The 57,671-nt window shown below is 40.3% G+C and carries 58 protein-coding genes, 4 tRNA genes and 6 pseudogenes (2 of these 68 only partly in view); 38 read left to right on the top strand and 30 right to left on the bottom strand.

The features are described from left to right. Positions 1-780, top strand: partial view of a CmlA/FloR family chloramphenicol efflux MFS transporter gene (cml, locus tag BDE27_RS08835; RefSeq protein ID WP_099131277.1) — the 3' portion only. Its footprint begins 435 nt before the window's first position; 780 of the gene's 1,215 nt are visible here — the last part of the coding sequence; its start codon lies beyond the left edge, outside the window; its stop codon occupies positions 778-780. 185 nt (positions 781-965) lie between these two features. Here cml and nqrE read toward each other — a convergent pair whose 3' ends face one another. After that, positions 966-1,565 carry an NADH:ubiquinone reductase (Na(+)-transporting) subunit E gene (gene nqrE / locus BDE27_RS08830; protein WP_099131276.1) on the bottom strand — a complete coding sequence of 200 codons (600 nt, stop codon included), beginning with the start codon at positions 1,563-1,565 and terminating at the stop codon, positions 966-968. A 91-nt stretch (positions 1,566-1,656) separates the two neighbouring features. Here nqrE and BDE27_RS08825 point away from each other — a divergent pair, with 91 nt between their 5' ends. Next, positions 1,657-1,875, top strand: a complete 219-nt coding sequence (locus BDE27_RS08825; RefSeq protein WP_074019599.1) for a hypothetical protein — start codon at positions 1,657-1,659, stop codon at positions 1,873-1,875. A gap of 225 nt (positions 1,876-2,100) precedes the next feature. Here BDE27_RS08825 and BDE27_RS08820 read toward each other — a convergent pair whose 3' ends face one another. Continuing rightward, entirely contained in the window at positions 2,101-2,814 is a 714-nt protein-coding gene (locus BDE27_RS08820; protein ID WP_099131275.1) for a LexA family protein, read from the bottom strand. Positions 2,815-2,911: 97 nt separating this feature from the next. On the opposite strand from BDE27_RS08820, the gene BDE27_RS08815 reads away from it, so the two are divergent. The 8 genes from BDE27_RS08815 to lldD all read left to right on the top strand — a co-directional run bounded on the left by BDE27_RS08815 (position 2,912) and on the right by lldD (position 9,124). Continuing rightward, entirely contained in the window at positions 2,912-3,109 is a 198-nt protein-coding gene (locus tag BDE27_RS08815; protein WP_047771141.1) for a Cro/CI family transcriptional regulator, read from the top strand. 110 nt (positions 3,110-3,219) lie between these two features. Continuing rightward, positions 3,220-3,672, top strand: coding sequence for a DUF2335 domain-containing protein (locus BDE27_RS08810; protein WP_099131467.1), 453 nt, complete (start codon positions 3,220-3,222; stop codon positions 3,670-3,672). After that, positions 3,662-4,183 (top strand): NADAR domain-containing protein, encoded by a 522-nt coding sequence (locus BDE27_RS08805; RefSeq protein WP_099131274.1) that lies wholly within the window; start codon positions 3,662-3,664, stop codon positions 4,181-4,183. The genes BDE27_RS08810 and BDE27_RS08805 overlap by 11 nt, the downstream gene beginning before the upstream one ends. A gap of 318 nt (positions 4,184-4,501) precedes the next feature. Further along, the gene (locus BDE27_RS08800) at positions 4,502-5,257 is read left to right on the top strand and encodes a thioesterase II family protein (protein WP_099131273.1); all 756 of its coding nucleotides are present in this window, start codon (positions 4,502-4,504) and stop codon (positions 5,255-5,257) included. A 93-nt stretch (positions 5,258-5,350) separates the two neighbouring features. Beyond that, a complete protein-coding gene (locus BDE27_RS08795; protein WP_099131272.1) occupies positions 5,351-6,178 on the top strand; it encodes an alpha/beta fold hydrolase in 828 nt (275 codons plus the stop codon). A gap of 117 nt (positions 6,179-6,295) precedes the next feature. Further along, positions 6,296-6,898 carry an RBBP9/YdeN family alpha/beta hydrolase gene (locus BDE27_RS08790; RefSeq protein ID WP_244208736.1) on the top strand — a complete coding sequence of 201 codons (603 nt, stop codon included), beginning with the start codon at positions 6,296-6,298 and terminating at the stop codon, positions 6,896-6,898. Positions 6,899-7,133: 235 nt separating this feature from the next. Then, a complete protein-coding gene (locus BDE27_RS08785; protein ID WP_099131271.1) occupies positions 7,134-7,904 on the top strand; it encodes a polysaccharide lyase in 771 nt (256 codons plus the stop codon). A 77-nt stretch (positions 7,905-7,981) separates the two neighbouring features. Continuing rightward, positions 7,982-9,124 carry an FMN-dependent L-lactate dehydrogenase LldD gene (lldD, locus tag BDE27_RS08780; protein WP_099131270.1) on the top strand — a complete coding sequence of 381 codons (1,143 nt, stop codon included), beginning with the start codon at positions 7,982-7,984 and terminating at the stop codon, positions 9,122-9,124. 144 nt (positions 9,125-9,268) lie between these two features. Here lldD and BDE27_RS08775 read toward each other — a convergent pair whose 3' ends face one another. Further along, entirely contained in the window at positions 9,269-10,057 is a 789-nt protein-coding gene (locus BDE27_RS08775; RefSeq protein WP_099131269.1) for a PhzF family phenazine biosynthesis protein, read from the bottom strand. A gap of 173 nt (positions 10,058-10,230) precedes the next feature. Here BDE27_RS08775 and BDE27_RS08770 point away from each other — a divergent pair, with 173 nt between their 5' ends. From BDE27_RS08770 to BDE27_RS08760, 3 genes are all read left to right on the top strand, one after another. After that, positions 10,231-10,623: a hypothetical protein gene (locus BDE27_RS08770; protein ID WP_099131268.1), complete on the top strand. Its 393-nt coding sequence runs from the start codon at positions 10,231-10,233 to the stop codon at positions 10,621-10,623. Positions 10,624-10,655: 32 nt separating this feature from the next. Further along, positions 10,656-10,991, top strand: a complete 336-nt coding sequence (locus tag BDE27_RS08765; protein ID WP_244208735.1) for a hypothetical protein — start codon at positions 10,656-10,658, stop codon at positions 10,989-10,991. A 183-nt stretch (positions 10,992-11,174) separates the two neighbouring features. After that, the gene (locus tag BDE27_RS08760; RefSeq protein ID WP_099131267.1) at positions 11,175-11,636 is read left to right on the top strand and encodes a hypothetical protein; all 462 of its coding nucleotides are present in this window, start codon (positions 11,175-11,177) and stop codon (positions 11,634-11,636) included. A 178-nt stretch (positions 11,637-11,814) separates the two neighbouring features. On the opposite strand, the gene BDE27_RS08755 is transcribed toward BDE27_RS08760, so the two are convergent. The 3 genes from BDE27_RS08755 to BDE27_RS08745 all read right to left on the bottom strand — a co-directional run bounded on the left by BDE27_RS08755 (position 11,815) and on the right by BDE27_RS08745 (position 13,819). Continuing rightward, entirely contained in the window at positions 11,815-12,441 is a 627-nt protein-coding gene (locus tag BDE27_RS08755) for a LysE family translocator (protein ID WP_167450567.1), read from the bottom strand. Between the two features lie 102 nt (positions 12,442-12,543). Beyond that, positions 12,544-13,479 (bottom strand): LysR family transcriptional regulator, encoded by a 936-nt coding sequence (locus BDE27_RS08750; protein ID WP_187652068.1) that lies wholly within the window; start codon positions 13,477-13,479, stop codon positions 12,544-12,546. 139 nt (positions 13,480-13,618) lie between these two features. Then, positions 13,619-13,819: a hypothetical protein gene (locus tag BDE27_RS08745; protein ID WP_370588251.1), complete on the bottom strand. Its 201-nt coding sequence runs from the start codon at positions 13,817-13,819 to the stop codon at positions 13,619-13,621. On the opposite strand from BDE27_RS08745, the pseudogene BDE27_RS08740 reads away from it, so the two are divergent. Continuing rightward, positions 13,809-14,141: pseudogene (locus tag BDE27_RS08740) on the top strand (transposase); the annotation flags it as partial. The gene BDE27_RS08745 and the pseudogene BDE27_RS08740 overlap by 11 nt on opposite strands. Positions 14,142-14,153: 12 nt before the next feature. On the opposite strand, the pseudogene BDE27_RS08735 reads toward BDE27_RS08740, so the two are convergent. The 6 genes and pseudogenes from BDE27_RS08735 to BDE27_RS08710 all read right to left on the bottom strand — a co-directional run. After that, positions 14,154-14,513, bottom strand: a pseudogene (locus BDE27_RS08735) (POT-type proton-dependent oligopeptide transporter); the annotation flags it as partial. A gap of 65 nt (positions 14,514-14,578) precedes the next feature. Further along, positions 14,579-15,520, bottom strand: a complete 942-nt coding sequence (locus BDE27_RS08730) for a Kdo(2)-lipid IV(A) acyltransferase (protein WP_099131262.1) — start codon at positions 15,518-15,520, stop codon at positions 14,579-14,581. Between the two features lie 168 nt (positions 15,521-15,688). Further along, positions 15,689-15,826 (bottom strand): hypothetical protein, encoded by a 138-nt coding sequence (locus tag BDE27_RS19420; protein ID WP_167450565.1) that lies wholly within the window; start codon positions 15,824-15,826, stop codon positions 15,689-15,691. Positions 15,827-16,027: 201 nt separating this feature from the next. Then, positions 16,028-16,372, bottom strand: a pseudogene (locus BDE27_RS08725) (hypothetical protein); the annotation flags it as partial. A 573-nt stretch (positions 16,373-16,945) separates the two neighbouring features. Continuing rightward, positions 16,946-17,296, bottom strand: a complete 351-nt coding sequence (locus tag BDE27_RS08715; RefSeq protein WP_099131259.1) for a hypothetical protein — start codon at positions 17,294-17,296, stop codon at positions 16,946-16,948. A gap of 417 nt (positions 17,297-17,713) precedes the next feature. Further along, positions 17,714-18,340: pseudogene (locus BDE27_RS08710) on the bottom strand (phage portal protein); the annotation flags it as partial. A 464-nt stretch (positions 18,341-18,804) separates the two neighbouring features. Here BDE27_RS08710 and trhO point away from each other — a divergent pair. Then, on the top strand, positions 18,805-19,863 hold the full coding sequence (trhO, locus tag BDE27_RS08705; RefSeq protein WP_099131258.1) for an oxygen-dependent tRNA uridine(34) hydroxylase TrhO: 1,059 nt from the start codon (positions 18,805-18,807) through the stop codon (positions 19,861-19,863). A gap of 127 nt (positions 19,864-19,990) precedes the next feature. On the opposite strand, the gene BDE27_RS08700 is transcribed toward trhO, so the two are convergent. The 4 genes from BDE27_RS08700 to BDE27_RS08685 form a co-directional block, all read right to left on the bottom strand. Then, positions 19,991-20,584 carry a response regulator transcription factor gene (locus BDE27_RS08700; protein WP_099131257.1) on the bottom strand — a complete coding sequence of 198 codons (594 nt, stop codon included), beginning with the start codon at positions 20,582-20,584 and terminating at the stop codon, positions 19,991-19,993. Positions 20,585-20,797: 213 nt separating this feature from the next. Then, positions 20,798-21,052: a biofilm formation regulator BssS gene (gene bssS / locus BDE27_RS08695; RefSeq protein WP_099131256.1), complete on the bottom strand. Its 255-nt coding sequence runs from the start codon at positions 21,050-21,052 to the stop codon at positions 20,798-20,800. Between the two features lie 238 nt (positions 21,053-21,290). Further along, positions 21,291-22,343 (bottom strand): dihydroorotase, encoded by a 1,053-nt coding sequence (gene pyrC, locus BDE27_RS08690; protein WP_099131255.1) that lies wholly within the window; start codon positions 22,341-22,343, stop codon positions 21,291-21,293. A 229-nt stretch (positions 22,344-22,572) separates the two neighbouring features. After that, positions 22,573-22,648: transfer RNA gene (locus BDE27_RS08685), tRNA-Asn, on the bottom strand. A gap of 180 nt (positions 22,649-22,828) precedes the next feature. Between BDE27_RS08685 and BDE27_RS08680 the strand changes: the two genes are divergently transcribed. Then, positions 22,829-23,188 (top strand): hypothetical protein, encoded by a 360-nt coding sequence (locus tag BDE27_RS08680; RefSeq protein WP_244208734.1) that lies wholly within the window; start codon positions 22,829-22,831, stop codon positions 23,186-23,188. A gap of 258 nt (positions 23,189-23,446) precedes the next feature. Here the strand turns inward: BDE27_RS08680 and BDE27_RS08675 are convergent. The 5 genes from BDE27_RS08675 to BDE27_RS08655 all read right to left on the bottom strand — a co-directional run bounded on the left by BDE27_RS08675 (position 23,447) and on the right by BDE27_RS08655 (position 25,063). Then, positions 23,447-23,522 (bottom strand) — tRNA-Asn (locus BDE27_RS08675). Beyond that, complete coding sequence (locus BDE27_RS08670; RefSeq protein WP_099131254.1) at positions 23,513-23,824, bottom strand: hypothetical protein; 312 nt, start codon at positions 23,822-23,824, stop codon at positions 23,513-23,515. The genes BDE27_RS08675 and BDE27_RS08670 overlap by 10 nt, the downstream gene beginning before the upstream one ends. Further along, positions 23,792-23,867, bottom strand: a tRNA-Asn gene (locus tag BDE27_RS08665). Before BDE27_RS08665 ends, BDE27_RS08670 begins: the two co-directional genes overlap by 33 nt. 470 nt (positions 23,868-24,337) lie before the next feature. Continuing rightward, positions 24,338-24,413, bottom strand: a tRNA-Asn gene (locus BDE27_RS08660). Between the two features lie 140 nt (positions 24,414-24,553). After that, a complete protein-coding gene (locus BDE27_RS08655) occupies positions 24,554-25,063 on the bottom strand; it encodes a YlaC family protein (protein ID WP_099131253.1) in 510 nt (169 codons plus the stop codon). 507 nt (positions 25,064-25,570) lie between these two features. Here BDE27_RS08655 and cspE point away from each other — a divergent pair. The 17 genes and pseudogenes from cspE (at position 25,571) to BDE27_RS08570 (ending at position 43,921) form a co-directional block, all read left to right on the top strand. Beyond that, entirely contained in the window at positions 25,571-25,783 is a 213-nt protein-coding gene (cspE, locus tag BDE27_RS08650; protein WP_047766586.1) for a transcription antiterminator/RNA stability regulator CspE, read from the top strand. 801 nt (positions 25,784-26,584) lie between these two features. Then, entirely contained in the window at positions 26,585-27,283 is a 699-nt protein-coding gene (locus BDE27_RS08645; protein ID WP_244208733.1) for an MgtC family protein, read from the top strand. A 106-nt stretch (positions 27,284-27,389) separates the two neighbouring features. Then, positions 27,390-29,201: pseudogene (gene mgtA, locus BDE27_RS08640) on the top strand (magnesium-translocating P-type ATPase); the annotation flags it as partial. 1,560 nt (positions 29,202-30,761) lie between these two features. After that, complete coding sequence (flhD, locus tag BDE27_RS08635; RefSeq protein ID WP_074019618.1) at positions 30,762-31,112, top strand: flagellar transcriptional regulator FlhD; 351 nt, start codon at positions 30,762-30,764, stop codon at positions 31,110-31,112. A gap of 2 nt (positions 31,113-31,114) precedes the next feature. Beyond that, positions 31,115-31,696, top strand: coding sequence for a flagellar transcriptional regulator FlhC (flhC, locus tag BDE27_RS08630; protein ID WP_099131251.1), 582 nt, complete (start codon positions 31,115-31,117; stop codon positions 31,694-31,696). A gap of 134 nt (positions 31,697-31,830) precedes the next feature. After that, complete coding sequence (gene motA, locus BDE27_RS08625) at positions 31,831-32,712, top strand: flagellar motor stator protein MotA (RefSeq protein WP_099131250.1); 882 nt, start codon at positions 31,831-31,833, stop codon at positions 32,710-32,712. A gap of 2 nt (positions 32,713-32,714) precedes the next feature. Continuing rightward, on the top strand, positions 32,715-33,728 hold the full coding sequence (gene motB / locus BDE27_RS08620) for a flagellar motor protein MotB (RefSeq protein WP_099131249.1): 1,014 nt from the start codon (positions 32,715-32,717) through the stop codon (positions 33,726-33,728). A gap of 6 nt (positions 33,729-33,734) precedes the next feature. Continuing rightward, entirely contained in the window at positions 33,735-35,972 is a 2,238-nt protein-coding gene (gene cheA / locus BDE27_RS08615) for a chemotaxis protein CheA (RefSeq protein WP_099131248.1), read from the top strand. 4 nt (positions 35,973-35,976) lie between these two features. Continuing rightward, positions 35,977-36,474 (top strand): chemotaxis protein CheW, encoded by a 498-nt coding sequence (gene cheW, locus BDE27_RS08610; protein ID WP_074019720.1) that lies wholly within the window; start codon positions 35,977-35,979, stop codon positions 36,472-36,474. A gap of 178 nt (positions 36,475-36,652) precedes the next feature. Next, entirely contained in the window at positions 36,653-38,356 is a 1,704-nt protein-coding gene (locus BDE27_RS08605; protein ID WP_099131247.1) for a methyl-accepting chemotaxis protein, read from the top strand. A 56-nt stretch (positions 38,357-38,412) separates the two neighbouring features. Next, on the top strand, positions 38,413-40,044 hold the full coding sequence (locus BDE27_RS08600; protein WP_099131246.1) for a methyl-accepting chemotaxis protein: 1,632 nt from the start codon (positions 38,413-38,415) through the stop codon (positions 40,042-40,044). 6 nt (positions 40,045-40,050) lie between these two features. Beyond that, positions 40,051-40,938 (top strand): protein-glutamate O-methyltransferase CheR, encoded by an 888-nt coding sequence (gene cheR / locus BDE27_RS08595; RefSeq protein WP_099131245.1) that lies wholly within the window; start codon positions 40,051-40,053, stop codon positions 40,936-40,938. Beyond that, complete coding sequence (locus BDE27_RS08590) at positions 40,931-41,983, top strand: protein-glutamate methylesterase/protein-glutamine glutaminase (protein WP_099131244.1); 1,053 nt, start codon at positions 40,931-40,933, stop codon at positions 41,981-41,983. Before cheR ends, BDE27_RS08590 begins: the two co-directional genes overlap by 8 nt. Before the next feature lie 80 nt (positions 41,984-42,063). Continuing rightward, positions 42,064-42,453 carry a chemotaxis response regulator CheY gene (cheY, locus tag BDE27_RS08585; RefSeq protein WP_074019627.1) on the top strand — a complete coding sequence of 130 codons (390 nt, stop codon included), beginning with the start codon at positions 42,064-42,066 and terminating at the stop codon, positions 42,451-42,453. Positions 42,454-42,462: 9 nt separating this feature from the next. Continuing rightward, a complete protein-coding gene (gene cheZ / locus BDE27_RS08580; protein ID WP_099131243.1) occupies positions 42,463-43,119 on the top strand; it encodes a protein phosphatase CheZ in 657 nt (218 codons plus the stop codon). A 123-nt stretch (positions 43,120-43,242) separates the two neighbouring features. Then, positions 43,243-43,572 (top strand): alpha/beta fold hydrolase, encoded by a 330-nt coding sequence (locus BDE27_RS08575; RefSeq protein WP_099131242.1) that lies wholly within the window; start codon positions 43,243-43,245, stop codon positions 43,570-43,572. Then, positions 43,565-43,921 carry an alpha/beta fold hydrolase gene (locus tag BDE27_RS08570; protein ID WP_147423940.1) on the top strand — a complete coding sequence of 119 codons (357 nt, stop codon included), beginning with the start codon at positions 43,565-43,567 and terminating at the stop codon, positions 43,919-43,921. The genes BDE27_RS08575 and BDE27_RS08570 overlap by 8 nt, the downstream gene beginning before the upstream one ends. Here the strand turns inward: BDE27_RS08570 and BDE27_RS08565 are convergent. Beyond that, positions 43,918-44,481, bottom strand: a complete 564-nt coding sequence (locus BDE27_RS08565) for a recombinase family protein (RefSeq protein ID WP_099131240.1) — start codon at positions 44,479-44,481, stop codon at positions 43,918-43,920. The two genes, BDE27_RS08570 and BDE27_RS08565, sit on opposite strands and share 4 nt — an antisense overlap. Positions 44,482-44,798: 317 nt before the next feature. Between BDE27_RS08565 and BDE27_RS08555 the strand changes: the two genes are divergently transcribed. From BDE27_RS08555 to flhA, 3 genes are all read left to right on the top strand, one after another. Continuing rightward, a complete protein-coding gene (locus BDE27_RS08555) occupies positions 44,799-46,175 on the top strand; it encodes an alanine/glycine:cation symporter family protein (RefSeq protein WP_099131239.1) in 1,377 nt (458 codons plus the stop codon). 195 nt (positions 46,176-46,370) lie between these two features. Further along, entirely contained in the window at positions 46,371-47,522 is a 1,152-nt protein-coding gene (gene flhB, locus BDE27_RS08550; RefSeq protein WP_099131238.1) for a flagellar biosynthesis protein FlhB, read from the top strand. After that, positions 47,515-49,602 (top strand): flagellar biosynthesis protein FlhA, encoded by a 2,088-nt coding sequence (gene flhA, locus BDE27_RS08545; protein ID WP_099131237.1) that lies wholly within the window; start codon positions 47,515-47,517, stop codon positions 49,600-49,602. The genes flhB and flhA overlap by 8 nt, the downstream gene beginning before the upstream one ends. A 99-nt stretch (positions 49,603-49,701) precedes the next feature. Here the strand turns inward: flhA and BDE27_RS08540 are convergent, their stop codons facing one another. The 8 genes and pseudogenes from BDE27_RS08540 to flgA all read right to left on the bottom strand — a co-directional run bounded on the left by BDE27_RS08540 (position 49,702) and on the right by flgA (position 56,818). After that, the gene (locus BDE27_RS08540) at positions 49,702-50,643 is read right to left on the bottom strand and encodes a fimbrial protein (protein ID WP_099131236.1); all 942 of its coding nucleotides are present in this window, start codon (positions 50,641-50,643) and stop codon (positions 49,702-49,704) included. Between the two features lie 12 nt (positions 50,644-50,655). Continuing rightward, on the bottom strand, positions 50,656-53,139 hold the full coding sequence (locus BDE27_RS08535) for a fimbria/pilus outer membrane usher protein (RefSeq protein WP_099131235.1): 2,484 nt from the start codon (positions 53,137-53,139) through the stop codon (positions 50,656-50,658). Between the two features lie 73 nt (positions 53,140-53,212). Continuing rightward, complete coding sequence (locus BDE27_RS08530; RefSeq protein ID WP_099131465.1) at positions 53,213-53,884, bottom strand: fimbrial biogenesis chaperone; 672 nt, start codon at positions 53,882-53,884, stop codon at positions 53,213-53,215. A 130-nt stretch (positions 53,885-54,014) separates the two neighbouring features. Beyond that, positions 54,015-54,566: a fimbrial protein gene (locus tag BDE27_RS08525; RefSeq protein WP_099131234.1), complete on the bottom strand. Its 552-nt coding sequence runs from the start codon at positions 54,564-54,566 to the stop codon at positions 54,015-54,017. 249 nt (positions 54,567-54,815) lie between these two features. After that, positions 54,816-54,936 (bottom strand): annotated as a pseudogene (locus BDE27_RS20395) (IS1 family transposase); the annotation flags it as partial. Between the two features lie 317 nt (positions 54,937-55,253). Then, on the bottom strand, positions 55,254-55,694 hold the full coding sequence (locus tag BDE27_RS08520) for a flagella synthesis protein FlgN (protein ID WP_099131233.1): 441 nt from the start codon (positions 55,692-55,694) through the stop codon (positions 55,254-55,256). A 24-nt stretch (positions 55,695-55,718) separates the two neighbouring features. Continuing rightward, entirely contained in the window at positions 55,719-56,018 is a 300-nt protein-coding gene (flgM, locus tag BDE27_RS08515; RefSeq protein WP_074024373.1) for a flagellar biosynthesis anti-sigma factor FlgM, read from the bottom strand. A gap of 122 nt (positions 56,019-56,140) precedes the next feature. Next, entirely contained in the window at positions 56,141-56,818 is a 678-nt protein-coding gene (gene flgA, locus BDE27_RS08510; RefSeq protein WP_099131232.1) for a flagellar basal body P-ring formation chaperone FlgA, read from the bottom strand. A 209-nt stretch (positions 56,819-57,027) separates the two neighbouring features. Here flgA and flgB point away from each other — a divergent pair, with 209 nt between their 5' ends. After that, on the top strand, positions 57,028-57,444 hold the full coding sequence (flgB, locus tag BDE27_RS08505) for a flagellar basal body rod protein FlgB (RefSeq protein ID WP_074024371.1): 417 nt from the start codon (positions 57,028-57,030) through the stop codon (positions 57,442-57,444). Between the two features lie 5 nt (positions 57,445-57,449). Then, a protein-coding gene (gene flgC / locus BDE27_RS08500) for a flagellar basal body rod protein FlgC (protein WP_047770689.1) crosses the window boundary here: on the top strand, positions 57,450-57,671 show its 5' portion. It continues 183 nt past the right edge of the window; 222 of the gene's 405 nt are visible here — the first part of the coding sequence; the start codon lies at positions 57,450-57,452; its stop codon lies off the right edge, out of view.

Raw genomic sequence — 57,671 nt, 5'->3', positions numbered from 1 at the left:
TCTATGCTTGCCATGGTTCCAGCAGTAGCTCCTTTGCTCGGAACACTGATTGACATTTGGTTGGGGTGGCGCGCAATCTTTGGTTTATTAGGATGTGCGATGGCAGTTACGGTTATTGTGGTCTGGAAATTCTGTCCAGAAACTCGGCGGCAATGGACGGTAGACTTACCGTGGTCACAATTACTTCTTCCTGTAAAACGTCTGAATTTCTGGATGTACACACTCTGTTACAGTGCAGGCTTGGGGAGCTTCTTCGTCTTCTTTTCAACTGCCCCTTGGGTAATGATGAGCCGACAAGGATTATCACAAATTACTTTCAGTTTGCTATTTGCAACTGTGGCTATCGCAATGATGATGACTGCGCAAAGTGTGGGTAGTTTGATTACCCGATGGGGAACCCTAAATACGTTGCGGGTGGGAATGTTTTGCCTGATGACAGGAGCGTTGTTGCTATCTGTTGGCGAAACGCTCATACCTGAGTCGGTAATTGGCTTCATCGTCCCAATGTGGCTTGTCGCTGTCGGGATCTCTATGGCGATTTCAGTAGCACCTAATGGCGCACTACAAGGTTTTGATCATATGGCCGGAACTGCAACAGCATTCTATTCCTGTCTGGGAGGGTTATTGTTGGGAATAGGTGGAACACTCACCATTACAATTTTATCCAATGCTACTACCTGGCCGATTATCGCTTACTGCCTGCTTCTGGCAACAGTAGTACTTTGTCTGTCCTGCTTTATTAGCAATGGGGAGCAAAAACAAACAGATCAAAGTTATTAAGTGAATGGTTTACGAATACTGCTATACGGATTATTTCATTTTGAGGATTTGTGCTGTGTTGTCCGGTAAAGTACGATGAATCTAATTTTATTATTACAGTTCACGAAAGGGCTGTATTGTATTTACTATTTAAGCCTCGCGTTTGCGGGGCTTTTTTGCTTTTCTCAGTTAATTTATTGATTTTATTAAATCGATATCCCAGAGAATGACATAAATCCAAGTGACATAAGGCCGACAGTGATAAAAGTAATTCCTAATCCCTTTAATCCTTTGGGTATATTTGAATATTTCATTTTTTCTCGTAGTCCGGCCAGGGCAATAATCGCTAGCATCCAGCCAATGCCACAACCTGCGCCATAAGTAATAGATTCAGCAAAATTATAGTTTCGCTCAACCATAAATATAGTGGCGCCAAAAATCGCACAGTGGATAGTGAGCAATGGCAAGAAAATTCCTAGTGAGTGATAAAGGGAGGGAATAAACTTATCTAGAAACATCTCCAAAATTTGGACAAGAGCAGATAAAACACCAATAAAGGTTATAAAACTAAGAAATGATAAATTTATTCCTTCAATGATCGTATTCTCTTTGAGTATGTAATTATAAATTAAGTTATTGATTTGATTGGATAATATAAGCAATACTGTGACTGTTATACCCAGTTTGAATGCAGTTTTAACCTCTTTAGAAACAGCTAAAAAAGTACACATTCCAAGGAAGAAACTTAGGGCCATATTCTCAATAAAAGCTGCTTTAATGAGTATATTTAAGTGATTTTCAATCATAATTTCCTCCTATGTATGATAATCTTTCTATAGTCTAAATAAAACAGTAAATTACTTAAAGCTATCTTTTAAAAAAATGGGAGGTAGATTTATGAGTATGAACTTGGAAGAGAGAGTTTTATTAGCGCTTGATGAGCATTATCCTGATTTACGTTATAAAATTGATCATTATGATGTTGAAGTGACTCAAGCGAATTGCAGCATAAGAATGTGGATTAAAGGCGAAGTTTTGCCAAGATATGTCATATTTGATAGGGACATTGATACTGACAATTTGTACCTGACACACGGAATCAGTAATGAAATCTAGCAAAAATGTTGGTGCTTGTTTTTACAACTAGTAGTAAACTCCGGTTTTACCACTCGATCGGGGTCGAATAACACTCTATAGCTTGTTAAATCAATATATTAGATTGATTTTATAACAAAAAATAGATAGTACCCCGATCATTGCTGATAATGCTGTTTTCATAACTGCTAATGTCATTTGATAACGAGTAAGTCTAGTTAATCATTCTCAGACAACTTACTATTTTTAAGGTAATTTCCCAATCCTCGCTTCCACAACTACTCCAATAATATGTACTTGATTGCTAAGGGGAATCATATTGTATTGGGGATTTAATGGCTTTAAAAACGTATCATATCCTTCTGTAATCAGTTGTTTGAAAGTCAGTTCTTTTTCTCCATCGAGTTTTGCTACGATTAAATTGTTGGGAGTCGGCTTAACTTCTGGATCAACTAAAATAATCATGCCTTGCGGGATGCTTAGCCCATTCGGCGATACCATTGAATCACCTTTTACTTCCAGCCAAAAAGCACGTTGTGAACATTCAACACAGGTTTCATATACCTTTGCTGTGCGGTTTGTTTGGTACTTTGGTGCGGGATCTTCGCACCAATTACCTGCATTTACCCAGTCGAGTAATGGATATTGCTTATGTAGGAGCATATGACTGGCAAATGCAGCATTATCACCATAAAGAACAGAGACAAGTTTTCTTGCTTGTTTATCTAGCGATGGACTGAAATCTGCAATTTTGACTTCCAGTTTTTGGGCAAAATAGGCCGCGATCTCCAAGTTAAGGGCGTTTATCCCGTTGAGATAGTGTGAAATTGCACTTTGTGTCTTGCCAATTTCTTCTGCAAGCGTTTCCTGAGAGATGCCGAGCTGTTTTTTCTTAGACTCAAATAGCTCTTTTAAGCGTGCTGCATCTGCAATTTGTTCTGCTGTAAGTTTCTTTTTCATGGGATCATTTTAATACCAACGCTATTAAAATGATAAATACTAAAAGTATTGAAATATTTAGTACTTTAGATATTATTTTGAGGGAAGGAGAAATCGTATGGAAAAAATCCCATTATCAGAGTATGTAAAGTTGAATGGTCAAGTTAAAGCAGCACGTTTAGTAGGTGTTCATCAAACAGCGATCAGTAAGGCATTGCGTTCAGGCCGGAAAATATTTTTGATTCGTCAAGAAGATGGAACCTACAAAGCTGAAGAGTGCCGCCCGTTCCCTAGCCAAAAGCAAGGTGTATTGTGAATAACGAAGATATCAGAAGTACGATTAATTCATCTCTATTATAGGTTGAACTTAATTATCTCACTGATTTTATTAAAGCGTTTTTTGTGTATATTGCTGGGGGAGAAATCGTGAACTTTAACATTGGTCATTACTTCAGAGCGATAGGGAGCATTCTTGACATTATGCCCGTAAATGATTACCGCAATGCTTTAGATGCTGATTCATCGGATGGATATTTACTCGAAAATAAAGAGATATCTCATTGTCTTGATTCATTTCCATCCCCTGAAGTATTGAAGAGTTATGAAACAATTTTACCAGGTTACGCTGAAAGAGTATTTACTCTCAGAGAAAAAGAGCAGGTTTTTCAACATGAAAAGCAGAATAAGGCGTTGGATGGGGTGATAAACAGGGATAGACGAGGGCAATGGATGGGCTTTTTCATTACCATATTTATTTTAATCATTGCGACAGTTTTTGCTTTTAGAGGAGAAATATTATTTGCGGGTACTTTAATCACTATAGATTTGGTGGGATTGGTTTCTGTATTTGCCATTGGCCGTAAATTGAATATTAAATAATTTCAGAATAATACGAATATATCTTTTTTTCTGGGGGCATAAAACCAATCATTCCAACCACATAACTAAGTCTTGTTTAAGTCAGTGGTATCCAGCTCCATTTATTGTTGATAATATAAAATATGTCAGTGCGGAACATTATATGATGGCAGGTAAAGCCCGTTTGTTTAATGATCACGAAGTGCTGAAAAAAATTATCAATGCTAAAAATCCAGGTGCGGCAAAAGCATATGGGCGTGAAATACGTGGGTTTAACCAGTCGGTTTGGGATGAACATCGGTTAAATATAGTGGTTGAAGGAAACTTAGCGAAGTTTTCTCAAAACAAGTCCTTGGCAGAGTTTTTATTGAATACTGGGGATAAAATATTAGTTGAGGCTAGTCCCGTTGACCGCATTTGGGGGATCGGATTATCAGAAGACACCCTTAACATTAATAACCCTTTGATGTGGGATGGCCTCAACTTACTCGGGTTTGCATTAATGGCTGTGCGCGATAAATTAAAGATATAAACTTAAGTATAGAGCCTGATCTGATAGGCTCTATACTTTTCATTGTAATCATCACGTTATCTATGTCTTAGGCATTTACTGATTTTCTTTTGCTTTGCACGCAACCGCATCAAATCTAACATTGTGAGTTAATTAATAATTATAAGCTAATCAATTTTTTCTGTTATAGAAAAGGAAATAAATAGTTATTATTCTTTCCCTAATGAGTGTTTTTCAAAGTTATTTATATTCAATCGATTTCAAGTTACAGTTGTAAACAACAAAGCAATAGCTTGAAGAATTCATGGGATATCTCTTATCTGCTAAAGGAACTTCATCTTGTCTGATTCAGTTTTATTTTCTGCGATTAAAAGGCCAGAGGCCGGAGCACAACTGTTATTTTTTCATCACGCCGGAGGCTCTTGTTTTTCCTACATTGAGTTGGCTCACAAGTTATCGGAATTTATCGAGGTTTATTGTTTGGAGCTTGCAGGTAGGGGAATGCGTGTTTCAGAGCCTTTTCAGGTGGATGTTGAAACTATTTTGTCTGATATCCTTGCCGCAATAAAGCGTTTAAGGTTAGGAGAGGATAAACCTTTATTACTGTTTGGGCACAGTTTGGGTGCAGAACTGGCTTATCAGGTTGCTCGTAGGCTGGAGAGTGAATTACCAGAAAAGCAACTAGCACTTATTATCTCAGCCCGTGGTTTTACTGATCCCGAAAGGTTTAAAAATAAGCCATGTGAGGAATATTCTGACTCTTATGTTTTGAATATTCTTGAGCAATGTGAAGGAACACCTACAGATATTCTTGCTAACCCAGAATTACGTAATTATGTAATCAAAACAATGAAAAACGATCTCATTTTGTTGGATTCTTTGTCTTTATTACCGAAAGTAAAGTTGAATATCCCAACCTATGTGATAGGAGGAGATCGGGATAATAGAGTTCCTGTTTCTCGTTTGGCGGAATGGTGGCGAGTGTTACCGGCGCCAATAGAGCAACAAATTTTCACAGGAGGGCATTTTTACTTGTTCAATAATTATGCAGTGGTTTCTTGGCTCGAAAAACAAGCGAGAAAACTAGCAGGATAGGCTAAAAATTATAATCTAATAACAAAGCAGCAATTTAGAAAATTCAGGGTATTTTTATATAAAAAATAGACAATACGCTATAACGGAAAAGCAATGATCAGATATCAAGAAAAGAAAATCACTGTTAATGATGCTCAATTTGTGTATCTCCATAATCATGAGAATACTAAAACACCCTTATTGTTTCTGCATGGTGCGTTGGCTGATAGTTATATGTGGCATCAACATATGATCGAATTGGAAGATACAGTGTCACCAATAGCTTTGAGCTTGCGCCACTTTGGAGGTTCTGCAAAAGTGGGTAACTTTGGTATTGAAACTCATGCTAATGATGTTATTGAAGTTATCCGTAAAATAGGCTGTTCTCCGCTACATCTGGTCGCATGGTCTTATGGCGCTGATGTAGCATTATTAGCAGTATTAAAAGCTCCTGAATTGTTTCGTAGTCTTTTTCTTTATGAGCTTGGATATCCCTCTTATTTAACCAAGGATGAATTAGCACTATTTATGGTAGATGCTCAAGCTATGTTTGGCCCTTTATTTGCATTAATAGGAAAAAGAAAACTGACTGAAATGGTGGAAATTCTGATTGATGGTTCAGGAAATCAAAAAGGTTATTTTGCATCACAACCTGAAGCTGTGCGTATGGCTCAATTAGCCCAAGCAGATACGGTAATTAAGCAATTGAATCAGAATGAGAAACCAGATATAAGCGTAAACGTTTTGGGGACGATAAAATTGCCAGTGCATGTTGCTTATGGTGAATACTCTCGTCCATTGTTTCAACTTGTTAGTGTGTCAGCAGCAAGAAACATTCCCAATTGTCAATCGGAAATTATCACAGGGATGACGCATATGTTCCCTATAGAACAGCCAGCCGTTTTTAGCGCAAGGATAAAGAATTTTATTCGGAATGTATGAGTTAAGTGGTAACTAACTTATGATCATGTATTTGATTATTGACTTATCTCAGTTTCAAGCTCTTAATAATTAGATGGTTGACTCCAAATAGATAAATTATTAAATAGGAGAAAATTAGTGATATCAGAAAAAATAAGTGGTCAAGGGAAGTTTTCTGGCAAAAAAATAATTATTGTTCATGGATATACTGCTTCACCTTCATCACATTGGTTCCCTTGGTTAAAAGAGAAACTTACTGAACAGGGTGCGGAGGTTATCATACCCACAATGCCTGATACATCATCTCCTAAACCTGAAGCCTGGGCTAAGATGTTGATGGATATCGTGCCTGAAGTAGACAAAGGCTCGATTTTTGTTGGTCATAGTCTCGGTTGTATTACGCTATTGCGGCATTTAGAATCGATGCGTTCTCGGCATCTTCGTATTGGTGGATATATTTTGGTCTCTGGATTTGACTCTTCTCAAATTACTTTACCAGAATTGGATTCTTTTACTGTTGAACCGTTAGATTATGCTTTCTTGCGTGAGGTAACCGAACACCGTTTTTCACTTATTTCATCTGATGATGAAATTGTTTCTCCGCAATCCTCCCAGATTCTGGCTCATTCTTTGCAAACGGAAGTGATTAATATTGATAATGGTGGACATTTCCTTAATAGGGATGGATTCACTCGTTTGTTACCTATTTATGATATTCTGGAAAACATGCTCTCAAAATGAGTATAGATAAATGGTAGCTTTTAACCCTCCAGTTTATTGTTTTTATTCTGGAGGGAGATATTAAATATAAAAGACTAGTGAGTTATTTTAAATATAGTTTGTCGGCTATAAGGTTTGACTGTCATTTCAAACAGGGACAATATAAAAATATATTTTAGATTGTTTTTTCTGATTTTTCTTATTCTATTTGGAGCTTTATGTGAAAGTATAAATATAATTTACCAAGGAGCTAATTATGGTGCCAATTCATTTTTCTCTTGTATCTAATGATAATTTGATTAATGTAAATTTTGCACACAAGATAGGGCAATACTCTGCTAAAGATTTCAAATCTGATTGGGGGATTTCACCTACATCATCGTCTGGTCTTCGTCAGGGAAGATTAAATATCGTTATTGATCCTCAAGATGATAACAACAAAGTATTAGAGCTCACTTATCTTGCCAATGCTGTTGGTTCTGAGGCCGGTACCTCATTCAACGCACCGATTAATGGTGAGCATGAAGCGTTATGGTTACAGTATAGGGTGATGTTCAGTAAAGAATTTATGTGGGTTAAAGGTGGAAAACTACCAGGATTAGCTGGTGGTGATCATCCGTCAGGTTGTATTGATAATGACAGTTTCGATGGTTTCAGCAGTCGCGTGATGTGGAGAAAAGCTGGTGAGTTATTTGGTTATCTCTATTACTCGGAAAAAAATGAACAATGTGGGGATTACGTTAAATTAAAAATTTTTTTAAAGAAAAATATTTGGTATACCCTGACACAATATGTGAAGCTGAATAGTATCGGTAAACATGATGGTATTTATATCCAATATGTCGATAATCAAGAGGTTTTTAGAACGGATAATCTCAAGTTGAGAAATAAAGATGATGTTTTTATTGATGCAATAAAATGGAGTTCTTTTGTTGGTGGCTCTACGCTGGATTGGGCGCCACCAGTGGAACAATATGCTTATTTTGATGATTTTATTGTTAGTGTAGAAAAACCTTTTAACTTTTAATACGTTGGAGATAAAGGTGATCAAACGAAATGGTATGCCATAAAATGTGTGAATAACTTTACATTAGGATAGATATTATGATTATTTCCGCTTCAACTGATTATCGGGATGCAGCACAAGCTAAGTTACCGCCTTTTCTGTTCCACTATATTGATGGCGGAGCCTACGCAGAACATACCCTTAAATGTAATACCACAGACTTATCCAATATTGAATTACGCCAGCGTGTATTGAAGGATATGTCCGAATTAAGCCTGGAAACCAGCTTATTCGGCGAGAAAATGTCAATGCCGGTGACACTTGGCCCTGTTGGACTGGCAGGAATGTATGCGCGTCGTGGTGAAGTGCAAGCTGCACGTGCCGCAGCCAAAAAGGGGATCTCATTTACTTTGTCGACGGTATCAGTATGTCCGATTGAAGAAGTCGCTCCTGCAATAGATCGCCCAATCTGGTTTCAGCTCTATGTGCTAAAAGATCGTGGTTTTATGCGCAATGTACTGGAAAGGGCACAGTCTGCGGGAGTCAAAAATCTGGTATTTACCGTTGATATGCCAGTACCTGGGGCGCGTTACCGTGATGCACATTCCGGTATGAGTGGCCCGAATGCAACCATGCGTCGTATTTTGCAGGCGATGACTCATCCTCAATGGGCATGGGATGTAGGATTATGGGGTAAGCCACACGATTTGGGCAATATTTCTATGTATCGTGGCAAACCGACTAAATTGGAAGATTATATTGGCTGGTTGGGAAATAATTTTGATCCATCAATCTCATGGAAAGATTTGGAATGGATCCGTGATTTCTGGAAAGGGCCAATGATTATCAAAGGCATCCTTGATCCAGAAGATGCTAAAGATGCTGTCCGTTTTGGGGCTGATGGCATTGTGGTTTCAAATCACGGCGGACGTCAGCTTGATGGTGTTTTATCAACGGCACGCGCCTTACCTGCGATTGTGGATGCAGTCAAAAACGACATTACCATTCTCGCTGATTCTGGTATCCGGACCGGATTGGATGTAGTGAGAATGATTGCTCTGGGCGCGGATAGCGTTTTGCTGGGGCGTGCTTTTGTTTATGCGTTGGCTGCGGCAGGTGAAGCAGGCGTTTCTAACTTGTTGGATCTGATTGAGAAAGAGATGCGGGTAGCGATGACCTTAACCGGAGCGAGATCAATCTCGGAAATTAATTCAGATTTACTGGTGCGTAATCAAAGTTAATGTAGATAGTTGTCATTATTGGTCAGCAGAATTTATTCCGCTGACCATAGCTAGTTTATCCTTTAAATACCAATAGGGCTTTTTCTTGCAGATAACTTTTATCTATTGTGACTTTGTGCCAGTTTTTTTATCAAAAATAAGGAATTATATATTCTCAAGCAGTATCTCACCGTGTGAAAAGAGTCTTGCTTTACCCGTCAGGTAGATACGATCTCCATCTATTTGACATAACAACTCACCGCCTCGTTCTGATAATTGGCGGGCATGAAGCTCAGTTTTATTGAGCCGCTTTCCCCAGAAAGGGGCAAGAACACAATGGCTGGAGCCTGTAACAGGATCTTCATTGACACCTTTAGCTGGTGCAAAATAGCGAGAAACGAAATCAGCGAACGAATCACCGAGAGCGGTAATGGCAAGTCCTGGCAAGGGCAGGGCTGCAATCTTATTAAAATCGGGGTGGGTATTGATGATCTGTTCTACGGAATCTAAAACACAAATATAACGATCATGTGAAGCTAATACCGCGGAAACATTTTGTCCCAGGGCGTCTTGTATGACAGGGATGAGGTCATTTTCTTCATGACAATCGGCGACAGGGAAATCCAATGTAAAAACACCATCTTGATGAGAAACTCGGAGTTCACCGGAGCGGCTTTTGAATGTGAGTAACTTCTCTTGGATGTTGCGATGGGTTATGAGGACAAACGCGGTCGCCAACGTTGCATGTCCACATAAATCTACTTCGACTTTAGGTGTAAACCAGCGTAAGTGGTTTTCTACCAGAAAAGCGGTCTCTGGCAGGCCAATTTCAGCAGCGATAGAAATCAGCGTTTCATCTGTTGGCCATTTATCCAGTAAGACAACCGCAGCGGGATTGCCAGAAAACGATTTTTCCGTAAAGGCATCGACGTGATAAATAGGGTATGGATGCATCAGAATCTCACTTAATTTTTATAATGAAAAGTAAATCACAGAATGTTGAAACGACATTGATTTGTAAAGAGTTATTTTTTTGGTTGCAAAATGCACAGAAATTGTAGTGTTGACCTTAGGTGATAATGGTTATTAAATAATAATTTGTTGTTATAGTTTCATTAAGGAAGGATATGAAAATCAAAGGATCCCATTGCCTGTTTTTTATTTTGTCAGTGTGGTTTTTTCAAGCTCAGGCTTTGGATTTAAGCTACCAGGGCGATATACCCGTAGATAACAGGCTCTCAGGAGAATACCTGAAAAAGAGATTCAGCCTGGACAGTTCGGATTACGAAAATTGGAACATGGATAAACCGGCTAAAGCTATTACCTTAGCTGAGAAGGGGGAGAAGGAATTGAAAGAATATAATGAATATAATGGCAAATTTGAGAAAAAGAGCCTAAGACTTCCTCCTGATTGGTATGCGCAGAGCTTTAATGCTTATCCCGATATTCAACAGCATTACCTTCGCCAAGAGATGCAATTCTTCCGGATACAAGCTGAACGTTTTCAGGGTGCAAACTAAACGTCATTGTTATATTCCCATTAAGGAAAAATATGAAAATCAAAAGATCCCATTGCCTGTTTTTTATTTTGTCAGTGTGGTTTTCTCAAGCTCAGGCTTTGGATTTAAGCTACCAGGGCGATATACCTGCGGATAACAAACCCTCAGAAGAGTACCTGAAAAAAAGGGACAAATTGCACGATGGAAATTGGGACAGGGAGAAATTGGTTAAAGATAATGCCTTAGCCGAAAAGCAGGAAAATGAACAGAAAGAGTATAATAATCGATCTTCTGATTGGTATAGGTCGAACAGTTTTAGCTTTAAGGATTATCCCCCCAATCCGCAAGATTTAAAGCGAGATATAGAACGCTTCATGAAACAAAACTGAACGTATTCAGAGGGTAAACTAAACGTCATTGCTATAGGACAACAAATCAAAAGAGGCGTGAGGTTTTTATTAATTGAGCCAGCAGTTGTTAGCGAAGACTTAAACTTTCTCTGAAGCCGTGATGCACAATATGATAACGATTATTAATAATAATCATTTGTTATAGTTCTGATAAGGAAGAATATGAAAATCAAAGGATCTCATTGCCTATTTTTTATTTTGTCAGTGTGGTTTTCTCAAGCTCTGGCATTGGATTTAAGCTACCAAAGCGATATACCCGCGGATAACAAACCCTCAGAAGAGTACCTGAAAAAGAGGGACACACTGGATAGTGGGAATTGGAACACCGAAAAACTGGCTAAAGATAATGCCTTAGCCGAGAAGCGGGAGAATGAACAGAAAGAATATAATGATAAATTTAATAAGCATCACAATAGACTTGATAAAGAGAGCTGGAAGCTTTCTTATGACTGGAGTGAGCAACAGCCTAAATTTTCCCATAAGCCACAAGACGACATTATGCAGCATTTCAGAGAGCAGAATAAACGCCGTTGCTATAGGGAAACAAGGCAGAAATTAGAGAAAGAACAAGGGAATGGTTATTCCTATTCTGATATTGAAGATGCTTGTTATGCTTACTATTAATTGAGTTAACTGGCAGTTAACATAGGTTTACGCCAGTTTCATAAATGTAACAAAAGCTGTGAAATAGTGTGTAAGGATGCTGAAAATAGCGAAAGGATTCGCAAATTTAGCAGCAACCGACAGGGGATTACATTCGATCTTGTCAAACATGGTTTAAGAGCATGTGATATATTCTTGTTTAAAACTGGCTAATACATAAGTTAATGGCTAATGCCATAAATATCAAGCTAGTAACTCTATTAAGAGCAATCTGTATTGATGATTTACTGGATATTGCTTTATTTAAAAAACCGGATAAATAGGATATTAGAGTAAATACCATAAAAGCAATTACGACAAATATTAAACCTAGATATAATAATTGAAGAGATACTGGAGTAGCAATTGTATTGTCAGTAGTAAATTGAGGCAGAAAAGCTAAAAAGAAAATAATTACTTTTGGATTTGATAAATTCATAATCAAACCTTTTTTAATGAGTTTTTTTGTGTCATTAAAACTGTTGCTGTTGAGATGAATAGGCCTTGCCTTAAAGGCTCCCCAAGCCAGATAAATTAAATAAAACACACCCAATAGCCTGATAATTTCAAAGGCCATCGTATTAGCTTGTATTATTGCTGCAATGCCTAATGAAACTAAATAAGTATGTATTACTAATCCAATACATAATCCAATGGTAATTAATACTCCATGTTTGAATCCATTTATTGCAGACTGACTTAAAACTAAAAGATTATCAGGACCTGGCAAGAAGCATAGGAAGGTTGAAATACTGATAAATGTAACAAGTGTTTCTATAGAGAGCATATTTATTACCATTATAAAATTGAAAATAACAGATGTTACCATCTATATGAAAAAGTGCTGATTATATTAATGTAACAAGATCATATATAAAAGACGAAAAATCTACTTATAGGTATGAATTAATTTCATACCATGTTCGATAGTTCTTTCAAGATGAGCTTTGATCAGAGGAAAACAGATATCCCTAAACCATCTATGCTCTGGATCTTGGTGATGTTTCGCATGCCATAGCAAATAGTATTGTTGTGCTTTAATATCAATAGGTAAACGTCTTATTTGTAAATCATAGTTTTGAGCAAAATCAGCAGCAATATGCAGTGGTATGGTTAGCATGGTATCTGTTTTTAACAATAACTCAATGGCCGCCTGGAAGAAGGGAACTGTAGCGTAAATGTGGCGATTTAGGTTCATCTTTGCCAACATCTGATCGACAAAACTGTCTTTATCTCCGCCACCACTAATCAAAATATGCCGACCTTCTGTATAGTCGTTAATAGTCATATCGCTATCAGTTTTGGGATGTGTATTTCTAAATGCAACGGCAAGTTGATCTTCAGCCATCATTTTACCGTATAAATTATCAGGTATCGTATCGGCAATGGTTGCGACTAAATCAATATCTTGTTCAGCAAACTTATTCAAATTGTCTTTATGCCACAATTTATATTCAATACTCACGTTAGGAGCATCAACTTCAATGTTAGAAATTATAGATGGCAAGATGGCCTGGGCGACATAATCACTGGATGCTAAGGTGAATTTTCTCTTACAAAGATTTGGTTCCATTATCTCTGGTGCATAGAGGTTATCCAATTGTTGCATTAATGCCGGAAGCTTTTCTTTCAGTTTTTCACCTTTTGGGGTGAGAATAAATTGATTTGCCTCCCTCACAATAATTTTGTCATGAAAATCTTCACGCAGCTGATGTAATATTTTGCTCATTGCTGATTGTGTAACACCTAATTGCTTTGATGACTCAGTTAGGTTAAGTGTTTGCAATATTGATACTAAAGCTGGTAATAACTTGTAATTATTCAAGATGTGATTTCCATGGGATAAAATATTTAATGATTATAATAATTTTTTGCAACCAATGTGAATCCTGGACAAAATGCCACTAAATATCTCTGATTCGGGTATGGAATGTTAGTGGCGATTTAACTAAAGTTTAAGTTACTTAAGATTTTACTTCTGTCTCATGCAGTCTGCTCATCAAACGGTGGATAGGGATGATTAAAACAAGCAAAATAGCAGAGCAGATGACCAACGATAGTGATACGTTGGAAAATAGTTGAGGCAGGCTATCCAATTTATCTGCACGTACATTACCACCAATCAGGCCAGCAGCCAGATTACCTAAATGCGTTGGGTCGCTCACGCGGCGGTTATGGCACCAAAATCCACCTGGCCAAGCCGTGCTGGCAGATAAAGGTTATTCGGGAAAAAAACTCTGCGGTTACCTGCGCAAATTGAGAATAAAGGGCATTATTCCTTATAAAATCCATGAAAAAGGAAATAGTGATGGTTGTGTTCAATTTGATCAGCAGGCTTATTGTCACCGTAATGTTGTGGAACGCTGTTTTGGTTTTCTCAAAGGACATCGGCGTATCGCAACACGTTATGAAAAAACAGCACGAAACTACCTGGTTATGGTGAAATTAGGCTGTATTCGACTCTTTTATCGGAGATTATATAATTAAAGGACACCGCCTAGCAATTTCGACTGGATTAAATGGAATTACTCCCATCGCCACCAATGCAACAATTACACAGACAGCTATTAAAATTGTGCTGACCCATTTGCCAACATTCTTGCGTTTTATCATTGGCCGATCCCAACAGGAATCCAGCCCTGCATCTTTATCATAGCTACGCATTAATGGAATAGTATAAAAACGGAAAATCAGCAAGGCGAGTAGCATACCCAATCCACCAACGCCAAATCCCCAATGCCAGCCATAATCTTTCACTAACCAGCCAGTAATTAGCGTAGCGATGAAAGATCCCAAATTGATGCCCATATAAAACAGGGAGAAATCACCATCACGGCGAGGATCGTCTTTTTTAAGGAGATGTACTGAATTATTGAAGGAGGATATTGGCTGTTACTTAGGAAATAACAGCCAAATGATGTTTATCAGTGAATATTATCGTTGTCACCATACAAAGATGGCATACCTTTAGGGCGAGTTTTGAAACGGCGATGCAACCACATATATTGATCGGGTGCCTGCATAATTTCCTTTTCGATCACCTTATTCATGAATGTTGCTGCTTCTGTTTCATCTTGCAGAGGAAAATTTTCTACAGCGGGCTGAATAATTAACTCATAACCCTTTCCATTGGGTAACCTTCGCGGAGTAAAAGGGATCAGTGCAGGTTTGGCCAAACGGACGAGAATTGAGGTTCCAGTCGTGGTTGCAGCATGTTCAACAGCGAATAATGGGGCAAATACACTGCTACGTGGGCCATAATCGTGATCAGGAGCGTACCAAACAATTTCACCATTTTTTAAGCATCGGATCATGCCCTTAACATCTTTCCTATCCAGCATATATTTATTGGAACGGAGACGCCCCCAAGTTTGTAGCCAATCCATGACAGGATTGTCATTTGGACGATAAACACCAATACCTGGGTTCAGCATACCAAAAATACGTGCTCCCAATTCCAGTGTTAAAAAATGGATACCAATGACGATAATTCCTTGGCCTGTGGATTGTACTTGTTGGATATGTTCCCTTCCAGTGACTTTGAACCAACGCTTGATCCGCCAGTCAGGCCAAAACCAGGCCATTCCGGTCTCAAACACGCCCATGCCAACAGATTCGAAATTTCTGACTAGCCATTCTTGTCGTTTCTCTGCTGGCATATCAGGGAAACAAAGTGTCAGATTGCGCTCTGCAACTTTGGCTCGTTTTTTCAAGAAACGTAGTGAAAGTCGTCCAAGTCGGGTTCCCATCCAATAAATCGCTGGATAAGGTAGCAAAACCAGTAAATAAAGTATGCCAATACCCAACCAAGTCAGCCAGTGGCGGGGATGTAAAAGTGAACGACAAAAAGGGGGTGCTTGTATCATGTGTTTTCTGTATGTTATTTGTTATTTTGAATCGGTTTCGTCTGTCTGAATCATAGATGCCTAAGATAGGCTCTAAAAATCGTATTAGTGTATTGTGACACTTTTTAGTGGAATATCGAAATTTTGCGGCATTAAATATTGAATCTGGTGATAACTCATTTGCCTGATTCACTGTTTGGCAAGGTTTTGCTGCCTCAGACTATCGTAGTCATCATCCCACTGTATCGGCGTGATGGAAAAGCATAAATCACTATTCCTCCAACGACCATTTTCGTTATGATATCCAGCCATCAATGGAACGACCATTGAAGTTTTCATTTTTTAAGCGAAATTCAGGAAAGTACACCATGCCTGTCTTTTAAGGCTCCGTCCATGGAACCTTGCTTTATTTGATTGAAATAAAATCCCTTTAAATCAATTAAATAAAAAGTAATGCCAAGCAATTATAACAAACTGAAAAACATATTAGTGTGGACACTTTGAGGTCACTATAATTGCTTAAAATGTTTATACACCTATCCCCCCTTTCAGTGGATTAAGAGTGCTAGCAAACTGCATATAATCAGGCAACAGATGCGCATAAACCGTGGTTTGCTGAATACTGGCGTGACCAAGAATCTGCTGTAATGCAATGATATTTCCACCATTTATCACCTGTTCACTTTTTAACGTTGCAGCTTCCGACCATCTGGCACCTGTGCTTAAACAAAGCAATGCTACCAATTTGTAATCTCCTGATAACGCATTGAGTAACAGTTTGATTTCTTCATGAGCTAAAAAGGTCATTTCAGCCCGTTTTTCTTTCAGTGTTGGTAATCCTTTGATCGGGTTATCACCATTAAAGAATTCCAGTTAGCGGTAGAATGCCAGGAATAAACCCTGCCAGTGTCCGCCTAGAATGTCCCGGTCACGTCGATATGCCGTATTCATCACTCCATTATATAGCTGAGAGATTTATGTTGATATTAATATATCCTTAGTTGTAATATCAATCTGCTGGCTTTTACCTTGAGTAGATTGCTTTTATTAATGCTTGGCAATTAAAAAATGTCAATGAAATTAATGCTCGTAGAAACTTAAGCTAAAATTGAATTTAGTGTTTTCATCTTGAACTATAGTAATAGTTCTACTTTGAAGAAAAAATCCAAAATTTGGTTCTTGTATTTCGTTTGAAAAATATTCCAATTGTAATGTATTTAGAGAGTCTTTAAATATTATACCAGTTATCGTAGGAATCTCCGAAAAATGTGAAAAATCAAAAAGCGCACTGCTCTTAGATTTTATACGGTTTGTTATGATTGGATACTGACTGTATATAGATACGTTAAAATCGAAGTCAGTCAGGTTAATTACTATCCTAGTATTATAAAGAATGCCACCCATTTCATAACTCCTTTAGTGATATTAAGCAATATTATATTATGACTAAATCATCGGAATGATAGAAACCGGAAAACAGTTTTTATACGTAGGGTACGTATCTTTATTACAGATGAACCAATAATTAAGAACAAACTTTTCATGTTTTAAAAGACTGGTTACTTCCGACTCTTGTCCCATAGATTTTAAAATCATACTAAAGCCAATATGGTACATATGTATAGAATATTCCAGTTTCATTATATAAGTTCCTGGTACAGATAAAGTTAGTGTTTCTTTAGAATGGATTAATTGACTAACCTTTGCAGGAAGATGAGGCGTTCCCTGATGGTTTCCCTCAAGCGTTATGAACATAGGCACGTCTGAGTTGTTATAAAATGTCTTTATAATGCTCATGATGTTTTCCTTAATAATAGAAGAGAAGAGGATTTATATTATTAAAAATACGTCACGGGATATATTTCATAAAATAACACCCTGTTTTTTTTGTATTTATCAAGCAATGGAGTAATTATTTTAATATTAAATGAATGAGTTAATTATGGTAGTTGTATTTTAAGTATCCATATATAATGATTGCAATCAAATTTATTAGCTTTTATCTCTTTTTAATTAAATAAAGAAGTAATGCGCGTAATGAATTTTAATAATGCTATCATCATACAATTTTTTAAATTTCCCGTTTTCTTGGTTTTTCAATTTATCGAAAATGTCATTAATGAGTTATCTGCATAAAACATTCTACTTTGCGCATTTTCATTCAGGCAAAAGAAGACCGCCTCGCCGACGGTCGTATCATCAACGTGATGTGGGTTAGTCGTTTTTGTCCGTCTCCAGGGAATAGCGTCCAAACCGGAGCACCTCTTCCCCGAGCCAGTCATTCAACTGTTTCATCTTGCTTTGCAGTGGCAGTAATTCGTTGCGCACAAACACCTTAGCCGCTTTCTCCACGTCACCGAACCCACCGGTATTCTGCGGGATAATCCCCATTAACGGAGGGAGGTATACGGTGCGCCGCCAACATGTCATCACGGCTCACATTCTTGATATTCAAAAATTCATCTTTCGCCGCGGCTTCGGACAATGGGATAGTTTGAATGCCGCCTTTCTTGCCGCCGGGGGCATACAAAAACAGATTGCGAAAGTTGCATAGAGAATGTACCCCGCGTGCGAACCATTGAGATAATACTTACGACGGAAAAGTGTCGAAGCTTCATTAAGCAGAATGGACGGAATAGCCGCCAGATATTCCGGCAGGCCGTACAGTTCCTGATTAATATCCGGCTCTCTTAAATGAAACAAATGACCCGTCTTAAATTCAAACGGCTTAGTCTCATAGCCATATTGCACAAACCAATAGGTATTAAGATCAACACCACGGCGAGTGAACTTAGCCGGCGAGTGTTTCAATGTCAGCGGTTGACCTAACATACCCTGTCTTCATTCATCGTAAGCGTAACAATATCTCCACTATCACTAATCGAGAGTGGTTGCCACATTTTCATTGATTTTTGCAAAACAGAGAGATGTGTTGATTGTGCAAAAACACCCAATGAGGTCAGCAAAAGTAGTGTACAGAGATATTTTTTTTATTAAGATAATCTTGGATTTTCATAAGCATATATATGGAAAAATATTGCATACAACAAACGATAATCAAGTTTTATACTGTATGGATGTGAAATCAGTCTGATAATTTAGAAGAATTCCTGTTCAACCATTATGGTAGATTGATAGATTTCGATCACAGGAAAAAGTAATATTGTAGAAAATAAAAAACCCCTAGTATGATACAGGGGGTTTCTAGTTAAAATTGTCGATCATGGTCTAGTGTGGACACTCTGTGGACACAGAAAGACATAAATTTATAAATATCAATAGATTAAAAAGGTATTTTGAACACCATGCCAGTGTTACATAACCGTATTTCTAACAAAGAGCTGAAAGAGCGCATGTTGGCTGAAATTGAGCCGCGCACTACTATCTCTTTTTATAAGTATTTCACCATTTCCGCACCACAGACTTTTCGCGATAGCCTGTATCAAAAGTTTACCGAGTTATCTGTCTTTGGGCGGGTTTATATCGCCAAAGAAGGTATCAATGCACAAATTAGTGTGCCTTCCAAGAATGTCGATGCGTTGAAGGTATTATTGGATGAGACCGATCCGGCACTATATAATCTGCGCCTTAACATTGCGTTAGAAGATGATGGTAAATCATTCTGGGTATTGCGCATGAAAGTGCGTGAGCGCATTGTTGCAGATGGCATTGAAGATGAAACTTTTGATTCATCTAAAACAGGCGAATATCTGAAGGCGGAGCAGGTTAACCAAATGTTGGATGATCCTGATACTGTCTTTGTCGACATGCGTAACCACTACGAATATGAAGTTGGGCATTTCGAAAACGCGATTGAAGTTCCATCAGATACGTTTCGTGAACAGCTGCCAATGGCTGTAGAAATGCTGAAGGATAATAAAGATAAAAATATTGTTATGTACTGTACTGGCGGAATTCGTTGCGAAAAAGCAAGTGCTTATATGTTGCATAATGGCTTTAGCAAAGTTTACCACGTAGAAGGTGGCATTATTGAGTATGCCCGCAAAGCGAAAGAACAAGAATTACCAGTTCGTTTTGTTGGTAAGAACTTTGTCTTTGATGAGCGTATGGGGGAGCGTATTAGTGAAGATGTTATTGCTCACTGTCACCAATGCGGAGCGACGTGTGATAGCCATACCAATTGTAAGAACGATGGTTGCCATTTGTTATTTATCCAGTGCCCATCTTGTGCAGCGCGTTTCGAAGGCTGTTGCAGCGATGCTTGCTGTGAAGAGATGAAACTGCCAGAGGAAGAACAGCGTGCCCGTCGTGCAGGAAGAGAGAATGGGGCTAAGATTTTTAATAAGTCCCGCTATCGATTAAATGATGGTTTGAATATTACATCACTGCAATCTATTAAATAGTAGTGCTTTAAGTAGTATTCGTTCCCATCTTTCAAATTGTAGCTTTATTCTCTGTGCTTACTTATCCCATTCACATAATTTGTTATGTGAATGGGAATTTTATACTAAAATAGGTTATTCAAAAGGCTTAACAAAAATATTTAAAGATATTGTAAATAAAGAATAACTCTATTTTGTTAGATACCCCTATTTTTTCTATAATATGCCTCTTATGCGAATAAACTGTACTATTGCTAATTTTTAAAGTTTTGGCAATTTTATGGGTATCCATTTCTAACATCCAATAATAGATGATACGATTTTCCTGATGACTAAAAATGGAACTATATGCACTAAAATTAGAGAAATAACATTGAATATCATATGATGCTATTTCTTTTAGGCGTTCAAGTAATATCGTTAGATCTTTTTTTGGTAATATAAAATCTTTATTTGTCAACTGGATAGGTGTTTCCTTGGTGGGGTATGTTTTGTCTACATAAATATAGTTACGAGTACCATAAACTGAAGAAATTAATAACTCCAGTTGTTCACAATATTCACTGTAGTAACCATAACTAGTCAAATTCGCCAAAATAACATCTGGAGAGAAGACAGGCAAAATATTTATGGCATCCCGTATTGATACAGCGCCTAAAGAGAGGATGTCTGTATTTTCTTTTAGGGATTCAATAATTCCCAGACGTGTGTAATAGCATTCATCAATGACTAATAGTTTCATCACTTGAACATCCTTGTTCTACTATGGTTATATTTAAATAATCAGCTTAATAACTAAGCATTAGGTGGGTGAACATGGATGTATAATACAATATTATGAAGGATAATAAACCATATGGATAATTTTATTGGTTGATATGTGTTCAATTGTTTGTTTGGGACACTCAATATATTGAGTGTCCGAATGTGTTGGAGGTGTTAAACCTAGTTATTGTTAATGTTTAATATGATCAAGTTGGCTGTATTCTGAGGATTCTATTTTTTCAATCCCGGCTTGTAAAATGAGGATAAGCTGTTTGGCTACGCCTGTTGTTAACCATAACGTTTTGTCAACACTGACATTTTCTGTTGTTTGATCTTGGGTGGATGAGTAATGAAGGCGTATCATCATGGCGTCATAGGCATCGACAATGCTGATATCCCAGCCTACAACAGGATGTGTTTGAATTATTTCATTTTCTTTTCCCATATAACCTCCTAATCAGACTACAGAATCATTATTGATATAATTGACTAAGAGCAGAAGGCCTCGTCTAAGATAAGCCTTTAGCAGTATAAACCTTTTTAGCAATCTAAGAAGTGAAAAAAGCAGGATTTTTTGCATCAGAACTGACTGAGAAGAACCGTTATGGGTTATTTCTGCTTTTTATCAGGTCGGGATTGTGCGGAAATAAAAAACAATTTCCGCACGAAGGAGCGTGCTAAAGTTACTCACATACCCTTACGTCCCATCCTGCATCTTCCCCTGCAAGGAATGGAATTAACTTTTCGTCACCACACTCGATGTATTCAACAACGGGAGTTGGTTTGCGGGTGAGTTCGATAAGGCCATCATTAACCGGCAAACCGTAAAATGCAGGGCCATTCAGGGAGCAGAAGGACTCGAAATATTCCATTGCCCCCATTTCTTCAAAAACAGTGGCATAGGCTGCCAGGGCGGTTGGAGCATTGAAAACGCCTGCACAGCCACAAGAAGATTCTTTGCGGTGCCGTACATGAGGAGCGGAATCCGTGCCTAAGAAAAAACGGTTACAACCACTGGCAACTGCTGACCGGAGGGCTTCTTGATGAATATTGCGTTTTAGTACAGGCAAGCAGTAAAGGTGGGGACGAATACCACCAACCAGCATATGGTTGCGATTGAACATTAAGTGCTGTGGTGTCAATGTTGCGCCTAATTTATCGTTGCCTTCTAAAACATATTCTGCGGCTTCTTTGGTTGTAATATGCTCGAAAACCATTTTTAATTCAGGAAATTGCTGGTGCAATGGTTCCATTACCTGTTCGATAAAGCGCGCTTCACGGTCAAAAATATCAATATGAGAAGCGGTAACTTCCCCGTGGATCAGCAATGGCATCCCTATTTTTTCCATGGTCTCCAATAATGGGTAGATTTTTTTGATATCGGAAACACCGTGGCTAGAATTTGTTGTTGCGTTGGCAGGGTAAAGTTTGCAAGCGGTAAAGATGCCTTCTTTATAGCCAATCTCAATTTGATTGCTGGTTGTTGAATCTGTCAGATAACAAGTCATAAGAGGTTGGAAATGATGATCTGACGGTGTAGCTGCAATTATTCTCTCTTTGTAGGCTTTGGCGCTGGCAACATCTGTCACTGGAGGGACGAGGTTGGGCATGACGATAGCTCGGCCAAAAAAACGGCTGGTATGGGGAACAATGGTTTTTAGCATATCACCATCACGAAAATGGACATGCCAGTCGTCAGGGCGGCGGATTTTAATTGTATATGATTCAGTGGTCATGGAACCGGCTCCAGAATATAAGTGAAAAATGATGGATGCTGATTCAGCAATCCTTAAGCCGGAGGAGAATGATAAAGTGAAAATAGCCAAATAGCTATTATTGAATGATAATATTCTCTAAATTTTGAAAAATTAGAATGTTAAGCTTATCCGGGTGAGGGTACGTAGAGGAAATTATCGTATCAAAAAAGGAAAAAATAGAAGTAACAACACGAGGGTGAATTGAATTTGGCTCCTCCAGCTGGACTCGAACCAGCGACATACGGATTAACAGTCCGCCGTTCTACCGACTGAACTATGGAGGAACTCCTTCAAGACGGGGCGAATATTAACGGCATTTTTTGCGGTTGTCAAAGCAGAAAATAGTAATAACTGTTTTATTGCTGAGAATCTGTACGTTGTGTGTGTTTTTTGACTAAAATTGACTGGTGATAGTATCGGGGAGCAGAAGTAGGATTTCGCCACCCAAAACCCACATTCCTTCTTTGCTGAGCATTGCCCGAACGTGTTATGACCATTTAGCTGGCGAAATAGCTGTAGAAATTTATGATTTTATGGTTGGTGAAGGCTGGTTTGATGCTGATGGAATATCAATAACCTTGGAAGGCCGAAAACAATCCCAGCAGTTAGGAATTGTGCTTGATCCAAAAACAAAGCGCAAAGAATGCTGTGCCTGTCTTGACTGGAGTGAGCGACGATTTCATCTTGGTGGTGACGCTGGTGCAGCTTTTTTTATTCATTGCGAACAAAAAGGCTGGTTAACTAGAACTTCGGGATTTAGAGAAGTTAACATAACTTCCGGTGGAAAACTGGCTTTTAAAAAATTGTTCAATGTAAGTGTATAGTCCGTTAAGTACGCCTTTTTCAGAAAACGAAACGGTCAGATTTTATATCTGTCCTTACATTGCATGGTAAAGGATTTCAAACACTTTCGTTTTGACAGAGGAAAGTGCAGTAATTGCTTTTACGTTGTTCCTTTCCGGTGGAAATTTACCAACAAAGTGGTGTGACTTTGAGTGGTTTTTAGTGAACGAGGGAATAGGGATAACTAGTTGATAAAAACGCAGAAAGCAGACCTTAATTAATGTCTGCTTTCTTTAAGTTGGCTCCTCCAACTGGACTCGAACCAGTGACATACGGATTAACAGTCCGCCGTTCTACCGACTGAACTATGGAGGAACTCCGTTTAATTGGCCCGAATGATAACGGCATTTTTCACGTTTGTCAAAGCAGAAAATAACAATAAGTGTTTGATTGCTCGTAATATGTGCTTGTTGGGTTGTTTTTGATCTTTTTGTGTTTTTAGCATAGGCAATCACGTCGGCAAGGCTATTTGAAATAGAGAAGAAACGGGAAATAAAGAGATGGAGATAAAAGGGGATGGATAACAATTGGTACCCAAAAGAAAAAATCCCGACCAGCAAAGCTAATCGGGATTTCCAAAAATCTGGCTCCTCCAGCTGGACTCGAACCAGCGACATACGGATTAACAGTCCGCCGTTCTACCGACTGAACTATGGAGGAATTGAGTTGTTCCTGAGAACGGAGCGAATAATACAGTGAATGGTTTTATGTTGTAAAGTAAAAAAATTAAAAATAAAATTAATTGATTTGTTTTTCGCCTAAATGGCTTTTTTTGCTATTTTTTGCTTAAAAAATATCTAATAATTTGAGATTTTATTGATTTTGTAATCTTTATTGTCTTTTGTTTATCTTGGAAAAACGCAACTTATTTTATATTCGTCGTTTTTATCTCTGTTTTTATTGAATTCTAAGTAGAAAATACAAGATATTACAAAGTAGATATGTGCAGGATTGGTTTTTAATAGATTCTGGCAACAAGTGCAGAACACGTTGATCTTAGTAATGGGAAATAAAAAATCAGGATGAAAAAAAACGGCTTCCCAATTGGGAGGCCGCTTAAAAAGGCTTAGGCTAAGTTACCTTTCTCAACCTTAACATCACGCTAACTTATCTAGCGAAATATTTGAATTTGGCTCCTCCAGCTGGACTCGAACCAGCGACATACGGATTAACAGTCCGCCGTTCTACCGACTGAACTATGGAGGAATCGGGTTGTTCCCGAGAACGGGGCGAATATTAGCGATGAACTGGAATAGTGTCAACGCAAAAATTCTTTTTTCTTACTGTTTGCTCATAATGCGATCTTCTTGGTTTATCATTGTACTATTCTATTGAATCTATTAGATTTATGCACTTTTATTAACCATGTTAATAGATTGAGCATAGGGTGATTGTTCCGAACAAGCGAGCATAAACACATCATAAAAACAAACCCCCTGTTTCTTCTGCATGATATGCTTGATGTCATCTTTGATTATATTTGGTACTTGAGGATGAGTAAGTATCTTATTGATCGCTTTCTCAGAAACTTGCTCGTTGACAAACCATTCACCGTTATAGCATACCCGTAAATCAAGTACGTCAATATCTTCAAAATGATAGACTGGCTTGATGTCAAATAGCAGAACGCCTGCCATAGCAATAAAGGCTAGAGTAAATGCAAAAAGAGACCAGATGCCAAAATAGGGTGCGTACCACATGAGCATAGCAAGAAAAGCATAGGCAATGACCATCGCCAAACACAAGTAGGGATGATGACGAATAAAAATGCTGTTGAAATGTACTTTACCATCACGATGCTCTTTAAGATTGATCCGCTCAAGATCCTGAATCAATATCTGTTTTATGATTTTCATAATACTAACTCACTCATTTGTAGAAATTGTGTCGTAAAAAATGCTGTAAAAATCGTGATCGAATTGAAAGTTATGGCATTTTCAAGGTTAGCATGTCCTGAACCTATATCTGTATAGCAATTGCTTTAATTTATTTGGCAAATTGTTATTGTTGGCAAGCAATATCTTGTATTTTTCTTGCTAAGAAAAAGTTGAATAAATCAAATAAAATTATAAAAAAACCTGTTTATTATGTTATTCTGTTCTAATATTGAGCGTCTGAGTTTTTTTTAAAACGATAATACATAAAAAGGTTGATATTCGTGTGCGGTCATGCGTTAATGCGTTTGGCCTGATTAACAGACCTACTTTATGTACGACATATTGAGTTAATGAGTTATGTGTAAGTGCTATCCCTCTGGTAGCCTTTGTTGACCGTTTCCTTCTTAGTGCCTCCATAAGTAATAGCTGATACTGGCCAACACATGCCCGAGGTGGCGAGTTTTTTTTGATATATAGGAAAGTCAAATGTCTGACAAAATGAAAGGTCAAGTGAAGTGGTTCAACGAATCTAAAGGCTTTGGTTTCATCACTCCAGCTGATGGTAGCAAAGACGTATTCGTACATTTCTCTGCCATTCAAGGTAACGGTTTCAAAACCTTAACAGAAGGCCAGAACGTAGAATTCACCATTGAAAATGGTGCCAAAGGCCCAGCAGCAGCAAACGTGACTGCTATCTAATTTCTGCCTTATGCCTTATTTAAGCTCGCCAGCGCGAATGCCGTGGCGGGCTTTTTGTTTTCCTTCACCGTGTTTTCTGTACCATAAAATTTATTTCACGAATCTCATTTTATGTGTTCAATCCTAAAATGTCCGCAGGTTATTTATTTGATTGATAAAAAATAACATAGTGAAAGTAAGTTAGGAAAACGGAAAGTCATTTCTGTCTTGTAGAACAATCTGCCTGTTTAAGGCCTTTACTTGTTAATTTTAACTGTTTATACTCCCCCGAAAATTCTATTGGAGAACGATTAATTGGACAGTCAAAGCTTTTGGTTAAATAAAAAAATAATCTGGTAAGCTGTTCATATCCCTTCGATTTGCTGCTTACCTGGAATGGTGGGCGGTGCTACTTTAACTTCATGAGTTGTACCCACCTGAAGAAAATTTGTCTGATATTAAGGATCTACTGAGTTGGAATTCTTAGTCAGGTATCAACTGAAGGTATATCGGGGTATACATGATGTGGTCATATATTCACTCCTTGTTTCCTCCGGGAACATACGAATAATCGATTAAAGACTCGTTGTCAGAATATTCTATGTACGATGAAGAGATGATCTCTTCAGGCTATTCTTTGCGTATTAGTTTTATAACGAATTAAAAAACTCAACCAATAAAAAGCTCAGCAAATAAAATTAAATGAGCCAGCCTCTATGTACATGGTTTTCTGCACCTAATAGGTACTAATCAATCAAGTTCACAATCAACAACTTGAGGGACTTAGAGTATCTTTATCCATTTGATGTTATGGAGAATGCCATGTTGTTAACATCTATTGCAATGCACTTACTATCTGCGCTGTGTTTTGGGGCTTTGATTGGAGCAGAACGCCAATGGCGTCAACGTATGGCGGGATTAAGAACCAACGCTTTGGTATCAACCGGTGCTGCACTTTTCATGATTACTGCAATGAGCGCTTCTGAGGGAAATCCTGATCGTATTGCGGCACAAATTATCTCTGGCGTTGGTTTTCTTGGTGCTGGTGTGATTATGCGTCAGGGAATGAGCATTCGTGGTTTAAATACAGCAGCGACATTATGGTGTTCAGCGGGAATAGGGGAGTTATGTGGTATGGGGCAATACTGGGCAGCAGGGATTGCTACAGCGATTATTCTCTGTGCGAACATTTTATTGCGGGAGCTCGCACAACGAATTAATACTCAGCCTCACCAGCAAGCCTTAGATTTAGAACAGCGTTATAAGATCCATATTATTTGCGACATAAATGATGAAATCCTAGTAAGGACTTTGATTTTACAAGCCCTCAATGGCTTAGGTGTCAGATTGCAGTCATTGAGCAGTGCAGATGCCATTCAGCCTGACAGGCTTGAGGTTTGTGCGGAAATATTAGCAACACCTGCGGAGCAAAAAGAAATCGAATCGATTGTTTGTCGAGTAAGTTTGGAGAAAAGCGTCACTTCAGTTAATTGGAAAATTGCGGCTGAACTACCAGCTTAGAATATTCTTTTATTTTTAATTCCATAATTTTATATCAATAAGGAGTCAATATGGACGATGCCCCTCCCTCTACACTAAATGAGATGTTGCCTATGGAGTAAGTAATTCACAGAAAAAAGAAATTCCAATCAAGTACTTGGTTCCGGGAGATATTGTTTATTTATCTGCCGGAGACATGATCCCAGCAGATCTGTACTTAACCGATTCCAGAGATTTATTTATCAGCCAGGCAATTTTGACGGCGGAAGCGATCCCTGTCGGAAAATATGACACGATGGCTCATGTGAGTGCCAAGACAGCACACTTACTTTGGTGCAATGGACATATTATGTACGGACAAAACAGGAACGTTAACGCAAGATAAAATTATTCTCCAGTACTATTTAGATACAGAAGGCAAGGAAGATGCTTCTGTATTCCATTGGGCTTGGTTAAACAGTTTTCATCAAAGTGACACCAAAAACGTAATGGATCAAGCCATTGTTAGGTATAGATGCGATAATTCAGGCCTTGATTTCCTCCGCAGCTACAGAAAAATTGATGAGTTACCTTTTGATTTTGTTAGACGCAGATTGTCAATTTCTATACAGAATTTGTCTAATAACTATCAATTAGTTTGCAAAGGAGTCGCAGAGGAAATGCTATCAGTTTGCTCCTATATAAGGATAAAAGAGAAAATTATTTCTCTAACTGAAGAAAGCCGCAACAATGTAATGGAATTAGTTAGCAGTTATAACGAACAAGGTTTCAGAGTGTTAATCTTAGCGACTCGGGAGTTAAGTCACGATGAAGTGAAACACCCACTTTTTGTTGCAGATGAAAAGGAGATGGTGCTACAGGGTTTATTAACATTTTTAGATCCAACAAAAGAAAGTGCTGCAATGGCAATTGCAGCATTAAGGGAAAATGGTGTTTTAATTAAGGTGGTTACCGGAGATAATCCTGTTGTTACGGCTAAAATTTGCCGAGATGTGGATTTAGATTCTGGAAATATTCTTATTGGCCCTGATGTTGAACTAATGAGTGATGAAAACCTTTCAAAAGAAGTGGAATTAAGATCAGTCTTTTGTAAGTTAACCTCTCTGCAAAAATCATGCATTTTAAAATCATTGCAAAATAATGGACATACTGTTGGTTTTCTTGGTGATGGAATAAATGATGCCCCAGTATTACGGGATGCCGATGTTGGAATTTCAGTTGATACAGGGACGGATATCGCAAAAGAATCAGCAGATATCATCCTGCTTGAGAAGAATTTGATGATTTTAGAAGAGGGAGTAATTAAGGGAAGGGAAACGTTTGGGAATATCATCAAGTATTTAAATATGACGGCTAGTTCAAATTTTGGAAATGTATTTTCTGTATTAGTTGCCAGTGCATTTATTCCATTTTTACCGATGTTAGCCATTCATTTGCTTGTACAAAACCTAATGTACGATATTTCTTAATTGTCTTTGCCGTGGGACAAAATGGATAAGGCGTTTTTGAAAAAAAACCGTAATGGGATGCAAAGAATATAGGGCGTTTTATGCTCTGGATTGGTTCTACGTCATCTATCTTCGACATCACGACTTTCGCTGTGATGTGGTATGTATTTGCAGCTAACAGTATAGAACATCAAGCATTATTTCAATCGGGGTAGTTTGTGGAAGGATAGCTATCACAGACCTTGGTTGTACATATGTTGTGCACACAAAAATTCTTTTGTGCAAAGTACGGCAGCGCTCCCTGTTTTATTAACGATACTAATAATGGTACTTGTGTTTACATTCAGTTCTCCGCATTTGGTACCCTAATTGGGTTACAACCACTACCGTGGGAATATTTTCCATGGTTAATTGGGACATTAATAAGCTACTGTATCATTGCTCACATGATGAAGCGGTTTTACATTCATCGATTTGGTGGATGGTTGTAAATAATTCTCATTAAATAATATCTTATTCTGTGTGGGTTAAGAGAGTAATTCATACGGAATATATGACATTATGACTCTCATCATGGCGAACTTTTGCAGATATTTAGAACAGGTCTTGGTGTTATTCTTTAAAAACGAACTACCTACCACAACACAAATGAATTTAAGGAAACAATAGCGTTACATTTACCTGTTATTTTTTTTATTTGAAACGCTCAATTAATCTATCTATTTCTATTTATTTTCAAAGTTAAATAGGATGAATTGCTTTTTTATATCTGTTTTTACATATGGTTTTATTTGTTTTGTTCTAATTCTTTATTCGTCTTTTAATTAGGTTTTATGTGATAATATGTTGTTGCCAAATTTGCATTTGGGGATTATTTTATATTTATATTTTTTGTTATTTAAGCAAATTAATTTTTGGTCAATAAATTACCTTGTTTGAGAATTTAACTGCGGATTTGCCCGCGCTGAAAAGCCTTATAAAACATTTATCATTCTTATCATTTTCGCTGTGGGCGTGAAAATAATTGATTAATTTTATTTATTTATTGTGCGTGTGAGCTAGCTAAAGAGGGGAAATAATCAGCAAGGGACTCTTAGTTAAATTTATGTCACAAGCAGGCGGTGTATGTATTTATTTTGTTTAGAAAAATTTATTGATTATGATGGTGGAAAATATCCTTGATAGATTGCAGAGGGGATTGAATTTTGTTTAATTAGCAAAGTCTTGCTAGTTGAGTTTACAGGGTGTGAAGATGCAGATGTTTTTTTATTTCAATATCATACTGTATTTTATCTTATTTTTGTGATCTGTGTGATGTTTGTGCTCAAAGTGGGGGAGTGTGTATTTTCTCTTCTGTTTGAAAATGCTGCGATTATAAACTAAAAATGATCATACTGATAGCTTTTCAATAACTAGTATTCACATTTAATTAATAAATTTGGCATGACTATGATCTAAATCAAGTTATAGTGGAAGATGAGTACCTACCTGCATTATCAAGAAGCAAATTTTATTAGAATATTGATAATTTAACTAAAGGAAAGATTTTTTATCGTTATTTTGGATTTATAAGTTTAATAGATCGTATAAAACCAAAAACACTGTCTAATATTTTTATTTAAATAATTTAACTTATTAATTGTAGACTATTTCTCGTTTTTTTTTGCTTGAATAGTTAATGAGCTAGAATCATAATAAAAAGCACCAGTTTTGTGATCAGGATCACATAGTATTTAAAATGACATATATTCTCCGTTGTATAAGTTGATGATTCAGGAGTAAAGTTAATTAGCATTAAGAATATTCTTAATCAATTGTGGCAAGTGCATTACCCAGATGACGCAATAATACTTTTACAACCCATTACCGAAATATTTTAGAAATTGGGCGATCCCAAGAGTAATACAAAGGACAGTTACTGCTCTGGCTAAAGATGTATATTTCAGTTATGTCGGAGATTATTGAATCTCATGCTACTGGTAATTTTGTCGTGAGTGATTCTTTGATCACTTAATTTGATTTTTTCATGTAATCGGACGGGATATATAGAAATGAGTACGGCTGAATTGCTCAAACATATTTATGACATAAATTTATCGTATTTGCTTTTGGCACAACGGCTAATTAACCATGAGAAAGCATCTGCGATGTTCCGTTTAGGTATTAGTGAATCGATGGCTGATACGTTGGCCGAGCTGACATTGCCTCAGTTAGTAAAATTAGCTGAAACAAACCAACTGATTTGCCATTTTCGGTTTGAAGACCACGAAACCGTACAGCAGTTAACTAAAGAATCGCGGGTGGACGATCTGCAACAAATTCATACAGGTATCTTACTGTCTACTCATCTTTTTCAGCAGTTATCCGCCCAGGATGACACCTCAATCAAGAAAAGAGCGTAAAGATGGTTGAAAAAAGTATTGTTCAGGAAGCGAAAGATATTCAGCTGGCAATGGAACTCATCACTTTAGGCGCGCGATTGCAGATGCTTGAAAGTGAAACCCAACTAAGTAGAGGCCGCTTGATCCGATTGTACAAAGAGTTGCGGGGAAGCCCTCCGCCTAAAGGGATGCTCCCCTTTTCGACGGATTGGTTTATGACTTGGGAACAGAATATTCATTCGTCAATGTTCTACAATGCTTACCGTTTTCTGTTGAAAAGTGGACATTGTGAAGGCGTAGAGGCTGTTGTCAAAGCTTATCGTTTATATCTTGAGCAATGTCCTCCGGCGAATGAAGAAGGGCCTGTTCTGGCATTAACCAGAGCTTGGACATTGGTTCGTTTTGTTGACAGTGGGATGTTACAGCCAACACAATGTCGCTGCTGTGGTGGAACTTTTATCACACACGCTCACCAGCCGGTAAATAGCTTTGTTTGTAGTCTTTGTCAGCCCCCTTCACGGGCAGTAAAAAAACGTAAACTTTCCTCTCAACCTGCCGATACTAATTCACAACTGCTGGATGGATTTGCTCAGCAAGCTGTGTGAATTTAAATGGGAAAGTAAAATTCAGGTTACAGGTTTGATTATAAACTCTGTAACCTGTCGTCGCACTCTTCTTCATTTATCGATTCTCTCTGTTCAGATCCCATCTGCTCACCAACTTAGCTAAAGGATATCGCGTGTTAGTACTTTTAGGATATATCGTGGTTTTTGGTGCGGTAATTGGTGGCTACCTACTTGTCGGTGGTCACATGGGCGCACTTTATCAGCCAGCGGAATTTTTGATTATTGCAGGTGCGGGAATTGGCGCTTTTATCGTGGGCAATAATGGCAAGGCGATAAAGGCAACACTGCGTGTTTTACCAAAAGTATTGCGCAGATCAAAATACAACAAGGCGATGTATATGGATCTTATGGCGTTGCAGTTTCGTCTGTTGTCCAAATCTCGCCAGCATGGGCTGCTGGCTTTGGAGCGAGATATTGAAAATCCACATCAAAGCGACATTTTCACCCAATATCCTCGTTTGTTAAAAGATCAGTATTTGATGGATTTTATTACTGATTATATGCGCCTGATCATCAGCGGTAACATGAATCCTCATGAAATTGAAGCCTTGATGGATGAAGAAATTGAGACTTATGAACAAGAAAGTGAAGTACCAGCGACGAGTTTGGCGGTTGTTGGGGATTCACTGCCTGCATTCGGGATTGTTGCGGCTGTCATGGGCGTCGTTCATGCATTGGGATCTGCGGATCGTCCGGCAGGAGAATTAGGTGTGCTGATCGCACATGCGATGGTGGGAACATTCCTTGGGATCTTATTGTCTTATGGTTTCGTTTCCCCTCTGGCAACACTCCTTCGTCAACGCAGCAGTGAGCAGGTCAAAATGATGCAATGCATCAAAGTGACACTGCTTTCCAGTTTGCATGGTTATGCGCCACAAATTGCAGTTGAATTCGGTCGTAAAACGTTATTCCTCACAGATCGTCCTTCATTCACAGAACTGGAAGAACATGTTCGTCGGGTTAAATCCCCTGTACAACAAGAAGTTGAAGAATAATTATGAGAGCGAATAATGTTTCTGTCGTCAGAATAAAGAAGCGTAAAAAACATGATTCGAACCATGTCGGCGGATCATGGAAGATTGCTTATGCTGATTTTATGACTGCAATGATGGCATTCTTTCTGGTTATGTGGTTGATATCGATAGCCAGTCCGCAGGAATTGACTAGCATTGCTGAGTATTTCCGCACTCCTTTAAAAGTAGCGATTAATCAGGGACAGAAAAGCAGCGATAGCACCAACCCGATCCCTGGGGGAGGGGATGATATTTTCCAACAGGATGGGGAAGTTTTCCGTCAATCTAATCTAGTTGAAGCTAAAGAAGAAACTCGCCGCTTAAATCGGTTACGTCAGCAACTCGACCAATTGATTATTACCGATCCTCGCCTTAAAGAGCTGCGTCCTCATCTATTGATTGACATGATGGATGAAGGTTTACGTATTCAGATTATCGATCGAGAAAATCGCCCGATGTTCATGATTGGCAGTTCGAAAGTCGAAAGTTATATGAGCGATATCTTGCGGGCAATTGCGCCGATCTTGAACGATATTCCAAACAAAATCAGTCTTTCTGGTCATACCGATAATTTACAGTATGCTAACGGTCAGCGGGGTTACAGTAACTGGGAGCTTTCTTCCGATCGTGCCAATGCATCAAGGCGCGAATTGCTGATAGGTGGTCTGGATGGAGCCAAAGTCCTGCGAGTTGTGGGTATGGCATCTACTGTTAGTATGCAGAAAGATATCGATCCTAATGCGCCGGTTAACCGTCGTATCAGCATTATTGTACTAAATAAAGATGCAGAAAAAAGGATTGAGCAGGAAAACAGTGGCGGTAACGCCATGACCGCTAACAATAGTATGGATATGCAAGAAGTCATCAGAATGGATTCAAATGAGGGAGCGGCTGCTCAGCAACCCACCGAACAATCCCATGTGATCATAAAACATGAAATCACAAAATCGGAACAGCCATCGGCTGAACCGCCGAGTGATAATCAGATGACAGAGTAAGTAACGATGGATATTACCGCGTTTTATCAAACTTTCTTTGATGAAGCAGATGAATTATTGGCTGATATGGAGCAGCATTTATTGTTGCTTGATGCCGATGAGCCTGATCATGAGCAGTTAAACGCAATATTTCGCAGCGCCCACTCCATTAAGGGGGGCGCTGCGACTTTTGGTTTTACCAAGCTGCAACAGACCACGCATGTTTTGGAAAATCTGCTCGATAGCGCCAGACGTGATGAAATACGTTTGACTATTGACATTATCAACCTGTTTTTAGAAGCGAAAGATATTATGCAGCAACAATTGGATGCCTATAAAAGTTCTCAGGAGCCGGATGAAGACACATTCAATTATATCTGCGAGACACTGCGTCAGCTTGCATTAGAACTACAACAAGGACATCAGGAAAAAGAATTTTCTGCAGCAACACCTGAGATTCAGGCTGAACTTGTCACGGAAGAGGTTGTAAATGAAGTTGAGGAAAAACAGGCAGTAGCATCGGTTCAGTCCGAAGAAAATCAGCCGGAGGAGAGGCATACTTCAGCAGACAAATCCAATCATGGACAGATCCGTGTTCATTTATCTGGATTGAAAGAACGCGAAGTCAGTTTAATGAAGGATGAATTGGGGCATCTTGGTGAGATTTATGATGTAGAACAGACTACCAATAGCCTTGAAGCCTCATTGATCACATCTGCGACAGAAGATGATATTACGGCTGTCTTGTGTTTTGTCATTGAGCCAGAGCAAATCACTTTTTTACCAACAAATGAGTCTCAGTCAGAAGGCGCGGACACTGAAACAGAACAAGATGCAGCAGTAGCAAAAGGTGATGTTGTAGATGCCATAGTAAAAACGGATACGGTAAAAACTACGGTAGAAAATAGTACAACAGACAGCAATACAGTAAAAGATACTACCACAGCAATAAATACGACAATTACAAATAATCCACAGCCGACTGATGCTCCGAAAAAAGCAGATGTACGTGAGGTTGGGCGTCCGGCGCCCCGCCCGGCGGCGGGATCGCCACGTCAACGTGCGGAATCATCCAGTATTCGTGTTGCCGTAGAAAAAGTTGATCAGCTTATCAATTTAGTGGGTGAATTGGTCATTACCCAATCTATGCTGGCCCAACATTGTAACGGTTTGGAACCGACCAAACACAGTGAATTGCTGAGCTGTATGGCCCAATTGCAGCGAAATTCCCGTGACCTGCAAGAATCTGTCATGTCAATTCGCATGATGCCGATGGAATACGTTTTTAGCCGTTACCCGCGTTTGGTGCGGGATTTGGCTGGAAAACTCAATAAAAAAGTGGAATTGACACTAATTGGCAGTTCGACAGAACTGGATAAGAGTTTAATTGAACGGATTATCGATCCTCTAACCCACCTGGTACGTAACAGTCTTGATCATGGTATTGAAAGTCCGGAAAAACGCCTTGCAGCGGGTAAACCAGAGACGGGTAATTTGACTCTGGCGGCTGAGCATCAAGGTGGAAATATCTGTATTGAAGTTATTGATGATGGAGCGGGTCTGAACCGTGAAAAGATCTTAGCAAAAGCACAATCTCAGGGCTTAAGCGTCAGTGAAAATATGAGCAACGAAGAAGTGGCTATGCTGATTTTTGCCCCCGGCTTCTCTACCGCAGAAGTGGTAACTGATGTTTCTGGGCGTGGTGTTGGCATGGATGTGGTCAAACGCAATATTCAGGATATGGGCGGGCAAATTCAGATTAACTTCCAGGCAGGAAAGGGAACTTTCATTCGCATTTTGCTGCCACTAACATTAGCGATACTGGATGGCATGTCAGTCAGAGTCAATGAGGAAGTTTTCATCCTGCCACTGAGTGCCGTAGTGAGTTCATTGCAACCACAAGAGGAAGATATTTATCCATTGGCGGGTGATGAAAAACTATTGCTGGTACGTGGGGAATATTTGCCTCTGCTTGAACTGTATCGCATATTCGATATCCCTAATGGAATCACTGATCCAACGAAAGGCATTGCTGTTATTGTGCAGAGTGCCGGACGCCGTTATGCCTTGCTGGTGGATAAATTGGTGGGGCAACATCAAGTTGTTGTTAAAAATATTGAGAGCAATTACCGCAAAGTACCGGGTATTTCGGCGGCCACCATTATGGGGGATGGTAGCGTTGCGCTCATCATTGATATTCCTGCTTTGCAAAAACTTAACCACGAACAATTGGCACAGCGCAAAACATTTCACACTAAAAGGTAACATCATGTCGGCCATAGAAGAATTTAATAAATTATCGGGGGAAACGACCGGAAAGGAATATCTGGTTTTCACCTTGGGTGATGAAGAGTATGGAATTGAGATATTAAAGGTGCAGGAAATTCGCGGTTATGACCAAGTTACCCGCATTGCAAACACGCCTGCTTTTATAAAGGGGATCACCAACCTGCGTGGGGTGATCGTTCCTATCATCGATTTGAGGATCAAATTCTCACAGGAAGATGTCACCTATAACGACAATACTGTTGTGATTGTTCTGAATTTGCTTAACCGTGTTGTTGGGATTGTGGTTGACGGTGTGTCAGATGTGCTGTCCCTGAAAGAAGATCAGATTTGTCCTGCACCAGAATTTGCGGTCACTTTATCAACAGAATATTTAACGGGGCTGGGTTCTATTGATGAGCGGATGCTGATTCTGGTTGATATCGAAAAGCTTCTCAATAGTGAAGAAATGGCATTAGTTGATTCAGTCGCCAAAGGTTGATGTAAAGATTGATATTTTGGGGCTATTGCAATAAAAAACAGCAGCCCCTTTGTTTTAGATCAAAAAAATGCCGTAAAAAATCAATTTTTAGAATTATACGTAAAGTTCCCTTTAAGTGTGCCGATAACTATCTGTAATTCTAAAAATCGGCATAGAAATTTAGTAAAAAAGGGAAGTTATGTTTAACCGAATGAAAATAGTGACGGGATTAATCTCAGTCATCATATTGTTTGGTGCTTTGCAACTTATCTCCGGGGGATTGTTCTTCAAGGGGTTGAAGAATGATATAGATGCCTTTGACTTAATAGATAAAATGCGAGAGCAGCAAATCTATCTGGATGAGAGCTGGGTTAACCTGCTACAAGCCCGTAATAACCTGAACCGTGTTGGCATCATGTACATGATGAAAAATCGCGGTGTTGAAGGTAGTTATAAAACTGATGACGCTCTGGCAGAAGCCAAAGCTAATATTGCCCGTGCCGAACGGCTCTTCGAAAAATATGAACAGACTGAAAAATTGTCTTTCTATGATTCAGAACACCTGCAACGTTTGAAACAGACCCATAATGACTATCTTAATGCGCTTAAAGAGTTAGATAACATGCTAGCGCATAACAAGTTTGAAGAGTTTTTTCTCCATAAAACAACGGATTATCAGAATGCGTTTAATGCGGAATTTAACTTTTATCTATCCCAGAGCGCAAAATTTTATGATCAGGTGTCACAGGAAGCTGATAAAGCTTACAGCAATGTTGTTGTTTCGTTGATCCTTGTGATGCTCCTGCTGTTTGTGGTCATGGTGATAAGCTGGATTGGCTTACGCAAAGCGCTGATCAATCCGTTGCACAAACTGTTGGACAATATTAAGGCCTTCTCAAGAGGGGACTTGACTCAGGCGATCACGGTAACTGGCAATAATGAAATGGGCATGTTAGCCGTTGGCTTGAGACACATGCAGGAAGAACTGATCAATACGGTCAGAAGTGTTCATCAAAGTACCGAAACCATCTATACCGGCACCAGTGAAATTGCCGCGGGTAACAACGATCTTTCTTCCCGTACTGAACAACAAGTGGCTTCGTTGGAAGAAACGGCTGCCAGTATGGAGCAGTTGACTGCGACAGTAAAACAGAATGCTGATAATGCCCGTCAAGCCAGTAACTTGGCTGACAACGCCTCTGAGATCGCCCGTCAGGGAGGTAAAGTGGTGGCTAATGTCGTTCAGACCATGCATGAAATTGCGGACAGTTCTCGTAAGATCTCTGATATCACTGGTGTCATTGATGCCATTGCTTTCCAAACCAATATTCTCGCCCTTAACGCTGCTGTGGAAGCTGCCCGTGCCGGTGAACATGGCCGTGGTTTTGCCGTGGTTGCTGGTGAAGTGCGTAATCTGGCACAGCGCAGTGCAGAAGCGGCTAAAGAGATCAAAGCGTTAATCGAAGACTCGGTAAATCGTACAGATACCGGTTCCATGCAGGTAGAAAGTGCTGGCGAAACCATGAACAAAATTGTCGATTCTGTTACCCGTGTGACTGACATTATGGGGGAAATTGCATCGGCTTCTGATGAACAAAGTAGAGGGATCACGCAAGTTGGTGTCGCTATTTCCGAAATGGATAGGGTCACACAGCAAAATGCGTCATTGGTTGAGCAGTCTGCTGCTGCTGCGGCGGCATTGGAAGAGCAGGCCAAGATATTGACCAAAGCGGTTGCGATGTTTCAGTTACCGGAGCAGGCAGAAAGGAAGCAGCCTGAGAAAAGAAAACATGAAGTTTTATCGGCGACAAAATCGTCGACTCCTCCAGCTAATAAAACAAATCTTCCCATGCTGAAGAAAGACAGCAATGTGGAAGACCCATCTAATTGGGAAACATTCTAAAAAAATAATAGCGATAACCACGGCTGCATTATGCAGCCGTTAAACGAGGTGATTACATGTTAGGCAAGCTCCGCATATCAACCAGTTTGTATCTGTTACTGATGATGTTTTGTGTTCTGCAAATTATTTCGAGTGGTTTATCTCTGGGAATAATTTATACAGATCAGACATATATCGAAAGAATTGATCTGGGAACTCAACGGAGAGATACCCTTGGATTGAGTTGGTCGGCATTGTTGCAAACGCGTAATACTTTGAACAAAATCGCAATAGCCCAGAGAGCGGGGCAGTCACAAACGCAGATAGAGTCAATGGAGGCGTTACTCAAAGGTTCAATGAATGACGCAGACCGGAATTTTGCCAAATTTAGTTCACTACCTCGGATGGAACAAACTGATCATGGTGCAGCTTTATTAACTGCGGTTGAACATTCTTATCAAGAATATATCAACGCATTAAAAGAGCTAAAAACTTATCTTTATGAAGGTAATTTTCAGGCTTTCCTTGATCAACCTACAGAAGATTATCAGCGGAAGATGGAAATTGCATTTAACAACTATATGCAGTTTCTCGGCGCTAACATTAACTCAGCAGTTTCTGAGGGGAAATTTTACTACAAAGTATCCATTGCTATGTTTTTTGGCGCCGTCTTGATGGTATTTGTTGTTTCAATAGCAGCTAATTGGTGGATGAAACGTAACTTGCTCAGACCGTTTTCGAATATGAGAACTTGCTTCCAGGATGTAGCGGAAGGGCGTTTGGATAAGGAAATTGCCGTGTTCACCGATGATGAAATTGGTGATATTTTCCGCAAACTGCGTGACATGCAGGCATCATTAGTCAAATCCATTGCTGCCGTGCGTGAGAATACCAACCAGATGTATTCTGGCATTCAAGAGATCACTCAGGGTAATACGGACTTATCTTCACGTACAGAGCAACAGGCCGCATCACTGGAAGAAACGGCTGCCAGTATGGAAGAGTTGACTGTTACCGTTAAACAGAACGCAGAAAATGCGCGTCAGGCCAGCGAACTGGCGGTATCTGCTTCCCAGACTGCTTCAAAAGGTGGTGAGCTGACCACAAGTGTTGTAGCAACTATGGATGAAATTGCCACAAGTTCGAAGAAAATCAGCGCCATTATCAGTGTTATTGATGGCATTGCTTTCCAGACCAATATCCTGGCACTGAATGCTGCCGTTGAAGCGGCACGTGCCGGCGAACAGGGACGTGGCTTCTCTGTCGTAGCCGGTGAAGTACGTGACTTGGCACAACGTAGTGCCGAAGCCGCGAAAGAAATCAAAACGTTAATCGATGAATCTGTCCATCGTGTTAACCAGGGTTCAGAATTGGTGAATAATGCGGGACAGACGATGGATGAGTTGGTTAGGTCGGTGAACCAGGTGACTGATTTAATGGCTGAAATTGCTGCTGCCTCTGATGAGCAGAGCCGTGGTATTCATCAAGTTGCTCAAGCCGTTAGCCAGATGGATCAAGTCACACAGCAAAATGCTGCGTTAGTGGAACAATCTGCCGCAGCCGCAGCTGCCCTTGAAGACAAGGCGGACATGTTGGTAAAAACTGTTGCTCAATTTGAACTGCCTGACAGTTTGGAAAATGAGTACGATCATCAAGCGACCGCTACATCAAACATGACTGATGAGCATGTTGTAAGTCAACTACGCTGAGGTCAGATGAAAGCCAATTCAATAGCTTCAGATACTGATGCTACTGTGTCGCTGAACTTTATGCTTCAACGACATGCTTTATCGGATGCGCAATTTGAGCGCATCTGCCAGTTTATCTATCAACGGGCTGGCATAGTACTGGCAAAAAATAAGCGTGAGATGGTATACAACCGTTTAGTCAGGCGGCTTCGTCTATTGGGACTTAATGATTTCGGTCAATATCTGTCGATTTTGGAACAAGACAGTCACAGTAAAGAATGGGAATCTTTCATTAATGCATTGACCACTAATCTCACCGCATTTTTCAGGGAATCCCATCATTTTCCTATTTTGGCGGCACATGCCAGCAGGAAAAATGGCGGGACATACCGCGTTTGGAGCGCTGCCGCTTCAACGGGAGAGGAGCCATATTCTATTGCAATGACCTTGTGTGATGCACTGGGGCATCGGTCAAATCGGATAAAAATCATTGGCAGTGATATTGATACTAGTGTGCTGGAAAAAGCCAGTCGGGGTGTTTATCGGCTGGAAGAATTACAGTATCTGAGTGAAAGCCAAAAGAAAAAATATTTTTTCAAAGGGGTTGGTCGCTTTGCAGGATATGCACGGGTTCGTCCTTTACTTGCTGAATTGGTGAGTTTTCAGCATTTGAACCTGCTCGATTCTGATTGGGCACTCGAAGGTAAATTTGATGCAATATTCTGCCGTAATGTCATGATTTATTTTGATAAAAAGACACAGGAAAGGATCTTGCGTCGTTTTGTCAATTTCTTAAAACCGGATGGTTTGCTCTTTGCAGGGCATTCCGAAAACGTCACTCAAATCAGCCGAGAGTTCTACTTGCAAGGGCAGACCGTTTACGGTGTAGGTCGGGCAAGGAGGGGTCATGAATAAAATAACTGTTCTTTGTGTGGATGATTCGGCGTTAATGCGTCAAATCATGCGGGAAATTATCAATAGTCACCCTGATATGGAAGTCGTGGACTGTGCGCCGGATCCATTTGTTGCCCGCGATTTAATCAAAAAACACAATCCGCAGGTATTAACATTGGATGTTGAAATGCCGCGCATGGATGGCATTGATTTTCTGGAAAAATTGATGCGGTTACGTCCTATGCCTGTCGTGATGGTTTCTTCTCTGACAGCAAAAGGTTCGGAAATTACATTGAAGGCATTGGAACTGGGGGCGGTGGACTTTGTGACTAAGCCACAATTGGGTATCCGTGAAGGTATGTTAGCTTATAGCGAACTGATTGCCGAAAAAATCCGTGCCGCAGCCCTGGCTAAAATCAGTCCTGTGGAACCGATATCTGTAAGTACAGCACCATTGAATTTTAAGCCACTATTATCCAGTGAAAAACTAATCGCAGTAGGGGCATCGACAGGAGGAACAGAAGCAATCAAAAACCTGCTGCAACCCCTGCCGATCACCAGTCCGGCTTTATTAATTACTCAACATATGCCTGCGGGTTTCACCCGTTCTTTTGCACAACGACTTAATAAACTGAGTCAGATCACGGTAAAAGAAGCTGAGGATGGGGAACGTGTCCTGCCGGGACATGCCTACATTGCACCTGGCGATCGTCATATGGAACTTTGCCGCAGCGGCGCTAATTATCAAATCATGATAACTCATGCCCAGCCAGTTAATCGCCATCGTCCTTCTGTTGATGTTCTCTTTCGTTCCGTTGCCAAGTATGCCGGGCGTAATGCGGTAGGCGTTATTTTAACCGGTATGGGTAATGATGGTGCTGCGGGCATGCTGGAAATGAAACAGGCAGGGGCTTACACATTGGCCCAAAGCGAAAAAAGTTGTGTCGTATTTGGCATGCCACGGGCCGCGATCCAGTTAGGGGCGGTGGATGAAGTCATGGATCTTCAAAAAATCAGTAAAACTATGCTGACCAAAATCAGTGCGGGGCAATCGGTTCGTATTTAGTCGTTGTATTTGGTAGTTGTATTTGATGTTAATTTTTGCAGCGCTGTGCTGCTGGATAAGTGAAATTCCAAGGAGTTTTTATGGCAAGTAAGGATCTGAGATTTTTGGTCGTCGATGACTTTTCAACTATGCGTCGCATTGTGCGTAATCTACTGAAAGAGTTGGGGTTTAACAATGTAGATGAAGCACAGGATGGGGCAGAAGCGTTGACTAAACTCCGCACTGCCGAATTTGATTTTGTTATTTCTGACTGGAACATGCCAAATATTGATGGCCTTGAATTGTTGAAAACGATTCGCAGTGAAGAAAAACTGGCAGCTTTACCTGTCCTGATGGTAACGGCAGAGGCAAAAAAAGAAAATATTATTGCAGCAGCACAAGCCGGAGCCAGCGGTTATGTTGTGAAACCGTTTACTGCGGCTATTTTGGAAGAGAAACTCAATAAAATATTTGAAAAATTGGGGCTCTAAGGAGACAAAATGAGTGAAAATCCAGTCATGCCGAGAAATGAGGCGATCTCAACCAGTGAGATAATCAGCCGTATTGGGCAGCTAACCAGAATGCTGCGCGATAGTTTACGTGAACTGGGATTGGATCAAACCATCGCTCAGGCGGCTGAAGCGATCCCGGATGCAAGAGAGCGATTGAATTACGTTGTTCAAATGACAGCACAAGCGGCTGAAAGGGTGTTGAACTGTGTTGAAGTCGCGCAGCCCCGTCAGAATGAATTGGAAGTGTCAGCAAAAGCTTTAACCCAACGTTGGGATGAATGGTTTGCAAATCCGAAAAACTTGGATCTGACCGATGCTCGCTCACTGGTAACGGACACGAGAAACTATCTGAATCTCGTACCTGATCATACTTCATTTACCAACACCCAATTGCTTGAGATTATGATGGCGCAAGACTTTCAGGATCTTACTGGGCAGGTAATTAAACGGATGATGGAAGTCATTCAGGAGCTGGAAAAACAATTGGTCATGGTATTAATGGAAAATATGCCTTCTGACCAGATGGCTAAAGCGAAAAAAGAGAACGACAGTCTTCTCAACGGCCCTCAAGTTAACCAGAATGGTACTGGGGTTATTACCAACCAAGAACAGGTTGATGATTTATTGGACAGTTTGGGTTTTTGATAACGAGTGTAATTACTTTAACGAACAGAATTTTTATATTTTGGCTGCGCTTGGGTGAGCAGGATAGCTGGCCCAAGCGCCTGCTTCGATGGCATTAATCCAGGCTATGCAGAGGAAAATATTGTGGAGTCAATTGATAAAGTGATTAAGTTAAAAGATTCATTGGTGTCTTACCACAAGGTATTTCCAGAAAATAAGCGAAGTAACAAAAAACCAATAGTCTTCCTGCATGGCACAAATAGCAGCGGTAACAGTAGCTTTGGAGAGATAAAAAAGGCATTTAGCAGTGAGCGAGCCGTTATAATCCCTGATTATGCAGGATGTGGAAATTCTGAACTACCGTTAGAAACATTGACCATTGAGCATTTGGCGGAACAGGTTGCTGTTGTAATAGAAGATAGCAGTAATATTTCTATTGATATTCAATACTTGGTTACATTTGGAATTGAATGATAAATCATCAGCAATGGCTTTCGCTTTATCACATGCCCTAAGTCCTGAATTTATCTCATCGTTGGGACATGAAACCATACAGCGGATCTGCTCTCAACCGGCAGAAAAAGAGATAGAAAAACGTATTGCTTTGGGATTATCCATAGATATAAAAGAGTATCTTACTCAAATAGATAAAAACACACTGGTTATTGGATTAAACAGTGATACGTTAATCCCGCCTTATTTGGTGCGTGAAGTTTATAAAAATATTAACAACAGTACATATAAAGAGATTAATAGTGGTCACGCGGTACAGATTGAGAAACCAGCAGAGTGGATTAGTCTGATAAAAGATTTTATAAACTAATTAACCACTTTCCCCACGGGTAAATACTTATAAATTGTTGACAACGATACATTATAAATAATCGATAACTGCTTCCGGCTATGCCCTTTATTCAGTAATCTGGCGGCCTGTTGTCGATTTTCCTCGGTAAACACTACTGGCCGTCCACCAATGCGCCCCTGTTCCCGTGCTGCGGCTAAACCGGCATTGGTTCTTTCTACAATTAGTTCACGTTCCATTTCTGCCAGTGCACTCATTACATGGAAGAAAAACCTTCCCATTGCCGTGCTGGTATCAATACTGTCAGTCAAACTTTGAAAATGAACTCCGCGTTCATGTAGTTCTGAAATCAGTGTGACCAGATTCTTCACACTGCGCCCCAGCCGATCCAATTTCCAAACCACTAGTGTATCGCCAGATTTAAGATGCTTTAAGGCACGTTTTAACCCTGGACGATTAGCCGTTTTCCCGCTGATCTTGTCTTCAAAAATCAGCTCACAGTGAATACTGATTAACGCATTTCTTTGTAAATCACTATTTTGGTCATTTGTTGACACTCTGATGTAACCAACTCTTGCCACTGATAATCCTTGAGTCATTCTAGAAACTATGTGAAAAGCAAATAATACCCATTTATTCGCTATAAAAAACCTTTAATTTATTTAATGGCGAGATAAAAATTTAGAGATGGAGAGGGAGATATCAGAATCAGTGATGTAAGAAGAATTATTATCAATAAGATTGATAAAGAGTAACCATAACGAGTGACTTAACTCACAGTATCAATTTTTTCTTGCCAAAGATACTCAATTAACCCTCGCTTATTTTCCTAAAATGCTCTTTATTTAATTGAAATAATTTTGTTACCAACTTGTTATATTGAATGCCGAGGGTGTATATGGAATTAATTACACAATGGTTAGCTGCACTAAACGGGGTAGTATGGGGCGTTCCTATGCTAATTGGGCTTTTGGGGATTGGTATCTTCATGCAAATCCGCTTGTCCTTCTTACCGATCCGTAAATTAGGCACGGGGTTCAAATTACTCTTTCAAAAAAATGAACAACGAGGTGAAGGTCAGATTTCACCTTTTAACGCACTAATGACAGCATTGTCAGCAACAATCGGGACTGGAAATATCGCGGGAGTGGCGACAGCCATTGTGATGGGCGGACCGGGAGCTATGTTCTGGATGTGGATGACCGCATTGGTGGGCATGGCGACGAAATATTCAGAAGCGGTATTGGCAGTACGCTTCCGGGAAACCGATAAAAGCGGTAATTACGTTGGCGGTCCGATGTATTACATCAAAAACGGCTTGGGTAAAAAATGGGTTTGGCTGGGAACACTCTTTGCTTTCTTTGGCAGTATTGCGGGTTTTGGTATCGGCAATACAGTACAAGCCAACTCTGTCGCTGACGTATTGCAAAGTAACTTTGGTATTGAAAAAACCATTACCGCCGGCATCTTGGTCGTTTTGGTTGGTGCCGTGTTAATTGGCGGTATCAAACGCATTTCTGATGTTGCAGGTAAATTAGTGCCTATTATGACTGTTGGTTATTTTGGGGCAGGGGTTATTGTTTTGGCACTCAATTTTACAGCTATTCCCGATGCATTTGCTTTAATCATCAAATCAGCTTTCACTCCCGTTGCGGCGCAGGGTGGATTTGTTGGTGCAGCCGTTTGGGCGGCGATCCGTTTTGGTATTGCCCGTGGTGTATTCTCTAACGAAGCGGGCATGGGAAGTGCACCTATTGCCCATGCAGCGGCAAAGACCCAAAACCCCATTCGTCAGGGTTTGATTGCCATGCTGGGAACCTTTATTGATACGATCATCGTCTGTTCCGTGACGGGCTTGACCATTGTTATTACCGGTGGCTGGCTGACAGGTCAAACAGGTGCAACACTGACCGCAGCTTCCTTCTCAGTCGTGATCCCAGGAGGCAACTATATCGTTGCTGTTGCTTTGGCTATTTTCGCCTTTACAACCATCTTGGGGTGGAGTTTTTACGGTGAGAAATGTATCCAATATTTATTGGGTCCAAAAGCTATAGTGCCTTTTCGTATCGCCTGGATTATCGCGTTGCCGATTGGAGCTACTCAGTCATTAACATTTGTCTGGTTGTTGGCAGATACCCTTAATGCCATGATGGCGATCCCCAACCTGATAGCAATTGCCTTTCTTAGTCCGGTTGTCTATCGCCTGACGAAAGATCATATTCGTGATGTTAATGCCGATAGTATTGATATTAAGGCATCAGTTAAAACGGATTGAAAAACGATTTGAGATGGCTGGTAACAGCCATCTCAATTCAAGACCGTTGTCATAATGCTCCAAATACCCCCGCAAATTTTGCAGTGTTCCCGCCATTGAATTTCTGGGCTTTTGTCATGCTTAACACAATTTTATTTGCCTTCTCCTAAAGGCAAATATTCTGCATGTAATCACGAACGCTCACCAAGGAAAGCTGTGGCTGAAGATAGCGATCTCGAAAAAACCGAAGAACCCACGCCCCATAAACGGGAAAAAGCTCGCAAAGAGGGGCAAATTGCGCGTTCTAAGGAACTTACCTCAATCCTGATGTTAGCGGGAGGGGTAAGTTTGTTGTGGATGAGCGGACAATCGATTACCCATGAACTTTCCCTGATGGTGTTTGAAGGATTCAATTTTGACCATAACATGGTCAGTAATGACAAACAGATGGTGCAACAAGTCGGTCGGTTACTGAAACAGGCGGTTTGGGCATTGCTGCCGGTTTTTGTCGGATTGGTATTGATTGCCCTCAGTGCGCCAGCGTTGATGGGCGGGTTGTTATTCAGTTCAAAATCGATCAAATTTGACTTGGCTAAGCTGAATCCCATTTCGGGTTTGAAAAAAATCTTTTCCATGAATGCACTGGCGGAATTATTCAAAGCCATCTTGAAGGCATCACTGGTGGGAGGTGGCACAGCCCTGTTTATCTGGCTTAATTGGCCTACTATGCTCAATCTGGCTGCTCAGCATCCGTTGATAGCCTTGAGTGATGCTATGATGATGCTGATTTTTGCCAGTTATATTGTCTTATTTATGTTGATACCCATGGTGGCGTTTGATGTGCTTTATCAGATCCGTAGTTACTTGAAAAAATTGAGAATGACCCGTCAGGAGATCAAGGATGAATTTAAGGAGCAAGAAGGGGACCCGCATGTAAAGGCAAGAATTCGTCAACAACAGAGATCGGCTGCGCGTAAGCGCATGATGACGGATGTGCCGAAGGCGGATGTCATTGTCACCAACCCGACTCATTACGCCGTTGCCTTGCAGTATGACAGCAAAAAAATGAGCGCCCCCAAAGTATTGGCAAAAGGGACAGGACTCATTGCCTTGCGCATTAAAGAAATTGGTGCGGAAAATCGCATCCCATTACTGGAAGCTCCCCCCTTGGCTCGAGCGTTGTTTCGCCATGCTGAGGTTGGAGGCTTTATTCCTGCGGCGTTATATGCTGCTGTCGCAGAAGTGCTTGCCTGGGTTTACCAATTGAAACGTTGGAAACAGGAAGGTGGCCTGAAACCGAAAAAACCTGAAAATCTGCCAGTGCCGCCAGCACTGGATTTTGCTGGAGAAAATAATCGTCATGGCTAATCTGGCCTCATTATTACGTTTATCGGGGAATATAAAAGGCTCCCAGTGGCAAATGCTTGCAGGGCCTGTTCTGATCCTCATGATCTTGTCGATGATGGTACTGCCGTTGCCACCATTCCTGCTTGATCTACTATTCACTTTCAACATTGCGCTTTCCATCATGGTCCTGCTGGTGGCAATGTTTACCCGCCGGACGCTGGATTTTGCCGCATTCCCGACCATTTTGCTGTTTTCAACCTTACTGCGCTTATCACTTAACGTCGCTTCCACGCGAATTATCCTGATGGAAGGACACACGGGATCTGCCGCAGCAGGGCAAGTCGTGGAAGCTTTTGGTCATTTCCTCGTTGGCGGTAATTTTGCCATTGGTATCGTGGTCTTCGTTATCTTGATCCTGATTAACTTTATGGTCATTACCAAAGGTGCAGGGCGTATTGCAGAAGTCGGTGCGCGCTTTGTGTTGGATGGAATGCCTGGTAAACAGATGGCGATTGATGCTGATTTGAACGCTGGATTGATCGGCGAAGATGAAGCTAAAAAGCGTCGTGCCGAGGTGACACAGGAAGCAGATTTCTACGGTTCAATGGACGGTGCGAGCAAATTCGTACGTGGCGATGCGATTGCCGGATTGATGATATTGGTGATTAACATCGTTGGTGGCTTGATCGTTGGTGTTGCCCAACACAGTTTGTCTTTGGGGGATGCCGCGGAAGCCTATACTTTGCTGACCATCGGTGATGGATTGGTTGCCCAGTTACCTGCATTAATTATTTCCACAGCGGCAGGTGTTATTGTAACGCGTGTAGCGACAGATGAAGATGTTGGTCAGCAAATGGTGACCCAACTTTTCAACAACCCTAAAGTCATGATGTTGAGTGCAGGTGTACTCGGCCTGCTTGGGTTGGTGCCGGGAATGCCTAATTTCGTCTTTTTGTTATTTACGGTGGCTTTGGCGGGTGTAGGCTATTTCCTATTGCGTAAGGACAAAAATCCGCTTGTGACACAACATGAAGAGATGAAAGCGGTGGAAGAGCAGCAACAAACCGCAGAAGCCTCATGGTCTGATGTGCAACTGGAAGATCCACTGGGAATGGAAGTAGGTTATCGTTTGATCCCAATGGTGGACTTTCGTCAGAACGGTGAATTGCTTGGTCGTATTAGTGGTATTCGCAAAAAATTCGCGCAAGAAGTGGGATATTTGCCACCCGTCGTACATATTCGTGACAACCTTGGATTGGCGCCAGCCAGCTACCGTATCATGATGAAAGGTGTAGAAATTGGACGTGGTGAAGCCCATCCGGGACGATGGTTGGCGATTAATCCGGGCGGTGCTGTGGGCGAATTACAAGGTGACTTGACGACAGATCCAGCCTTTGGCCTGGCTGCTGTCTGGATTGATGACAGTCTGAGGGAACAGGCGCAAGTGCAAGGCTATACTGTCGTGGCGGCCAGCACGGTTGTTGCAACTCACCTAAACCATTTGCTCACCCAGCATTCCAGTGAGCTATTTGGAAGACAGGAAGCGCAGCAATTGTTTGAGCGTGTCAGTCAGGAAATGCCGAAATTGACAGAAGATTTCATTCCTGATGTCGTGAGCCTGACAACTTTGCATAAAGTTTTGCAAAACTTGCTGGCGGAACAAGTGCCGATCCGCGATATGCGTACTATTGTTGAAACACTGGCAGAACATGCTCCGGTACAGAAAGATCCTTATGAATTGACTGCCATGATTCGAATCGCGCTTGGCAGGGCGATTGCCCAGCAATGGTTCCCAGGTGCGGATGAAATCAAAGTCATTGGTTTGGATGCGGGTTTGGAAAGATTGCTGCTGCAAGCACTGCAAAATGGTGGGGGATTGGAGCCAGGCCTGGCAGAAAGTTTGGAACGTCAGGCGGCAGAGGCATTGGAGCGTCAGGAAATGCTGGGAGCGCCACCGGTATTATTGGTCAACCATGCACTTCGTCCACTGTTGTCTCGTTTCTTGCGTCGTGTACTGCCTCGGTTGGTTGTACTGTCCAACCTTGAAATCACCGACAATCGTCAAATCAGAATGACGGCAACGATTGGTGGTGCGAGGTAGTCTTGATAAGAAAAAAATAATGAATATAAGGTGATCATTTAGGTGATCACCTTATTATGGATTAATCTGAACTAATACAGGTGAATGGCTACCTCTCAATTACTTATAATCGACAGTGAAGGTGGCTGTAGCATTAACGCTACCGGCAATGACAATATTACTAGTCTGATAATACTTTGCCTTATATGACAATGTCTTCAAAGAATTTATTATGCCAAGAGCTTGCTGTTCACCAAACTTTACAGGATTGTCTCTGTCATCTAACATCTGAATACCGATCCCTGTTGCTGATGAGGTTGAATCAGCATTTATCACTCCATTTGTATTAGTCTTTCCCGGCTCCCAGGTAATATTCGCGTTCGGGGATCCTTTGCATTGCACATTAATCTCGAAAGAACGTCCACCGGCAGTATCACCTATGCTTTTAAAGTGATTTTTTGATACGGCTCCCATCGGGACATTAACAATCGGTGTGGTTATTTCACAAGATCTTGCCGTGACGTTAAAAGAAGGGATTTTATAAGTGAAAACCGTATTCTTATTTTTAGTATCAGCCATCGTTATTATTATTTCATTGACTATTCCTGATTGAACATCACTATTGATCTCTATATAAAATTTACTGCTCAATATTCTGTTTCCGGTGCCGATCCCTCTTGAACTGCCCATATTCATAATCTGACTCACTACACCATTAGGTTGGAGTTCCCATTTAAATCTGACACCAGGAAGACTGGTTTCATAAAAGTTATTTTTGGGGGAACTTACATTTACTCCAGTCATGGATTTTACGTATATATGTTGACCGGATATATTGCATCTTATCCTCATCTCGTCACTGGAAGCACGTTTTATGTTTGGCAAATTTTTATAGTCAACATAAATATCATCAAATTTGACTATTTCCTGCATTCTATTAGCATTACATACTGCTGCTATAACCTGAGTTGAATAACTCCCCGCGACAATAACAATTAATAATACCAATAAAAAGTTATTAGCTTTAATCTGAAAGTGATTATTACGTTCAACATTAAACATGATAAATTCCTTTTAGTTGCGGCAATCAGCAGTCAGGCGTAATACGCCTGACTTTTCGGGCAGCATTGATAAATCTGTTTTTGCACGACATTGTTGACCCTTATTTTTTCCCCATTGTACTTTTATTTCTGCCTGTTCGGGGACAGCATTCAAATACAACTCACCATCATCACCAACAATCCCGCTACTGTCACTGTTTATTAACGCGGCACTGGCACCGAAAGGCACAGGTTTACCGTTGTAACATAATGTCACCAATATACGGTACCCTTGGCGGACGCGAAAATCGGCAGCAATCACGGCACCGCGAGTCGGTACAATGTGTTGCACTGAATTGTCAAGGTCAACGCCATCAGCCAGCATTTCAGTATCCAGAGCAACCCGGTTGTAGGTATAAGGTTCGATCGACGGGATTACGGCATAGCCACGTGAATCCGTTTTAATTCCACTGTGATTTAAAATTTTTGTTTCTGCTGCACCAGCCGCTTTGACCAGTGCTACGGTCTCACCCAAGGATTGGGAAAACGTAATACCGTCTTGATGGGCGACAATACCGCCAGACAGCCCGTAGTTAAGTGATTGGCTATTATCACTGTAGCTGTAGCCCAGATTCACACGACCAGAAGAATGGCTATATTCCAGCGAAGCACCACCGCTCGCCCCTTCCATATTATTGCTGTGCTCTCCGTGGATACTATATGACAAGGCATGATCGTCCAATGCGCTGCCACTAATCGTCAGTTGTTGGCTTCCCCGACTGTGGCTATTTCTATTCATGCTGTAAGTTACCCATCCATTAGGCAGCCACTGATCCAGTGGAATAGAAATGTTAAACGATGCCTGTATATCCTTACTCTTAATGGATTCATGATTGGCATCGTAGGAAAGATTCAACCCATAACTGATCCCAGCAAGGTTAATGTTATAACCTGCAGATAATGATTGGTTGGTGCCTTGTTTTCCCCAGTAATCTTGCTGATAGGCAGACACATAAATATTGCCAAAATTCCCCATCCCTTGGTTTAGGGTTAGCTGTAATTGGCTACGCTTATTTTGTGCGTGGCTGGCTCCTTTTCTTACTGAATATTCATTTGCCTCTGCAAATGAATAGTATTCTGGTGTGGAATAGCGATACCCGGCCAATGTCAGGGATGTCCCCGTTGTCTCGATACTTTTCGTATATTGGATTCGGTACGATTGCCCTTGTTTATGTTCATTCTCCTGCAACCAGGCATCTGCTTGTGTCATATCCAGAGAAATCGCCCCAAAATTACCTAAACTAATCCCCAGGCCAGCGTTAAACGCCCGGTAGTTTTCTGCTACCTGAATACCAGATAGCAAACTTAACCGATTGGAGAGTCCATAGATAAATGTTGCTTCGCTAAAATAAGGTTTATCAGCGTTGGCATTTGAATAACGGTAACGCCCCAGGGTAACCTGATATTTTAGTTGCCCTTCTCGCTGCATCATTGGCACTGATGAAAATGGTTGCACAAATTTACGCTGCTGCCCGTCCTTTTCGGTGATCGTGATATCCAAATCACCGGAGCCGGAGGTTGAATAAAGATCCGTAATAACGAAAGGTCCCGGCGGAACATAGTTTTCGTAGATGACGTAATTATTTTGGCGAATCGTTACGCGCGCATTGGTTTGAGCAATACCACGGATAATTGGCGCAAATCCACGCTGGCTGCTGGGTAACATTAAGCTATCGGATGTCATAGACGCACCGATAAACGGCACGCTTTCAAATATATCTCCGTTAGTAAAGGTTTCGCCAAGAATTAGTTGGCTTTTTAGTTCCAGAATGTCCCGTTGGATGTAGCTGTTAATGGATGAAAAACGACTCTCACCTTTATTTTTTCCAGAATTATAGTCATAAACAGATTGATTCCTTATGCGCCAGGCTCCGATATTTATTCCGCTTTGTAAATTTAAAAAATAACTTTGGTTTTTTGTATTTTTATTATAATTTTCCGATCCACTAAAATTATAACTCATTAAAAATGCTGATTCTCCATGTTGCCATAAATGTGATGCCACAGTGTCTCTGGCTTGATTATCCAAAGCTGCTTGTGGAATGCTGATGTCCAGACGTTGCCCATAGAAATCAAATGAAGTCGATGCCTGTAGAATATATTCGCTAATATCATCAATAGTTTGCTCAGGAGAGAGTTTCATCAGCGCAGGAAAAGCTGACATTTTCACGCCAAACTGTTTTAAATTATCGACCGTTAGTTGTGGAGACAGTTTTCCGTTTTCCAGTTTAATAAAATTAACCTGTTTTGTTTCTTTCTCTTGTCCGTTAAGAAATATGTTCACCTGATACTGACCCGGTAATTGACCACCGGGGAATGAAAATGCGCTCAAATCAATCACCGATTGAGTATCATCTAATTCCAATGCTGATAATCGAAAATAATCCTGTGCCGTGACGGGTAATGATAACAATATGGAAAAACATAAAATAAAGATTGAAAGCAAACATGTTGGCATAATTGAGTCGCCACTCGTTCTATTTTTAAAAAATATGATTTTTCGTCCCCAATATTTAACTTTTATTTTCTTTTTAAGGCAGGTTTTTAATTATTTCTTTGCTTATGCCACCATGACTGTTAATACTATTCCAGCTGACTAAGCCTGATGATTCAGATGGCAGAACGAAATACGCTACACCTTGTGGAGCGATCATATCAGTACCTGTCAGGGTTTTACCGGCCACTTTGAGCTGCCCGATGGTTACGTAATAATTACTGGGGTTTCTGACCTCAAGTTGGTGACCAATGCGACAAAATGTCAGCGTCTTATAAGCCTCTTCAGAATCACCTTCAATGCCTTCTGGCCGATAAAACAATTTGATTCTGGTTTTCACCGCAATCAATAAAGTATTCTGTTCGTTTTCTTGTATGGCAGGGATAGACTTCACATTAAGGTAAAAAACCGATTCCCTATCCTCAGGTAGATTACCGCCGATACGGACAATACGAAGAATACTTTCTTTGCCAGCATCCAAACGAAATAGCGGCGGCGTCACAATGAAAGGCGCTTTTTCTCCTTTTGAATCAGTACTGATAAAAGACTGAATTAAATAAGGCCGGCTTTCGTCAGCGTTTTTCACTGAAATTGAAGTTTCTTTTTTATTTCCTTTATAAATAACGCGGGTTCCACCAATAGTTACACCCGCCCAGGACGGAAATATAAAAAACAATAAGAATATAAACGTTATTTTTTTCGTTAACATATACGATATAAATATTTTTTTTATTTTATGTTTCATTATTACATGACTACTTATGATGTTAATAGCTCCTGACCGCAGCCATAAAAATGCCTCTGCGGCTAGGGAATAAATTTTTATAAATAATTAATTTTTATTTGTAATTTATACTAAAATTAAGTGTGGCATCGGCCTTTCCGGCTTTAACGCTTTGTCCATTAGATACATAAGCCACTTGTAAAGGTATTTTCATATCAGCCTCGTTGATTTCAATTATTGGCAGCTTAGGAGAGGAAGAAAGATCTATTTGCTTACCTGTGCTATTATAAATACCAATGCCAATTCCGGCTGCGGCTGTTCCAGAAAGTCCATCTAATGCTAACAGCCTGTTATCGACGGAATCCAGTGTACTCCCAGAAAGTGTGACTTCCATGGTAAGAGGTGTAGTAGTAACAGGACACCCGGTTAATTTAATACTAAAAGGCTTTTTGCTCCCCGCAATTTCAGTTCCTTTTTTTCCTATATCGCTCATGTGATATGTCCCCATGTTCACAATATTGCCAGAAACATCACTATTACACGTTGATTCTACAATGTCCCCGTGGAATTTTACTGACCCAGTTGTTACCGGAAAGGCCGCATAAGAAATACTACTTACTGAAACCAATATTGCAGCAATAAAAGATGAAACTAAAATATTTTTCATTTACATATCCATAACAATCATAATATAAAACTACTTATTATGCATAACGCAAAATAATAAAGCGTTATAACAAAAAGATCTCGCGCACAGTTTTCTGTGCGCAGAAGAAAAATTTACCTTATGAATCAAAAAAGATCAACAAAACTATCGGTATTCACGATCAATTAACAATATATTGATAGGATTTATCAATCAAGGAGAAGTGAAGAATTTGAGAGAGGCATTTCTACATAAGCGATGGTTTTTTCTTTTTTTATCAAAAGCATACCTAAGACAGTGGCGTTGTTTTTTTGTTGCCGACAAAAGACCATTGTTCATCCAACTCGCAAATGAGCGTGACATCGTCGTAAGCTTTTCGTCTCGATGTTACCTACTTCCATGCCTACGTACCAGTTCTGTTTGGCCACAATATCGGCAAATAACTTCTATCGTAACGGTCATGCTGATCTCTCTTTAAAAAAACATAATAAATATCAAATTAACGCTTTAGAGTCATGACTAAAAATTGAATATATCGAAACTATAACCGAGGGGCCGATCAATATTCCTTTAAAAGTTAGTATAATGAGAATTATTTTCTTTTTTATCTAGGGCAGGGGAAATACAGATACACAGGAACAGACCCCTTATTATTGCCAATAAACCAAGAGGTCTGTAGAGCTTACTGCCTAAGCAGTAACAGAATGATCAAACGCTGATCTTGTGGCCTGATAGCGCTGAATGATGACGGGCCTGGCCGTCTGCACCATAAAGAGAAGGGCTGTGGTGAGTTTTCAGAAAAGCGATTGCTTGACTGTTCAATTCAATATGTTGTTCCAGTAAAAATCCGTTATGTGAATTTAAATCACGGATACGTTCAACAGATTGACTAATTTGACTCCATAATACTGCTAGCCTTTTATGGTTAGCATAAGGAGCATTTATTTTTAACGTGTCATTTAACTGCTGGCGTTTTCGTTCAGCATGATCGAGTGCTGAAAGCAAAAATGTCTTTTGTTCCGTCACGCGATGTAAATGATTCACTTCAATAAAGCCTTCGCTCAATATGCGCTGTTCTTCTGCCATAGTTTGCGAAAGCGAATTTAAGTGCGCGCTTTGCTGTTCAAGCAAGAGTTGAAGTTCTTCCATTTATGGCTCTTTAGATTTTGGTGTTTATTTATCATATTCCATGTTTTCAAGGGCCTCCCTAAATAGAGCATCAGCAATTTTACCGCTGTCCATCGTTAGGGTTCCCTTTGCAATGGCTTCTTTCAATTGTTGTACTTTTTGGATATTAATATCCTGACTGCTTGGCTGAACGAGCTTTTTCTGCGCTTCGCTCAGCTTAACTTGTGTATCTGCGCTTTTTTCTGCAACAGCCACAATTCTGCGAGTGCTCTGAGCACCTTCATTGGCATTGCGTTGCTGTAAAGCAGCCATAGCCAGTAGAGGTTGAGTGCGTTCAATACTCATAATCGTAATCCTTTAATCAGGCATTATTTATTTGTCTTAGGTAGCAGGCGATATACCGCTGGCATGCCTGTAAATCATGGTCTGTTGGTTATATCGGCGTGAAGAAATAAAACTTTAGCCATTTATAACATCATTTTTACACTGCCATTTTCTTGAGCTTCACCAGTAATAACCTGTCCAGAGTTCAGGCGGACACGGATATTATCAAAACTCGCGGCGTTGTTAATCGCTTTTCCTTCGTAACGCACCTGAAAATGGTGTCCATCTACGGTGACAACTACATTTTGTCCGGCTTGAATTGCCCAGGGACGCCGGACCATATTACGAGTGATGAATTGTCCGGCAGGTATGTTGCGCAGCGCAATACCATTTTGTATGGCCCTGTTGTTACGGATTATGTCGTTTGGCAGCTTATCTAAGGAGCCTGTTTTTACTTGAAAATCTTTTTCTGTCAGGACCGCATTGCGGTTAATGGCCCGCTTAGAAACCAAATAAGGGCCGATGACATTGACATAAACCTGAATAAAACGGCGTTGCTGACCACAAATCACAGGAACGGAAAGGTTACCCCAATTTTTGTTGCTAAGTAACGGTTGTATTTCAGGGTGTTCACAAGCAGGCCATTGTTGTTCAGGTGTTTTGATCTTCACTGAGACCTTATGATTCGATGTGCGATGAATCTGCCTGAAATAGTCATCTATTAATTGCGGTATATTGTTTCCCCAAGCTACAGAACTGCCGAAAACAAAAAATAGATTAAGGAAAAAGGCAAGGAATCCGATAAACTTTAGTGCAGGCATTTCACCACCTTAAATCCTGTTCGCGAGCCATGATTGCAAAAAATATTCAGCACCTGTTGGATGTTAATAGTGTAACTCGATTGATTATTCGTTAATGGGATAAATAGCAATTCAATTTGTTTCTATTCTTCGAATTACCTTTTTCTTCTCCGTTTATTCTGTTAGCTGCTTGGGGATTATCCCCGACAGAACAAATCCGAGGGAGGAATATGCTCGATAAATTAGATGCCGCCTTTCAATTTCGACAAGAAGCGCTGGCACTCCGCAACCAGCGGCAGGAAATCTTGTCTGCCAACATTGCTAATGCGGATACCCCTGGCTATCAGGCGCGTGATATCGATTTTGCTGCTCAACTGAAAAAAGTCATGGCACATGGTCGTGTAACGGGGAATGGAATTGGGCTAACTCTGACTTCCGATCGACATATTCCCGTTCAGCCTCAAAAACGTCTGGAGATGGATCTGCTGTATCGGGTGCCATACCAGACAGCCATGGATGGAAATACCGTTGACATGGATATAGAACGCAGCAATTTCGCAGATAACAGCCTGAAATATCAGGCCGAACTTACTATGACGAATGCGCAAATCAAAAGCATGATGTCAGTTCTACAGTCACAAGGATAATGGGAATGTCTCTACTCAGTATTTTTGATATTGCCAGCTCGGCGCTTTCTGCCCAGTCCCAGCGACTGAACGTCAGCGCCAGTAATATGGCGAATGCCGACAGTGTTGCGGGGCCGGATGGCGAGCCATACCGTGCCAAGCAAGTGGTTTTCCGTGTCGCTGCTCCCGCAGGCCAAGAGGTTGGCGGCGTTCGCGTTAGTGAAGTGGTGGATGATCCTTCACCTTTC

It is taken from the genome of Xenorhabdus ehlersii (genome assembly GCF_003610465.1).
Classification (GTDB): domain Bacteria; phylum Pseudomonadota; class Gammaproteobacteria; order Enterobacterales; family Enterobacteriaceae; genus Xenorhabdus; species Xenorhabdus ehlersii.
This window is presented reverse-complemented; position numbering and strand designations above follow the sequence as displayed.

Coding starts and splice junctions, on each gene's coding strand:
- BDE27_RS08730 (WP_099131262.1), bottom strand. CDS start 15,520: ATGATACAAGCACCCCCTTTTTGTCGTTCACTTTTACATCCCCGCCAC.
- BDE27_RS08670 (WP_099131254.1), bottom strand. CDS start 23,824: ATGTCGCTGGTTCGAGTCCAGCTGGAGGAGCCAGATTTTTGGAAATCC.
- cspE (WP_047766586.1), top strand. CDS start 25,571: ATGTCTGACAAAATGAAAGGTCAAGTGAAGTGGTTCAACGAATCTAAA.
- BDE27_RS08530 (WP_099131465.1), bottom strand. CDS start 53,884: ATGTTAACGAAAAAAATAACGTTTATATTCTTATTGTTTTTTATATTT.
- cheA (WP_099131248.1), top strand. CDS start 33,735: ATGGATATTACCGCGTTTTATCAAACTTTCTTTGATGAAGCAGATGAA.
- cheW (WP_074019720.1), top strand. CDS start 35,977: ATGTCGGCCATAGAAGAATTTAATAAATTATCGGGGGAAACGACCGGA.
- BDE27_RS08795 (WP_099131272.1), top strand. CDS start 5,351: ATGATCAGATATCAAGAAAAGAAAATCACTGTTAATGATGCTCAATTT.
- bssS (WP_099131256.1), bottom strand. CDS start 21,052: ATGGGAAAAGAAAATGAAATAATTCAAACACATCCTGTTGTAGGCTGG.
- BDE27_RS08760 (WP_099131267.1), top strand. CDS start 11,175: ATGAAAATCAAAGGATCTCATTGCCTATTTTTTATTTTGTCAGTGTGG.
- BDE27_RS08525 (WP_099131234.1), bottom strand. CDS start 54,566: ATGAAAAATATTTTAGTTTCATCTTTTATTGCTGCAATATTGGTTTCA.
- cheR (WP_099131245.1), top strand. CDS start 40,051: ATGAAAGCCAATTCAATAGCTTCAGATACTGATGCTACTGTGTCGCTG.
- BDE27_RS08715 (WP_099131259.1), bottom strand. CDS start 17,296: ATGAGCATTATAAAGACATTTTATAACAACTCAGACGTGCCTATGTTC.
- BDE27_RS08600 (WP_099131246.1), top strand. CDS start 38,413: ATGTTAGGCAAGCTCCGCATATCAACCAGTTTGTATCTGTTACTGATG.
- BDE27_RS08555 (WP_099131239.1), top strand. CDS start 44,799: ATGGAATTAATTACACAATGGTTAGCTGCACTAAACGGGGTAGTATGG.
- BDE27_RS08540 (WP_099131236.1), bottom strand. CDS start 50,643: ATGTTTAATGTTGAACGTAATAATCACTTTCAGATTAAAGCTAATAAC.
- BDE27_RS08645 (WP_244208733.1), top strand. CDS start 26,585: ATGTTGTTAACATCTATTGCAATGCACTTACTATCTGCGCTGTGTTTT.
- BDE27_RS08765 (WP_244208735.1), top strand. CDS start 10,656: ATGAAAATCAAAAGATCCCATTGCCTGTTTTTTATTTTGTCAGTGTGG.
- BDE27_RS19420 (WP_167450565.1), bottom strand. CDS start 15,826: ATGGTCGTTCCATTGATGGCTGGATATCATAACGAAAATGGTCGTTGG.
- BDE27_RS08520 (WP_099131233.1), bottom strand. CDS start 55,694: ATGGAAGAACTTCAACTCTTGCTTGAACAGCAAAGCGCGCACTTAAAT.
- cheY (WP_074019627.1), top strand. CDS start 42,064: ATGGCAAGTAAGGATCTGAGATTTTTGGTCGTCGATGACTTTTCAACT.
- pyrC (WP_099131255.1), bottom strand. CDS start 22,343: ATGACCACTGAATCATATACAATTAAAATCCGCCGCCCTGACGACTGG.
- flgB (WP_074024371.1), top strand. CDS start 57,028: ATGCTCGATAAATTAGATGCCGCCTTTCAATTTCGACAAGAAGCGCTG.
- BDE27_RS08785 (WP_099131271.1), top strand. CDS start 7,134: ATGGTGCCAATTCATTTTTCTCTTGTATCTAATGATAATTTGATTAAT.
- cheZ (WP_099131243.1), top strand. CDS start 42,463: ATGAGTGAAAATCCAGTCATGCCGAGAAATGAGGCGATCTCAACCAGT.
- flgM (WP_074024373.1), bottom strand. CDS start 56,018: ATGAGTATTGAACGCACTCAACCTCTACTGGCTATGGCTGCTTTACAG.
- flhC (WP_099131251.1), top strand. CDS start 31,115: ATGGTTGAAAAAAGTATTGTTCAGGAAGCGAAAGATATTCAGCTGGCA.
- BDE27_RS08820 (WP_099131275.1), bottom strand. CDS start 2,814: ATGAAAAAGAAACTTACAGCAGAACAAATTGCAGATGCAGCACGCTTA.
- BDE27_RS08655 (WP_099131253.1), bottom strand. CDS start 25,063: ATGAAAATCATAAAACAGATATTGATTCAGGATCTTGAGCGGATCAAT.
- BDE27_RS08605 (WP_099131247.1), top strand. CDS start 36,653: ATGTTTAACCGAATGAAAATAGTGACGGGATTAATCTCAGTCATCATA.
- BDE27_RS08700 (WP_099131257.1), bottom strand. CDS start 20,584: ATGAAACTATTAGTCATTGATGAATGCTATTACACACGTCTGGGAATT.
- flhD (WP_074019618.1), top strand. CDS start 30,762: ATGAGTACGGCTGAATTGCTCAAACATATTTATGACATAAATTTATCG.
- BDE27_RS08775 (WP_099131269.1), bottom strand. CDS start 10,057: ATGCATCCATACCCTATTTATCACGTCGATGCCTTTACGGAAAAATCG.
- BDE27_RS08770 (WP_099131268.1), top strand. CDS start 10,231: ATGAAAATCAAAGGATCCCATTGCCTGTTTTTTATTTTGTCAGTGTGG.
- nqrE (WP_099131276.1), bottom strand. CDS start 1,565: ATGATTGAAAATCACTTAAATATACTCATTAAAGCAGCTTTTATTGAG.
- BDE27_RS08825 (WP_074019599.1), top strand. CDS start 1,657: ATGAGTATGAACTTGGAAGAGAGAGTTTTATTAGCGCTTGATGAGCAT.
- lldD (WP_099131270.1), top strand. CDS start 7,982: ATGATTATTTCCGCTTCAACTGATTATCGGGATGCAGCACAAGCTAAG.
- motB (WP_099131249.1), top strand. CDS start 32,715: ATGAGAGCGAATAATGTTTCTGTCGTCAGAATAAAGAAGCGTAAAAAA.
- BDE27_RS08815 (WP_047771141.1), top strand. CDS start 2,912: ATGGAAAAAATCCCATTATCAGAGTATGTAAAGTTGAATGGTCAAGTT.
- flhA (WP_099131237.1), top strand. CDS start 47,515: ATGGCTAATCTGGCCTCATTATTACGTTTATCGGGGAATATAAAAGGC.
- flgA (WP_099131232.1), bottom strand. CDS start 56,818: ATGCCTGCACTAAAGTTTATCGGATTCCTTGCCTTTTTCCTTAATCTA.
- BDE27_RS08755 (WP_167450567.1), bottom strand. CDS start 12,441: ATGCTCTCTATAGAAACACTTGTTACATTTATCAGTATTTCAACCTTC.
- BDE27_RS08590 (WP_099131244.1), top strand. CDS start 40,931: ATGAATAAAATAACTGTTCTTTGTGTGGATGATTCGGCGTTAATGCGT.
- trhO (WP_099131258.1), top strand. CDS start 18,805: ATGCCAGTGTTACATAACCGTATTTCTAACAAAGAGCTGAAAGAGCGC.
- BDE27_RS08535 (WP_099131235.1), bottom strand. CDS start 53,139: ATGCCAACATGTTTGCTTTCAATCTTTATTTTATGTTTTTCCATATTG.